The sequence below is a fragment of the Corynebacterium sp. HMSC071B10 genome (assembly GCF_001814825.1).
GTDB lineage: Bacteria > Actinomycetota > Actinomycetes > Mycobacteriales > Mycobacteriaceae > Corynebacterium.
The window spans coordinates 399-53,927 of sequence record NZ_KV818007.1; the positions used below are offsets into that span (position 1 = coordinate 399).

At 66.6% G+C, this 53,529-nt stretch carries 45 protein-coding genes; 34 read left to right on the forward strand and 11 right to left on the reverse strand.

Going from position 1 to position 53,529, the window contains the following annotated elements; all coding sequences use genetic code 11:
• Window positions 1-34: 34 nt before the first annotated feature.
• From HMPREF2990_RS06790 to HMPREF2990_RS06800, 3 genes are read right to left on the reverse strand one after another with little or no spacing between them, the layout of a single operon-like run.
• Window positions 35-1,492, reverse strand: a complete 1,458-nt coding sequence (locus HMPREF2990_RS06790; protein WP_070763463.1) for an alpha-(1->6)-mannopyranosyltransferase A — start codon at window positions 1,490-1,492, stop codon at window positions 35-37.
• Window positions 1,492-2,583: a polyprenyl synthetase family protein gene (locus tag HMPREF2990_RS06795; protein ID WP_070763465.1), complete on the reverse strand. Its 1,092-nt coding sequence runs from the start codon at window positions 2,581-2,583 to the stop codon at window positions 1,492-1,494. The genes HMPREF2990_RS06790 and HMPREF2990_RS06795 overlap by 1 nt, the downstream gene beginning before the upstream one ends.
• A gap of 39 nt (window positions 2,584-2,622) precedes the next feature.
• A complete protein-coding gene (locus tag HMPREF2990_RS06800) occupies window positions 2,623-3,189 on the reverse strand; it encodes a GNAT family N-acetyltransferase (RefSeq protein ID WP_371575514.1) in 567 nt (188 codons plus the stop codon).
• A gap of 128 nt (window positions 3,190-3,317) precedes the next feature.
• Between HMPREF2990_RS06800 and HMPREF2990_RS06805 the strand changes: the two genes are divergently transcribed.
• From HMPREF2990_RS06805 to HMPREF2990_RS06910, 22 genes are all read left to right on the forward strand, one after another.
• On the forward strand, window positions 3,318-3,761 hold the full coding sequence (locus HMPREF2990_RS06805) for an SAV_6107 family HEPN domain-containing protein (protein WP_070763469.1): 444 nt from the start codon (window positions 3,318-3,320) through the stop codon (window positions 3,759-3,761).
• A gap of 104 nt (window positions 3,762-3,865) precedes the next feature.
• Window positions 3,866-4,255: a DUF3040 domain-containing protein gene (locus tag HMPREF2990_RS06810; RefSeq protein WP_070763471.1), complete on the forward strand. Its 390-nt coding sequence runs from the start codon at window positions 3,866-3,868 to the stop codon at window positions 4,253-4,255.
• Window positions 4,256-4,645: 390 nt separating this feature from the next.
• Window positions 4,646-5,080: a division/cell wall cluster transcriptional repressor MraZ gene (mraZ, locus tag HMPREF2990_RS06815; RefSeq protein WP_038591497.1), complete on the forward strand. Its 435-nt coding sequence runs from the start codon at window positions 4,646-4,648 to the stop codon at window positions 5,078-5,080.
• A gap of 196 nt (window positions 5,081-5,276) precedes the next feature.
• Complete coding sequence (gene rsmH, locus HMPREF2990_RS06820; RefSeq protein ID WP_070763936.1) at window positions 5,277-6,239, forward strand: 16S rRNA (cytosine(1402)-N(4))-methyltransferase RsmH; 963 nt, start codon at window positions 5,277-5,279, stop codon at window positions 6,237-6,239.
• A 29-nt stretch (window positions 6,240-6,268) separates the two neighbouring features.
• Complete coding sequence (locus tag HMPREF2990_RS06825; protein WP_141757833.1) at window positions 6,269-6,949, forward strand: cell division protein FtsL; 681 nt, start codon at window positions 6,269-6,271, stop codon at window positions 6,947-6,949.
• A 57-nt stretch (window positions 6,950-7,006) separates the two neighbouring features.
• The gene (locus HMPREF2990_RS06830) at window positions 7,007-9,037 is read left to right on the forward strand and encodes a peptidoglycan D,D-transpeptidase FtsI family protein (protein ID WP_371575705.1); all 2,031 of its coding nucleotides are present in this window, start codon (window positions 7,007-7,009) and stop codon (window positions 9,035-9,037) included.
• Between the two features lie 29 nt (window positions 9,038-9,066).
• Entirely contained in the window at window positions 9,067-10,593 is a 1,527-nt protein-coding gene (locus HMPREF2990_RS06835; RefSeq protein WP_070763473.1) for a UDP-N-acetylmuramoyl-L-alanyl-D-glutamate--2,6-diaminopimelate ligase, read from the forward strand.
• Between the two features lie 3 nt (window positions 10,594-10,596).
• On the forward strand, window positions 10,597-12,150 hold the full coding sequence (gene murF, locus HMPREF2990_RS06840; protein WP_070763475.1) for a UDP-N-acetylmuramoyl-tripeptide--D-alanyl-D-alanine ligase: 1,554 nt from the start codon (window positions 10,597-10,599) through the stop codon (window positions 12,148-12,150).
• A 43-nt stretch (window positions 12,151-12,193) separates the two neighbouring features.
• Complete coding sequence (gene mraY / locus HMPREF2990_RS06845; RefSeq protein ID WP_070763477.1) at window positions 12,194-13,300, forward strand: phospho-N-acetylmuramoyl-pentapeptide-transferase; 1,107 nt, start codon at window positions 12,194-12,196, stop codon at window positions 13,298-13,300.
• The gene (murD, locus tag HMPREF2990_RS06850; protein WP_070763479.1) at window positions 13,300-14,700 is read left to right on the forward strand and encodes a UDP-N-acetylmuramoyl-L-alanine--D-glutamate ligase; all 1,401 of its coding nucleotides are present in this window, start codon (window positions 13,300-13,302) and stop codon (window positions 14,698-14,700) included. The genes mraY and murD overlap by 1 nt, the downstream gene beginning before the upstream one ends.
• Window positions 14,701-14,802: 102 nt before the next feature.
• Window positions 14,803-16,386 carry an FtsW/RodA/SpoVE family cell cycle protein gene (locus HMPREF2990_RS06855; RefSeq protein ID WP_070763480.1) on the forward strand — a complete coding sequence of 528 codons (1,584 nt, stop codon included), beginning with the start codon at window positions 14,803-14,805 and terminating at the stop codon, window positions 16,384-16,386.
• Window positions 16,387-16,402: 16 nt separating this feature from the next.
• Window positions 16,403-17,497: a UDP-N-acetylglucosamine--N-acetylmuramyl-(pentapeptide) pyrophosphoryl-undecaprenol N-acetylglucosamine transferase gene (locus tag HMPREF2990_RS06860; protein ID WP_070763482.1), complete on the forward strand. Its 1,095-nt coding sequence runs from the start codon at window positions 16,403-16,405 to the stop codon at window positions 17,495-17,497.
• Between the two features lie 30 nt (window positions 17,498-17,527).
• Complete coding sequence (gene murC, locus HMPREF2990_RS06865) at window positions 17,528-19,000, forward strand: UDP-N-acetylmuramate--L-alanine ligase (protein WP_070763484.1); 1,473 nt, start codon at window positions 17,528-17,530, stop codon at window positions 18,998-19,000.
• Window position 19,001: 1 nt separating this feature from the next.
• On the forward strand, window positions 19,002-19,967 hold the full coding sequence (locus HMPREF2990_RS13245) for a cell division protein FtsQ/DivIB (protein WP_246817478.1): 966 nt from the start codon (window positions 19,002-19,004) through the stop codon (window positions 19,965-19,967).
• Between the two features lie 145 nt (window positions 19,968-20,112).
• The gene (gene ftsZ / locus HMPREF2990_RS06875; RefSeq protein WP_070763486.1) at window positions 20,113-21,375 is read left to right on the forward strand and encodes a cell division protein FtsZ; all 1,263 of its coding nucleotides are present in this window, start codon (window positions 20,113-20,115) and stop codon (window positions 21,373-21,375) included.
• Window positions 21,376-21,398: 23 nt separating this feature from the next.
• Window positions 21,399-22,127, forward strand: a complete 729-nt coding sequence (gene pgeF, locus HMPREF2990_RS06880; protein WP_070763488.1) for a peptidoglycan editing factor PgeF — start codon at window positions 21,399-21,401, stop codon at window positions 22,125-22,127.
• Window positions 22,128-22,850, forward strand: coding sequence for a YggS family pyridoxal phosphate-dependent enzyme (locus HMPREF2990_RS06885; RefSeq protein WP_070763490.1), 723 nt, complete (start codon window positions 22,128-22,130; stop codon window positions 22,848-22,850).
• 144 nt (window positions 22,851-22,994) lie between these two features.
• Window positions 22,995-23,477, forward strand: a complete 483-nt coding sequence (gene sepF, locus HMPREF2990_RS06890; RefSeq protein WP_038591464.1) for a cell division protein SepF — start codon at window positions 22,995-22,997, stop codon at window positions 23,475-23,477.
• A 54-nt stretch (window positions 23,478-23,531) separates the two neighbouring features.
• Window positions 23,532-23,795 carry a YggT family protein gene (locus HMPREF2990_RS06895; protein ID WP_371575527.1) on the forward strand — a complete coding sequence of 88 codons (264 nt, stop codon included), beginning with the start codon at window positions 23,532-23,534 and terminating at the stop codon, window positions 23,793-23,795.
• Between the two features lie 265 nt (window positions 23,796-24,060).
• A complete protein-coding gene (locus tag HMPREF2990_RS06900; RefSeq protein ID WP_070763494.1) occupies window positions 24,061-25,110 on the forward strand; it encodes a DivIVA domain-containing protein in 1,050 nt (349 codons plus the stop codon).
• 315 nt (window positions 25,111-25,425) lie between these two features.
• Window positions 25,426-28,611: an isoleucine--tRNA ligase gene (gene ileS / locus HMPREF2990_RS06905; RefSeq protein ID WP_070763496.1), complete on the forward strand. Its 3,186-nt coding sequence runs from the start codon at window positions 25,426-25,428 to the stop codon at window positions 28,609-28,611.
• Between the two features lie 30 nt (window positions 28,612-28,641).
• Window positions 28,642-30,030, forward strand: coding sequence for a DNA polymerase IV (locus tag HMPREF2990_RS06910; protein ID WP_070763498.1), 1,389 nt, complete (start codon window positions 28,642-28,644; stop codon window positions 30,028-30,030).
• On the opposite strand, the gene HMPREF2990_RS06915 is transcribed toward HMPREF2990_RS06910, so the two are convergent.
• On the reverse strand, window positions 30,027-30,953 hold the full coding sequence (locus tag HMPREF2990_RS06915) for an asparaginase (RefSeq protein WP_070763500.1): 927 nt from the start codon (window positions 30,951-30,953) through the stop codon (window positions 30,027-30,029). The two genes, HMPREF2990_RS06910 and HMPREF2990_RS06915, sit on opposite strands and share 4 nt — an antisense overlap.
• Before the next feature lie 115 nt (window positions 30,954-31,068).
• On the opposite strand from HMPREF2990_RS06915, the gene HMPREF2990_RS06920 reads away from it, so the two are divergent.
• Window positions 31,069-31,671 carry a WKL family lipoprotein gene (locus HMPREF2990_RS06920; protein WP_070763502.1) on the forward strand — a complete coding sequence of 201 codons (603 nt, stop codon included), beginning with the start codon at window positions 31,069-31,071 and terminating at the stop codon, window positions 31,669-31,671.
• A gap of 10 nt (window positions 31,672-31,681) precedes the next feature.
• Here the strand turns inward: HMPREF2990_RS06920 and HMPREF2990_RS06925 are convergent, their stop codons facing one another.
• Together HMPREF2990_RS06925 and HMPREF2990_RS06930 are read right to left on the reverse strand one after the other, a co-directional pair.
• Window positions 31,682-33,385, reverse strand: coding sequence for an ABC-F family ATP-binding cassette domain-containing protein (locus HMPREF2990_RS06925; RefSeq protein WP_070763504.1), 1,704 nt, complete (start codon window positions 33,383-33,385; stop codon window positions 31,682-31,684).
• Window positions 33,386-33,403: 18 nt separating this feature from the next.
• Window positions 33,404-34,399 (reverse strand): DUF6263 family protein, encoded by a 996-nt coding sequence (locus HMPREF2990_RS06930; protein WP_083317056.1) that lies wholly within the window; start codon window positions 34,397-34,399, stop codon window positions 33,404-33,406.
• A gap of 79 nt (window positions 34,400-34,478) precedes the next feature.
• Between HMPREF2990_RS06930 and lspA the strand changes: the two genes are divergently transcribed.
• The 7 genes from lspA (at window position 34,479) to dnaE (ending at window position 44,253) form a co-directional block, all read left to right on the forward strand.
• On the forward strand, window positions 34,479-35,009 hold the full coding sequence (gene lspA, locus HMPREF2990_RS06935) for a signal peptidase II (RefSeq protein WP_083317057.1): 531 nt from the start codon (window positions 34,479-34,481) through the stop codon (window positions 35,007-35,009).
• Entirely contained in the window at window positions 34,999-35,928 is a 930-nt protein-coding gene (locus tag HMPREF2990_RS06940; protein WP_070763508.1) for an RluA family pseudouridine synthase, read from the forward strand. The genes lspA and HMPREF2990_RS06940 overlap by 11 nt, the downstream gene beginning before the upstream one ends.
• A gap of 1 nt (window position 35,929) precedes the next feature.
• Entirely contained in the window at window positions 35,930-36,475 is a 546-nt protein-coding gene (locus HMPREF2990_RS06945; RefSeq protein ID WP_141757834.1) for a hypothetical protein, read from the forward strand.
• A 132-nt stretch (window positions 36,476-36,607) separates the two neighbouring features.
• Entirely contained in the window at window positions 36,608-38,380 is a 1,773-nt protein-coding gene (locus HMPREF2990_RS06950) for an efflux RND transporter periplasmic adaptor subunit (RefSeq protein WP_070763512.1), read from the forward strand.
• Window positions 38,381-38,641: 261 nt separating this feature from the next.
• Window positions 38,642-39,361 carry an ABC transporter ATP-binding protein gene (locus tag HMPREF2990_RS06955; protein ID WP_038594517.1) on the forward strand — a complete coding sequence of 240 codons (720 nt, stop codon included), beginning with the start codon at window positions 38,642-38,644 and terminating at the stop codon, window positions 39,359-39,361.
• 3 nt (window positions 39,362-39,364) lie between these two features.
• Entirely contained in the window at window positions 39,365-40,648 is a 1,284-nt protein-coding gene (locus HMPREF2990_RS06960; protein ID WP_070763514.1) for an ABC transporter permease, read from the forward strand.
• 35 nt (window positions 40,649-40,683) lie between these two features.
• A complete protein-coding gene (gene dnaE, locus HMPREF2990_RS06965; protein ID WP_070763516.1) occupies window positions 40,684-44,253 on the forward strand; it encodes a DNA polymerase III subunit alpha in 3,570 nt (1,189 codons plus the stop codon).
• A gap of 82 nt (window positions 44,254-44,335) precedes the next feature.
• On the opposite strand, the gene HMPREF2990_RS06970 is transcribed toward dnaE, so the two are convergent.
• From HMPREF2990_RS06970 to HMPREF2990_RS06980, 3 genes are all read right to left on the reverse strand, one after another.
• Window positions 44,336-44,776, reverse strand: coding sequence for a hypothetical protein (locus HMPREF2990_RS06970; RefSeq protein WP_070763518.1), 441 nt, complete (start codon window positions 44,774-44,776; stop codon window positions 44,336-44,338).
• 92 nt (window positions 44,777-44,868) lie between these two features.
• A complete protein-coding gene (locus HMPREF2990_RS06975) occupies window positions 44,869-45,348 on the reverse strand; it encodes a hypothetical protein (protein ID WP_070763520.1) in 480 nt (159 codons plus the stop codon).
• A gap of 192 nt (window positions 45,349-45,540) precedes the next feature.
• Entirely contained in the window at window positions 45,541-47,439 is a 1,899-nt protein-coding gene (locus HMPREF2990_RS06980) for a choice-of-anchor I family protein (protein WP_210399969.1), read from the reverse strand.
• Between the two features lie 158 nt (window positions 47,440-47,597).
• On the opposite strand from HMPREF2990_RS06980, the gene ilvA reads away from it, so the two are divergent.
• Window positions 47,598-48,905: a threonine ammonia-lyase IlvA gene (ilvA, locus tag HMPREF2990_RS06985; RefSeq protein ID WP_070763522.1), complete on the forward strand. Its 1,308-nt coding sequence runs from the start codon at window positions 47,598-47,600 to the stop codon at window positions 48,903-48,905.
• Here the strand turns inward: ilvA and treZ are convergent.
• Entirely contained in the window at window positions 48,902-50,653 is a 1,752-nt protein-coding gene (gene treZ, locus HMPREF2990_RS06990; RefSeq protein WP_070763524.1) for a malto-oligosyltrehalose trehalohydrolase, read from the reverse strand. The two genes, ilvA and treZ, sit on opposite strands and share 4 nt — an antisense overlap.
• A 59-nt stretch (window positions 50,654-50,712) precedes the next feature.
• On the opposite strand from treZ, the gene HMPREF2990_RS06995 reads away from it, so the two are divergent.
• From HMPREF2990_RS06995 to HMPREF2990_RS07005, 3 genes are all read left to right on the forward strand, one after another.
• Window positions 50,713-51,357, forward strand: a complete 645-nt coding sequence (locus HMPREF2990_RS06995) for a YigZ family protein (protein WP_070763526.1) — start codon at window positions 50,713-50,715, stop codon at window positions 51,355-51,357.
• Window positions 51,358-51,665: 308 nt separating this feature from the next.
• Window positions 51,666-51,899, forward strand: a complete 234-nt coding sequence (locus HMPREF2990_RS07000) for a hypothetical protein (RefSeq protein WP_070763528.1) — start codon at window positions 51,666-51,668, stop codon at window positions 51,897-51,899.
• Window positions 51,900-52,283: an RNA-binding S4 domain-containing protein gene (locus tag HMPREF2990_RS07005; protein WP_070763530.1), complete on the forward strand. Its 384-nt coding sequence runs from the start codon at window positions 51,900-51,902 to the stop codon at window positions 52,281-52,283.
• Between the two features lie 6 nt (window positions 52,284-52,289).
• Here HMPREF2990_RS07005 and HMPREF2990_RS07010 read toward each other — a convergent pair whose 3' ends face one another.
• On the reverse strand, window positions 52,290-53,282 hold the full coding sequence (locus HMPREF2990_RS07010; protein WP_070763532.1) for a GTP pyrophosphokinase: 993 nt from the start codon (window positions 53,280-53,282) through the stop codon (window positions 52,290-52,292).
• Window positions 53,283-53,529 lie beyond the last annotated feature (247 nt).

Consider the following 53,529-nt stretch of genomic DNA (forward strand, 5'->3'; position numbering starts at 1 on the left):
CGTAATTGTTGTTGATCCCCCATAAGCCCACAACCTAGCGCAGGCCCTGGGCCTCCGCAACAGGAGCGGTGCGCGGCCACACGAACGCCACGGCGGCAAGGGCGACGAAGGGGGCGAGGATGAGGAACCAGGGGTCGTAAAACCGGTGGTTGCCGCTACCCGTAAACGCGAGCGAGACCACCACCGAGGCCCCCACGGCGACCCGCTGCACCCACGCCGGTGCCCGGAACGTGCCCACTAAGGACACCAGCGAGGCGTAGTACCACGGCAGGGTGACCGCGTTTGCCACGAACGCGACGGCGTAGGCGGCGCAGGTGCCGGCGATCGCGCGGGCGGGGTAGCCGCTCTTGCGCGGCCGGAAGTACCACCACGCGACGACCAGGCCCGCGAGCATGACCACCCCGCTGGCGGCGCGGGTGGCGGCGAGGGCGGTGTTGTAGTGGAAGTTCTCGTTGACCAGCTGGGCGACGGGGGTGATGAGCTCAGCCAAAAGCGTCGGCCCGGCGAGCGGGTTGACCACCTTGGAGTTGCCGGAGATCTCCGCGACCCACCCCCAGGAGGCCCCGGAGACCACGGTGACCAGGTCCACGACCGCGAGGGTCAGCGCGAGCGCCCACGCACCACAGCCGGCGAATACGCCGAGGCGGCGGGGCCAGTTGCCCGTCGCAAAGCGTGCGTGCATGATCCACACGACGAACGGCAGCGCGATCGCCGCGGTCGCTTTCAGCGAGACCGCCAGCGCGATGAGCGCAATCCCGCCGCTCGCCCACGCAAAGCGGCGGCGCGTCGGCGCGATGCAGGCGAGCAGCCCGACGGAGACGAGGCCGACCATGATGGATTCGTTGTGCATGCCACCGACCATGTGCAGCAGCATGAGCGGGTTCGCCGCCCCGATCCACAGCGCGAACGCGGGGTTGGCACCGAGCGCTTCGGCAATCCGCGGTACCGCCCACACGATCATCGCGAACCCCAACAGCGAGACGAGCTTATATACGATCAGCCCTGCGGTGACGTCGTCGCCAACCAGGGAAGTGATCGCCTTGCCCAGCCCGAGGTGGGCGGGCCCGTAGGGGGTCGTCGTGTTGCGCCAGTCGTGGCTGACCTCCCACAAATACGGCCCGGGGTTGACGGCTGCGCCTTCGGTGTAGGGGTCGTAGCCGTCGCGAAGCATCGCTCCTTGCATGAGGTAGGAGTAGACGTCGCGCGAGAGGATGGGGGCGCTGAGCACGAGCGGCGCGGTCCACGCCCAGGTGGCCAGGCGCGTGGTGCGTAAACCCGGGCGGGCGCGGCCAAGCACAAGCCAGGCGGCGACGAGCCCGATGATGCCGATGGTCAAAAGCGCTTCCATCAGCCCGCGGCCGTGGCCGTACATGAGCGGGTCGAGGCCGAGCTCGCGCATGATGCCGCTGCGGTTGCGGGTGGCGCCGGCACCGTACGAGCCGAGCGCGATTAAGGTGGCGGCGGCGGTGCCGAGGGCGAGTACTCGCCGCATTAGGCGCGCCGTTCGGTGGAGCGGATCGCGAGCTGGCGCAGCGTGTCGGCAACGTCGGCGTCGATGTCCGCTCGCTCGAGGTGCGCCAGGCCCGAGGCAGTCAGTGCTTCGATTCGCTTCTCGACGCCCTGAAGCGCCCCACTTTCCGCAATCACCTCCGCCAGCCGCGCGAGCTCCTGCGGCGCGGTCGCAGTCCCGATGCCGGCGCGCAGCTCCGCAGCGGCGGCAGGGTCGGAGTCGTCGAGGAGTTCGAGCGCGGTGGCGTAGAGGACGGTGCGCTTGCCCTCGCGGATGTCGTCGCCGGCGGGCTTGCCGGTGATCGCGGAGTCGCCGAAAACACCGAGGATGTCGTCGCGCAGCTGGTAGGCGATGCCGATGTCGCGGCCGTAGCCGCGGAAGGCGTCGATCGTGGCCTGCGGTGCGTCGGCGAGTGCGGCACCTAAGTGGAGGGGGCGCTCGATGGTGTAGGCGGCGGTCTTGAAGCGGTTGACGCGGTCGGCCAGCTCGATCGACTCGCTGCCCTCGCCCTCCAGCATGATGTCGAGGAGCTGGCCGCCGATGACCTCGGTGCGCATGCCGCGCCAGGCCTCGGCGGCGCGCGCTAAGGCGGCGGCGCTGACGCCCGAGTAGCGCCACATGTCCTCGGCCCAGACGAGTGCGAGGTCGCCGATGAGGATGGCGGCGTTGCGGCCGAACTCGGCGGCGTCGCCGCGCCGGCCCGCTTCGCGGTGCGCAGCCTCGACGGCGCGGTGGACGGTGGGGTTGCCGCGGCGGGTATCGGAGGCGTCGATGATGTCGTCGTGGACAAGCGCGCAGGCCTGAATGAACTCGAGCGAGCTGACGGCGCGCAGCACGGCGTCCGGGTTCTCGTCGGTGCGCTCGAGACCGCCCCCGCCGACGAAGCCTGCCCACCCGTAGAGCGGGCGGATGCGCTTGCCGCCGCCAAGCACGAAGCGCTCCAGGTAGCCCACGGAGTTGGACACGGGTGCCCCGATGCGGCCGACGGTGTCGCGCTGGTCGGCAAAGAACTCGCGCAGCTGCGCCTCGACTGCTGCCGGGATCGTCTCGAGTGAGGTGTGCCTTGTGGCCACGGTGGGGCTCCTTTGCTGAGGTAGATCTTCTGCCCCAGGTTACCCACAGGGCAGGCGGCGTCCCAAGATGGCAAACGGGCGCGGGTCGCCGGAGTAGTAGAAGTTGCGGGCGAGGTCTCCAAAGCCGAAGGCGCGGTAGAGACGGAAGGCCCCGTTGGCTTCCCCGGGCGCTTCGGGGGTGGACAGGAGTGCCCAGTGGGCGGGCGCGGCGTCGAGAAGCGAGCGCAGAAGGCGCGTGCCAATGCCGCGGGACTGCGCGGCGGGGGAGACGTGGACCTCTGCGATCTCGAAGTAGCTGCGCAGCATCTCGCGGGCGGTGTCGTCGAGGCGATTGTTCTCGGTCAGCGCGCGGATGAGCTGGCGGTCCCACCAGCGCTCCCTCTGGCCGAGGAAGCCGTAGGCGACGCCGAGGATGCGCGTGCCCTCGATCGCCGCGAAGGCTTCGAAGCCCGGGGTGGTCACGTCGCGGCGCCACACGCGGATCCGCTCGGAGCGGATGGTGCGCGGGTAGTCCATGGCGTCGAGGTAGATGTCCACGAACTGTGGCGCGAGCTGGCTGAACTCGGCGGCGCTGAGGCGGCGGATAGTGACGGTCACGCTTTCCATGGAACCACGGCTGCGCGCGGGGCGGGGGAGAATCACTAAGTTAGAACACGTGAGCGAACATGCGCGGGGTGATGTTCGGTCGGCTTCCTAGAGTTTGGGGCAACACACACTACAAAAGGAGCACAACCATGCACACCAACACCAGCGTCGTCTCTGCCACCGTCTCCCGCGCCAGCTCGGCGGAAAGCAAGCGGGACCGCTTCCTCGCCGCCGCCGACGGATTTCTTGCCCAAGCGCACGAGGAACTCGAGGCGGGCCGCGAAGACGTCGCGTTAGAGCAGGCCTACCTCGCTGCGCTGAGGATCGCGGGCGCGGTGTGCGCGACTTCGCCGACGATACGTAAAAGGAAGCGGCTGCCCACCAGTGCGTGGGACAAGCTCGCCATCACGGGGGCGGACGGCAAGCGCTGGGCGGGAACGTTTCGGCAGTATTCGGCGCTGCGGGGGCGCGTCGTCTCGGGAATCCAGCGCGAGGTTCCCGCGGCGCGCGTGGCGGAGCTTTTGGGCGAGGCCGAGCGCTTCTACGAGTTTGCGCGACCCGATTTCGGCACCGGTGCCCCGCTGGTTGCGTAGGTTGGGAAAGGTTTTGCGCAAAAGAATTCAGCGGCGGGAACAAACTGGGTAGGATGACCGTTGTATAAGTAACAATGTCTGTCGGGTAGCTGGAGAGTGAACCATTGTCTCTTTCTGAACAGGAACAGCGCGCACTCCGCGAGATTGAGCAATCGCTCCTCGCCGAGGATCCGAAGTTCGGCAGCTCCGTAGCGCAAGAGGTGAGCTTTGGCGGCGAGCACCCAGCGGGCAAGCTCACGCTCCGCAGCGTGGCGCTCATGGTGCTCGGCCTCGTGCTGCTGCTGGGCGGAGTGGCGCTCGCCTCGGTGAGCGTGTGGATGGTGGCGCTGAGCATCGTCGGCTTCGGTGTGATGATGGCGGGCGGCGTCATGGCGCTGCGCACTCCGTCGACGCCGACTGCGCACGTGCAGCCGCAGCGCGGCGCGAAGCAGCGCTCGCAGCGTGGCACCTCGTTGGAGGAGAGCTTCCGGCGCCGTTTCGAGGACCGCCAGTAGCGCCTTTCTTGTAAATCGCAGCGCATCCCCGCGTAGGGGGTGCGCTTTTTCGTGCCCGCCCGAAATTCCCCACTTTCACCCACTCGTGCCCCCTGGGGCGTGTGATCCGGCGTGTGCGCGCCCCGGAATCCGCCCCGTGTGCCGTCGAAAACCGCGCTCAATGCCCGGGTTCCGGGGATTTCTCCCCACCGAAAAACATGCAGTTTACCTGCGCAAACACAAATCAAACGCGGAAAGTTCGCCCGTAGTGTGGCGTTTGTGGGGCAAAGTGGGTTAAGGTGGGGCGTAGCGGCGAGCAGTGGCGTACATCTTGACTACGTGTGCGGCGCGAATCGCCGTAGAGAAAATTTCAGAGCCGATTCCGAAGGTGAAGGGAAGGTGGGTCGCCGGATGTTTCTGGGAACCTACACTCCCAAGCTGGACGACAAAGGTCGCTTGACGCTGCCCGCGAAGTTCCGTGAGGGGCTTGCGGACGGGCTGATGGTGACGAAGGGGCAGGATCATTCGCTCGCGGTATACCCGCGGGAGGAGTTCACCGCCAGGGCCAGAAAGGCTGCGGCGGCGTCCCGGACGAACCCGAAGGCGCGCGCGTTTATTCGTAACCTGGCTGCCAGTGCGGATGAGCAGACGTTGGATGGGTCCGGTCGTATTACGTTGTCGCCGGCGCACCGGGAGTACGCCTCCCTGACTAAGGAGTGCGTGGTGATTGGTTCGGTGGATTTTCTCGAGATTTGGGACGCTGAGTCGTGGGCTCAGTACCAAGAAGAGACTGAAGCCGCTTTCTCGGCGGCGGATGATGACGACATTCTCTCCGGTCTGCTGTAGGGCTGACTCCCCGGCAGTGGGCGTGACTACTGACGGAGAGCGTGTACGGACTCTGTCTGGGGCGTGGAGCGTTCTGGTGTACTTCCCCGACATCAGAACAGCCGCCCCGGGCAGGGCTCTATGCGCTCCCCTTGTGTGAGTGTGAAGGAAGCGGCAAGTGTGACGGAGGGAGGTTCCTCGGGTGACGAATCAGCAGATGCACGGGCATGTGCCAGTGATGCGTGAGCGGATGGCCGAGTTGCTCGCCCCGGCGGTGGGCACTGATGCTGTGCTTATCGACGCCACACTCGGCGCCGGCGGACACACCGAGCACTTCCTCACCACGTTCCCCGGCGCACGGGTGATTGGCGTCGACCGTGATCCGAATGCGCTCGCGGAGGCGACCGAGCGGCTCGCGCCGTTTGGCGACCGTTTCGCCGCGGTGCAGGCGCGCTTCGACGAGATGGGCGAAGCCATCGCCGCCGCCGAGGGGGAGGCCTTTGACCTGGTCCGTGCCAATGGCGTGGCCGGGGCGCTGTTTGACCTTGGCGTGTCGTCGATGCAGCTGGATCAGGCCGAGCGCGGGTTTGCATACCGCGTGGACGCGCCGCTGGATATGCGGATGGACCCCACCCGCGGGATCACTGCGGCGGAGGTGTTAAACACCTACAGCCACGGCGAGCTCGCGCATGTGCTCAAGACTTACGGGGATGAGCGGTTCGCGGGCAAGATTGCTGCAGCGGTTATCAAGGAGCGGGAGCGGGAGCCATTTACGACGAGCGCGCGCCTGGTCGAGCTGCTCTACGACACGATCCCGGCCGCCACACGGCGCACCGGCGGGCACCCCGCGAAGCGTACGTTCCAGGCGCTGCGCGTAGAGGTCAACGGCGAGTTGGATGCGATCCGGAACGTGGTCCCGGTGATCACGGACCTGCTTGCCGTCGGCGGGCGGGTGGTGTTCATGAGCTACCAGTCGCACGAGGACAAGATCATCAAGTCCGCGCTGCGCGAGCTGACTACCTCGAAAACGCCGCCGGGGCTGCCGATCGACTTGCCCGGTACCGAAGCGAAGTTCGCTCTGATTACGCACGGGGCGGAGCAGGCGTCGAAAGAAGAAATTGAGCGCAACCCGCGCGCCGCGCCCGTCAGGGTGCGGGGAATCAAGAAACTGTCCGCATAACACACCTGGCCGAAAAGGACGCAGAAACTATGGGAGCACGAGACTTTAACGCGGTGGCGTCGACAAGCACGCTCACCCGGCCCCGCCGGCACCCTGAGCGCACGCGGGTGGCGCGGCCGCATGTGCCGCACGAAAAAGCGCGCGGGCGGCTCGGCTCGAGCCAGGTCGTTTCGGTGCGCGGTCGGCGCGTGGCCGAGGCGCGGGTGACTGATGCACCGCACCGCTTTTCTAAGGTGTCGTCGATTGGCGTTCCGCTGCTGATTGCCGGCGTGCTCACCGCGATGGGGCTGTCGGGGCTGGCGACGTCGCAGTCGTTTAGTATCCAGGACCTGCAGAAGCAGGAGCGGCAGCTAGCGGCCGAGGTGGAGACGCTCAACCGCGACTTAGAGCAGCGCCGCTCTTCGGCGGAGCTGGCGCAGCGCGCTTCCGAGCAGGGCATGCTCGTGGCTTCGCAGCCCGGCATCGTGGACGTGACCGACAACGGGGCGACGCACATCCGCCGCGAGTTCAACCCGGAGGCCAACGCGAAGGTCATCGACGTCAACAGCGCGCAGGCTGACGCCGGACGCGCCTCGAGCGATAGGGAAGCCACCGACGAGATCGGCGATTCGCTTACCGCAACGCCGGGCGGCAACGACCGCCGGCCGGCACCCGCGCAGCGGCTCGATAATGTCGCGCCGTACCAACCAAATGTCGCCTCGAACTTCTAAGATGAGGTACCTGCATCCGCAGGAGCGGACACAGCACACATAGAAGGAGTACACGTGGTGGATTCGGGGTCGCGAGGGCCACGTGAGAAGGCGCGGTCCAAGCGCCAGATCACCAACTCGCGGGTGGGCATCGTGGTGACCGCGGTGATCGTGGTGGCCGTGATACTCATCGGGCGGCTCGCGTGGGTCCAGGTGGTGTGGGGACCGGAGCTGCGCGAGCAGGCGCAGACCCAGCGCACGCGCGTCTACGTCGATCCGGCCCGCCGCGGCCAGGTGGTCGACCGAGAGGGCAACCAGCTCGCCTACACCATGCAGGCGCGCTCGCTGACTGTGTCGCCGAAGATGCTGCGCGGCGAGGTCGCGGACCTGGTGACGAGCCAGATGCGCAACGACGGTGTTTCCGATGGGAGCATCGAAGCGCAGCTCGACGCGCGCGTGGAGGACTACCTGCGCAAGATGGCCAATTCCATCCCCGTGATCATCGGCAATGACTACGTGCTGCCGGAGGCGGGCGAGGACGAGACCCGCATGGAGGTCCTCGACCGGGCTCTTGCCGAGATCGACGCCGACGGCGGCTCCGGTGCGAAGGTCACCGACGCGAAAGACAACGAGGAGCGCAAGATCGGCGCAGTCAGCTCGAAGGATATCTACGAGAAGTTGCACGCGGATACCAACTACGAGGTGCTGGTGCGCAACGTCGACCCGGATGTGGCGATGGGGCTGGCCCGGACGTTCCAGGGCCTGGCGGCGGATCACCAGGACATCCGCAAGTACCCCAACGGTGCGATCGGGGAGAACATCGTGGGCAAGGTCTCCATGGACGGCCAGGGGCAGTTCGGTTTGGAGGCCTCGAGCGACGCAGTACTCACCGGCATTAACGGCCGCTCCACCGAAGACGTCTCCGGCCTGGGCATGTCTATTCCCGGGACGCTGCGCGACGTGGTGCCCGCCGTCGACGGCTCGGAAGTGGAGCTGACCATCGATTTGGACCTGCAGACCTACGTGCAGCAGACAATTGAGCAGTCGAAGGCGAATTCGCAGGCCAAGGGTGCCGAGGCAGTGGTGCTCGACGCGCGCACCGGGGAAGTGCTGGCGATGGCGAATACGGGCACGATTGACCCGAACGGTGACGTCGAGAAGCAGCTCGCGGAAGGCCGCGACTTTGAAAACAACGCCATCTCGCATCCCTTCGAGCCTGGTTCGGTGGCCAAGGTCATCACGGCGGCCGCCTCCATCGAGGAGGGGACGACGAACCCGGAGGAGGTGCACAACGTGCCCGGCTCCATCGACATGGCGGGCGTGACCGTCGCCGATGCCTGGGAGCACGGCGATCTGCCGTACACCACGGCCGGCATCTTCGGTAAGTCCTCGAACGTGGGCACCCTGCAGCTGGCGCAGCGGCTTGGCGAGGAGCGCTTCTGGGACTACCTGCAGCGCTTCGGCCTGGGCAAAACCACCGGCCTTGAGCTGCCGAACGAGTCGGCGGGCATCCTGCCGGTGCTCGAGCAGTGGTCGGGCGGCACCTTTGCCAACCTGCCGATCGGGCAGGGGATGAGCTGGACGACGCTGCAGATGGCGAGCGTGTTCCAGACGCTGGCTAACGACGGCGAACGCATCGAACCGCGCATCATCTCGCGCATTACCGGCCCGGACGGCGAGGAACTCGACCAGCAGGAGCCGGCGACGACCCGGGTGGTCAGCCCGGAGACGGCGCGCACGACCGTCGATATGTTCCGCGCGACCTTCCAGGAGGACCCGAACGGGATCCAGAACGGCACCGCGCAGGGCAACAGCATCGAGGGCTACCAGCTGTCCGGCAAGACGGGCACGGCGCAGAAGGTCGACGAGGACACTGGTGCGTACTCGCAGAGCCGGTATTGGATTACGTTTGCGGGTGTGGCGCCTGCGGACGATCCGCGTTTCGTCGTCGCCATCATGCTGGATGAGCCCCAGCGCGGCCCGCTCGAGGGCGGCGGGGGCGGCCAGTCCGCGGCCCCGGTGTTCAAGGAGATCGCGGCGTGGCTGCTCAACCGCGAGAACATTCCGCCGAGCCCGGAAGCGAAACCGTTTGTGCTGCAGGCGCAGTAGCGACAATGAATCATAACGAAGGAGAACCAATGACTTCCCACGAGGCACCCACACTGTTGCAGCTCGCTGAGTTGACGGGGGCGCGCGTGGTCAACCCGCCGGCCACACCCGCGCCCGTGCGCTCCATCGGCCTCGATTCCGCGGCGCTGGCCCCGGGCGGGCTGTTCGCCGCGCTGCCGGGCACGCGGGTGCACGGCGCTTCCTTCGCTGCTGAAAGCAAGGCGCAGGCAATGCTTACCGACGCCGCCGGCCTGGACATCATCACCGCCACCGGCGACACCCGCCCCGTGTTGGTTGTCGACGACGTGCGCGCCATCCTTGGCGAGGTGTCCGCCGCGGTCTACGGCCACCCCTCGCGCGACATGACGCTGATCGGGGTCACCGGCACCTCGGGCAAGACCACAACCACCTACCTGCTGGAGCGCGGGCTGGCGGCGGCGGGCTGCACCGTGGGGCTGATCGGCACGACCGGCACCCGGATCGCGGGCAAGGATGTGCCGAGCAAGCTGACCACCCCGGAGGCACCCGACCTGCAGCGCCTCTTTGCGCAGATGCGCGACGAGGGGGTGACCCACGTGGTCATGGAGGTCTCCTCGCACGCGCTCATGCTCGGCCGAGTCGGCGGCACGGACTTCGACGTCGCCGGATTTACCAACCTGAGCCAGGACCACCTGGATTTTCACCCAACGATGGAGGACTACTTTCAGGCCAAGGCGCTGTTCTTCGACCCCGCCTCGCCACTCGCCGCGCCCTTGAGCGTGATTTGCGTGGACGATGCGTGGGGCCAGCGCATGGCGGCGCTGGCGGGGGATTCGCTTAAGGTCGGCACGCGTGGGCAGGGCGGCGTCGATATCGCGGCGTCACAGCTGTCAGTAGAGGACTCCGGCGCGCAGGAGATCACACTCGAGCTCGCGGGGGAAAGCTTTACGTTCCGGCTGCCTCTGCCGGGCGAGTTCAACGTGGCCAACGCCGCGCTCGCGGCCGGCCTGGCGCACCGGGTGGGCGTGGATGTGGCCGCCTTCGTGCACGGCCTGTCACAGGCCGCGGTGCCGGGGCGCATGGAGCGCATCGACGTCGGGCAGGACTTCGTCGCCGTGGTGGATTACGCCCACAAGCCGGCCGCGATCGCCGCGGTGCTGGCTACGCTGCGTTCGCAGGTTGCCGGGCGCGTCGGCATCGTCGTTGGTGCCGGCGGCGACCGCGATGCCTCCAAGCGCGCCATCATGGGTGCGGAGGCCGCCCGCGGTGCCGATTTCGTGGTGGTGGCGGACGATAACCCGCGCACCGAGGACCCGGCCGCCATCCGCGCCGCCGTGCGCGCAGGCGCCGAGGAAGCGGCCGCTGAGGGCGTGGAGATCCGCGAGGATGCAAGCCGCGCCGGCGCGATCGACCAGCTGGTGGCCTGGGCGCAGCCGGGCGATGCGATCGTCGTGGTGGGCAAGGGCCACGAGGTTGGCCAGATCGTCGGCACGACGACCCACCACTTCGATGATCGCGAAGAGATGCGCCGTGCGCTCGCGGAGCAAGGCTACACAGCAACGAGCGACAAGGAGTAAGGCATGATCCCGCTGACATTGGCCCAGATTGCCGAGATCACCGGCGGCCGGCTCAGCCCGGAGGCCGACCCGGACGCGGTGGTGACCGGCAACGTGGAGTTCGACTCCCGCAAGCTCGCCGCAGGCGGCCTGTTCGTAGCCCTGCGCGGCGCGCGCGTCGATGGCCACGACTTCGCGGCCGCCGCCGTGCGCGACGGGGCGGTCGCGGCGCTGACCGTGCGCGAGGTCGGCGTGCCCGCCGTCATCGTGCCGAAGGTGCCGCGTCGCCCCGGCGATAATTCCGACTTGGCCGCGGGCGACCCGGACGGCTCGACCGCGGGCGTGGTCGCGGGCATGAGCGCGTTGGCCGCGCACGTCGCCCGCGAGCTCGCGGCTCACCACGGGCTGACTATTGCCGGGGTGACGGGCTCGGCGGGCAAGACCTCTACCAAAGACCTCATGGCTACGCTGCTTGCGCGCGCGGGCGAGACGGTCGCCCCACCCGGCTCCTTTAACAACGAGATCGGCCACCCGTATACCGTGCTGCGGTGCACCGAGTCGACGGATTTCCTTGTCGCCGAGATGTCGGCGCGCGGCATCGGGCACATCGCGCACTTGGCGCAGATCGCCCCGCCGCGCATCGGCGTGGTGCTCAACGTCGGCTCCGCCCACCTGGGCGAATTCGGCTCCCGCGCCAACATCGCCCAGGCGAAGGGCGAGCTGGTTGAGGCGCTGCCCGCGGCGAGCGACGGCGGCGTGGCCGTCCTCAACGCCGACGACGACTTGGTCGCCGCGATGGCTGCGCGCACACAAGCCCGTGTAGTCACCTTTTCTACGCGCCCGCGCGGCGGCGACTTCTACGCCACCGATATCTCCTTGGACGCGGTCGCCCGCGCCACGTTTACGATGCACTGCCCGCAAGGCGAACCGCAGCGGGTGTCTCTCGGCGTGTTCGGCGCGCACCAAGTGGGCAACGCGCTGGCGGCCGCGGCCGTCGGGATCGAGGCCGGACTTTCGTGCGCTGAGGTTGCCGAGGCGCTTAGCGCTGCGCGTTCCGTCTCCGTCAACCGCATGGATGTGAACACCCGCGAGGACGGCGTGACCGTGATCAATGACGCGTACAACGCGAACCCGGAGTCCATGCGCGCGGCAATCGCCGCACTGGGCTACACCGCCGCGGCGCGCCCGGGCGTGCGCTCGGTCGCCGTGCTCGGGGAGATGGGCGAGCTTGGCGACAACGCCCCGCACGCCCACGCCGCACTCGCCGAAGAACTCGCTCGCTACCGGGTCACCCACCTGGTGGCGGTCGGGCACAACCCGTCGATGGACGCGCTGCTGACCGGTGCGCACGCAGCCGGCATCCACACCGCCCACGTCGCGGACGCACAGGAGGCGGCCGAGCACGTGCGCCACCTGTTGGCGTCGGCACCGCACGGCGAGAGCGGCTGGGAGGCGCGCGAGGATCGCGACGTCGTCCTGGTCAAAGCGTCGAACGCGGGCAAGCTGTGGACGGTGGCGGAGTCGCTGTTGGCGGGGCATCGTCTGCGCGAGGATGCGCGGAATTATCCTCATACATAGCGGAATTTTTCGTTTTGAGAACTTTAAGCAAGGAAGCAGTGTCATGATTCAAGTCATCAGCGCAGGGATTATCAGCTTCCTCGTCGCAATCTTTACCACCCCCGTGCTCATCCGGTACTTCCACCGGCGGGAGATGGGGCAGGAGATTCGCGAGGATGGTCCGCAGTCCCACGCGCGCAAGCGCGGTACGCCCACGATGGGCGGTATTGCCATCTTGGTGGCGATCACGGTGAGCTACATCGCGAGCTCGGTGATCGCGCTGGTGACCGGCCACGAGGCGTTCACGGCCACGGGCCTGATCGTGCTTGGCCTGACTTTGGCGCTCGGGCTGGTTGGCTTTGCCGACGACGGCATCAAACTCTTCATGAAGCGCAACCTCGGCCTGAACAAGACCGCCAAGCTTGTCGCGCAGCTGGCGATCGCGTTGGCCTTCGGCATCCTGGTGCTGCAGTTCCCGGATGATAACGGGCTGACCCCCGGCTCGACCGCGCTGAGCTTTGTGCGCGATATCGACACTCTCGACATCGCGGTTGGCGGGGGCATCATCGGCACAATCGTCTTCCTCGTCTTCATCTACGTCCTGTTGGCCGCGTGGTCGAACGCGGTCAACCTCACCGACGGCCTCGACGGCCTGGCTGCGGGCACCACCGCGCTGGTCATGTCGGCCTACGTCACCATTACGTTCTGGCAGTTCCGCAACTCCTGCTCGCTGGAGGCCACCCCGGGCTGCTATTCGGTGCGCGACCCGCTCGACTTGGCGATCCTGGCCGCCGCCGGCTTCGGCGCCTGCATCGGTTTTCTGTGGTGGAACGCGGCGCCGGCGAAGATCTTCATGGGCGATACCGGTTCGCTCGCGCTCGGCGGCCTGGTCGCCGGGCTGTCGGTGACCTCGCGCACCGAGCTGCTCATGGTGGTCGTTGGCGCGCTCTTCGTCATCGAGGCCGCCTCCGTGGTCATCCAGGTTGCCTCCTTTAAGGCCACTGGCAAGCGCGTGTTCCGCATGGCACCCTTCCACCACCACTTTGAAAACGGCGGCTGGGCCGAGACCTCGGTGGTGGTCCGCTTCTGGATCATCGCCGCCATGTCGGTCGCCCTCGGTCTAGCCCTGTTCTACGGCGAGTGGCTCACGCAAAACGGGGTGAGCCTCTAATGGCCACACACCTCCCGGTCGCCGAACCCGTCCTGGTCACCGGCGCGGGCGTGTCCGGTATGGGCGCGGCGAAGCTGCTCACTCAGCTCGGCGTCGCGCACGCGGTTGCCGACGACAACGCCACCGGCCGCACCACACTCCACGAAACGACCGGCTCTCCCACGCTCACGACCGCAGAGGCCGCCGCGCGCCTCGGCGAGTTCGCCACCGTGGTGACCTCGCCAGGCTGGCGGCCGGACACGCCACTGCTCGTCGCAGCCGCCGCGGCCGGGCTCGAGGTCATCGGCGACGTGGAGCTGTGCTTCCGCCTCGACCGCGCCGGCATCTTCGGCCACCCGCGCGACTGGCTGGTGGTCACCGGTACGAACGGCAAGACCACCACCACCGGCATGCTCGCCGCGATCATGGCGCAGGTAGGTCAAGCCACGGGGAAGCGGGCGCAGGCTTGCGGCAACATCGGGCTTGCGGTCGCGGATGCGCTCGTGGCCGAGCCCCGCGTCGACGTGCTGGTCGCGGAGCTGTCCAGCTTCCAGCTGTACTGGTCGAGCCAGCTTGTGCCCGATGCGGGCGTGCTGCTCAACCTGGCTGATGATCATCTGGATTGGCATGGGTCGTTTGCGGGCTACGCGGCGTCGAAAAGCAAAGTGCTGCGCGCGCGATTCGCGGTGGCTGGCATCGACGATGCGCACGTGCGTGAGCTGGCCGCGGCCTTCCACGACATCATCGGCTTTACCCAGGCGAAACCAGGCGAGGGCGAGGTCGGCGTCCAAGAGGGGCGGATCGTGGCGCGCCTCGGCGTTGAGCTTCTCGACGTCGCCTCCGCCAAAGGCATCCAACCACCCGGTGCGGCGGGCGTGCTCGACGCGCTGGCGGCAACGGCTGTCGCGCTGACCCAGGGCGCCACGCCTGCGCAGATTCAGGCGGGGCTTGCCTCGTACCAGGTGGCGGACCACCGCGGCGCGCTCGTGCATACGGCGCAGGGCGTGAACTGGGTGGATAACTCGAAGGCGACGAACCCGCACGCCGCGCACTCCGCGCTCGCAGGCAGCGAAGGGGCAGTCGTGTGGATCGCCGGCGGCCAGCTTAAGGGGGCGAGTGTCGACGAACTCGTGCGCGAGCACGCCGGGCAGCTGCGCGCCGTCGCGCTGCTTGGTCAGGACCGGGAGCTGATCCGCGAGGCGTGCGCGCGCCTTGCCCCGCAGGTACCCGTCTTTGTCACGGACGAGATGGACCCGCAGCGCGCGATGCAGCAGGTCTGCGACTACGCGGCCGCGCAGGCGCAGCCTGGCGACACGGTGCTGCTCGCCCCGGCGGCGGCGAGCTTGGACATGTACCCGGGCATGGCCGCGCGCGGGGAGGCCTTCCGCGCGGCGGCGCTGCGCGCGTGCCCATCGGATTGACAGGAGACACGGAGGCGGGCCGCGCCTTGTGGCGCGACGCACCGTGTACTCTCAAGTGGTACTTGATACTTTTTGTTCAGCCTTTGGCGAAAGGATGAGGCCATGACGGTCACCCGCGACGGACACCCAGCCGCACGAACGGCACGGCGCAACGACCGTGCGCAGCGGCCGGTGTCCCGGCTGGGGGCGGCCTCGCGCCGGGTGGAGGACTTCCTCGACGCGCGCCCGCTGATCGACTACACGATGATCCGCAGCGTCGTCTTCGTGCTTGCCGGACTCGGGCTGGTGATGGTGCTGTCCTCGTCGATGGCGATGTCGTACTTCGAGGCGGCGTCACCGTGGAAGACCGCCGCCCGGCAGGGACTGATGGTAGTGATGGGCCTGGTGGCCTTCCTCGCGGCGCTGCAGATGCCGCTGCGGTGGTTGCGCAGTATCAACGCGGTGATGCTGCTCGTCTCCTACGTTCTGCTGGTCCTGGTGTTGCCGTTCGGCACGGGCGGGGATGAGGTCGGTTCGCAGTCCTGGCTGGCACTGGGGCCGTTGCGCGTGCAGCCCTCGGAGATCGCGCGTCTGACCTTCGCCATCTGGGGCGCGCAAGAGGTCGCCCGCAAGGGGATCCGCTTCAAGTTGGACAGCGGCGCGGCCTTCTACCTCGTGGGCATCGGGGGCTTCCTCCTGATTGCGGCGCAGAAGGATATGGGCATGGCCCTGTCCTTTGCGCTAATCATGGGCCTGATCATGTTCTTCGCTGGCGTGACGCGCACGGTGTTGCTCAGCTTTGGGCTCATCGGCCTGGGGATGTTGCTGTTTACCTTCCTCAGCGGCAGCTTCCGTTCCGATCGCTTCCACGTCTACTTCGACGCGCTCTTCGGCAAGTTCGACGACACCCGCGGCATCGCCTTCCAGTCCCACCAGGGCTTCTTATCGCTTGCCGACGGCGGCCTCTTCGGCGTCGGACTCGGCCAGTCCCGCGCCAAGTGGTTCTACCTTCCGGAGGCGAAGAATGACTTCATCTTCGCCATCATTGGCGAGGAACTCGGCCTGTGGGGCGGCGCGTTGGTTATCGGCCTGTTCGCTGCGCTCGGCTACTTCGGCCTGCGGGCGGCCCGCCGCGCGGCGACCCAGGAGCAGCGCATGATCGCGGCCTCCCTGACCGCCGCCGTGGTGGTGCAGGCGCTGATCAACATCAGCTACGTCGTTGGCCTGCTGCCGGTGACCGGTATCCAGCTGCCCATGATCTCCGCCGGTGGCTCCTCTGCGGTGGTGACCTTCGGCGCGATGGGCGTGCTCGCCTCGATCGCGCGCCACGAACCCGACGCGGTCTCGGCGATGCAGAACTACGGCCGCCCGCGCTTCGACCGCGTCTTCCGCATCCCGGAGCCGCAGCCGGCCGTCGCCGCGCAGCCGGAACGCCGGGCGCGCGCAGCCGCCGCACCCCAGCCGGAGCGCCGCCCGCACAAGCAGCGCGTCATGCGGGGACGCCGGGTGGTGCACGCCTCTGAACGTGAAGCACGCTTCGGTACCCCGGTCACCGCGCGCGGCGAGCGCACTCGTCAGGTGGGGCGCACGCCGGGGCATGCGCGGGTGGCGCGCCCGGACCGGACAGCGGGGCGCAAACAAGCAAGCTCCCCCCGCTCGCGCCAGCGGCCGCGCTACGATGAACCGCGCAACCGCCGCGCGGGCTAGAAAGGCATAACAGATCATGAGTGAGACACCCGAACAGCTGTCTGTCGTTCTCGCTGGTGGCGGCACCGCCGGGCATATCGAGCCGGCGCTTGCCGTCGGGGAGGTGCTGCGCGATACGTATGGCGCGCACGTCGTCGCACTTGGCACCGAGCGTGGGCTGGAGACCACGATCGTCCCGGCCCGCGGCTTCGAGCTTGCGCTGATCGACCCAGTGCCGATCCCGCGCAAGAAGCCGCTGCAGCTGCTGAAAGTTCCGACGCGCCTGCGGCGTGCGGTGCGCCAGGCGAAAGACGCGATGCGTGAGGCGAACGCGGACGTAGTCTTCGGCACCGGCGGCTACGTCGCCGCGCCCGCTTACCTGGCGGCGAAGCAGCTCGGCTTGCCGTTTTTCGTGCTGGAGACCAACGCGCTGGCTGGCATGGCGAACAAGCTGGGCGTACGCCTTGGCGGCGTGGGGCTGAACGCGGTGCCGAACTCTGGCATGGCCGGCGATGTCGTCGGCATCCCGGTGCGCCCGGGCGTGGGCGTGGACCCAGACGGGGCGAAGGCGGAGCGCGGCTACAAGACGTGGAACCTTGACCCCGCGAAAAAGACGGTGCTGGTCACCGGCGGCTCGCAGGGTGCGGTGAGCATCAATACCGCGCTTGCCGGCGCGGTCGAGCGGATCACCGCGGCCGGTGTCCAGGTGCTGCACGCCTACGGGCGCAAAAATGACGCCCCGGCCCCGCACGACGGCTACACTGCGGTGCCCTACATCGACGACATGGAGGCCGCCTACGCCGTGGCCGACCTCGTGGTGTGCCGTTCGGGCGCGATGACGGTCGCGGAGAATTCCTCGGCCGGCCTGCCCGCGATCTACGTGCCGCTGCCGCACGGCAACGGCGAGCAGGGCTTAAACTCGGCCCACCTCGTTGCCACGGGTGCGGCCGTGCGTATCGACGACGCGCAACTGACCCCCGACAGCCTCGCCGCCGAAGTCACCGCCATTTTGGGCGACGAGGCGCGCTACGCCAAGATGCGCGACGCGCTGGCCACCTCGGGCGCAGGCAACGTCGCCGAGGAACTGGCCCGCCGCGTGGTCACCGCAGCCGCCCGCAGCCACCAGAAGTAGATTCACCGCCTTGGAGCAAGGAGCACAATCATGACGCAGACCATTGACCTCTCGCGTGTCCACCTCATCGGCATCGGCGGCTCCGGCATGTCGGGCGTCGCCCACATCCTGCTCGACCGCGGCGCGGTGGTCACCGGCTCGGACGTGAAGGACTCGCGCCCGGTGCGCGCGCTGCGCATGCAGGGCGCGAAGGTCGCCGTCGGGCATGCGAAGGAGAACCTCGAGCTTTCCGGCCAGCTGCCCACCGTGGTGGTGACCAGCTTCGCGGCCATTCCGAAGGACAACCCGGAGCTTGTCGCGGCCGCCGAGGCTGGCATCCCGGTCATCCGCCGCTCGGACTTGCTCGGCGAGCTCATGGAGGGCTACACCCAGCTCCTGCTCGCTGGCACCCACGGCAAGACCTCGACCACCTCGATGGCGGTCGTCGCCCTGCAGGCCGCGGGCGTGGATCCCTCCTTCGCCATTGGCGGGCAGCTCAACCGCGCGGGTACGAATGCCCACCACGGCGCGGGCAAAATCTTCGTGGCCGAAGCTGACGAGTCCGACGCCTCGCTGCTGCGCTACAAGCCGAATGTCGCGGTGATCACCAACATCGAGCCGGACCACCTCGACTACTTCGGTACCCACGAGGCCTACTTCAAGGTCTTCGACGACTTCGCCGACCGCATCCAGCCCGGCGGCCACCTCGTGGTCTGCTTCGACGACGAGCATGCGGCCGACTGCGGCAAACGGGCGATCGAGCGCGGCGTGAACGTGCTCGGCTATGGCAGCGCAGAGGCCGCCGCCCGCCACCCGGAGATCCCCGCCGGTGCCGTGATCACCGGCGAGGAGCCGGACGGTTCCTACGTCAACACCACCGTCGAGCTGCGCCTGCCCGATCAGGACCCGCAGAAGGTGCACTACCGTCTCACCGTGCCGGGGCGCCACATGGTGCTCAACTCTGCCGCCGCGATGCTCGCCGGCGCACTCGTGGGTGCCGACCCGGCGAAGCTAGCCGACGGCCTGAGCGATTTCACCGGCGTGCGCCGCCGCTTCGAGTTCACCGGCCAGGTCGAGTCCGGCCCCTTTACCGGCGTGCGTGTCTACGACGATTACGCGCACCACCCGACCGAGGTCGCCGCCGTGCTCACCGCCGCCCGCGACAAGGTGGTCTCCGAGGGCAACGGCGCCCGCGTCGTGGTGTGCTTCCAGCCGCACCTGTTCTCCCGCACCGAGGCGTTCGCCGAGGAGTTCGCCCGGGCCCTTTCGCTTGCCGACGCCTGCGTCATCCTCGACATCTACGGCGCCCGCGAAACCCCCGTCGAGGGCGTGACTTCACGCATCATCACCGACCGCATCGACGAGGACACCGTGGTACGCCTCGAGCCAGACTTCTCCGCCGCGCCGCGGACGGTCGCTGCGGTGACCAAGCCGGGCGACCTCGTACTCACCATGGGTGCGGGCACGGTCACCCTGCTCGCCCCGGAGATCCTGGCACAGCTGCGCGAGCAGCCGGAGGCATAAGATGTCCACGGTCATTGGCAACCCAGACGACGAAACTCCGAAAGACCAGCCGGAGCAGGAGCCCGAACCGGACACGGAAACGGACACCGAACCGGAAACCGAAAAGGCAGAGCCGGAAACCGAGCCAGACACCGAGGAAGAGCCCGCCGAGCCAGAGCCGGAGCCGGAACCCGAGGAAGCCGAAGAGCCCGAGGAATCCGAGGAAACTGAGCCCGAGCCTGCGCCGGAGCCCGAGGAGCCAAAGGAACCGGAGGCGGTGGAGCGTCGAGAAGCACCCGAGCCCGAGCCCGACCCGGAGGCACGCAAGCGCGCGCGGCGGCGGACGATCGCCTCGGTCGGTGTGTCGCTGTTGGTGCTGGCGGGGATTGCTGCGGCGATGCCGTTTACGCCGATGATGCCGGTGCACGGCGTGAACGTGGACGGCAACGCGGCGCTGTCGCCGGAGCAGGTCGAGGAGCTGACCGGGATTGTGCCGGAGACTCCGATGGGGCGCGTCGATGTGCGCGCCGCAGCCGAGGGCGTGGCGGCGAACCCGTGGGTGAAATCGGCCACGGTCAAGCGCGACTGGCCGAGTTCTATTCAGGTTGACGTGGAGGAGTACACCGCGGTCGCGTTTGTGGCGCTCGAGGACGGGACGCACCTGATCGATGCCGAGGGCAAGGATTTCCTGATTGCGGACCCGCCGCCGGGCGCGATGGAGCTCGTCGGTCCCGGGATTGAGGATGAGGAGGGGAAGCGGGCTGCGGTGGAGATCGCGGCGTCGATAAGCGAAAAGGCGCGCGGTCAAGTCGAGGGGCTGGACGCACGCGGTCCCTACGAGTACGTGCTGCGGCTGCGTGAGGGCCGCACCGTTGTTTGGGGCGCGGCGGAGGACAACGCGAACAAGGCGCTCGCGCTGGAATCGGTGCTGCAGATGGAGGGCACCGAGTTCAATATTTCGAACCCGGAGTTGGTCACATCCCGCTAAAAGCCCAGGTCAAAAGTCTAAAGTAGAGGTTGAGGGTAGTGACACGCCGGGGGAGAACACAAAAATTCCGCGCGTGTCATTCATGATGGATGGCGTTACTCACTTGAAAAACCTCTTGACTCTCTGAAAGGCGAGACCTCACATCATGACCTCTCCCGCGAACTACCTCGCCATGATCCGCGTCGTCGGTGTCGGTGGCGGTGGCGTAAACGCTGTCAACCGCATGATTGAAGAAGGGTTGAAGGGCGTCGAGTTCGTCGCCATCAACACCGACTCCCAGGCGCTGCTGTTTACTGATGCCGACACCAAGCTCGATATCGGCCGCGAGGCCACCCGTGGCCTGGGCGCCGGCGCGAACCCCGAGGTGGGCCGCACGTCTGCCGAGGACCACAAGCAGGAGATTGAGGAATCGCTCAAGGGCTCCGACATGGTCTTCGTCACCGCAGGCGAGGGCGGCGGTACCGGTACTGGTGCGGCACCCGTGGTCGCGGGCATTGCGAAGAAGATGGGCGCGCTGACCATCGGCGTGGTCACCCGCCCGTTCACCTTCGAGGGCAAGCGCCGTACCCGCCAGGCGCTCGAGGGTATTGAGCAGCTCAAGCAGGTCTGCGACACCGTCATTGTCATCCCGAACGACCGCCTGCTGCAGCTGGGTGATGCGGAGCTGTCCATGATGGACGCCTTCCGCGCCGCCGACGAGGTGCTCTACAACGGTGTCCAGGGCATTACCAACCTGATCACCATCCCGGGCGTGATCAACGTCGACTTCGCCGACGTGCGCTCCGTCATGGCCGATGCCGGCTCCGCGCTGATGGGCGTGGGCTCCGCCAGCGGCGAGGGCCGCGTGATGTCGGCGACCGAGCAGGCCATAAATTCGCCGCTGCTCGAGGCCACCATGGAGGGCGCGAAAGGCGTGCTGCTCTCGGTCGCCGGTGGCTCCGACCTGGGCATCATGGAGGTCAACACCGCCGCCTCGATCGTGCAGGAGAAGGCCGACGAGGACGCCAACATCATCTTCGGCACGATTATCGACGACAACTTGGGCGACGAGGTCCGCGTGACCATCATCGCCACCGGCTTCGACGAAGCAGCCAACGTGCGTCCGGACGCCGCGCAGGCCACCGAGCAGGCACAAGTTGAATCCGCGCCGCGCGCCTCGCTTTTCGACGACCGCGCGTCCCAACCCGCCACCGCTGCCCCCGAGCGCGAGCCCGCGCACCGCGAAGAGGCCGCGCCGCGTGAGGAGCGCGCCCCGCGACACAGCTACGATTCGCAGCGCGGCGGCCTGTTCACCAGCACCGAGCGCTCGAACTTCGGGCGCCAGGATGAGCGCCGAGACGACCGCCGCGACGAGCGTGATGGCGGCGACGACGACTTTGATATCGACGTGCCTGACTTCCTCCGCTAGGCAGACGCGCTAGCCTGAGGGGCATGGAAAATCTTGCTTCGCGCCCCGTCCGCATGGTGTTTACTTCCCGTGCGGGCGGGGCTTCGGCGTCCCCGTACGACTCTTTCAACCTGGCCGAGCACGTCGGCGACGACCCGGACGCCGTGCACGCCAACCGCGATCGCCTCGCCGGGATCCTCGGCCTGCCCGCAGAAAACTTCGTGTGGATGGAGCAACTCCACACCAACACCGTCACCGTGGTCGACGGGCCGCAGGCGGAACCGGTGCCCGCCACCGACGCGCTGGTGACCACCCAGGTTGGTCTCGCCCTGTGTGTGCTGGTGGCCGACTGCACGCCGGTGCTGCTCTCTGACCACGCCGCGGGCGTGATCGGCGCGGTCCACGCGGGCCGGATGGGCGCGCGCAACGGGATCGTCAAGCGCACAGTCGAGAAGATGGTGGAACTCGGCGCGAAGCCGGCGAACATCCAGGCGCTGCTTGGTCCCGCCGCGGCAGGCGAATCTTACGAGGTGCCCGCCGAAATGGCCGCGGACGTCGAAGCGCACCTGCCCGGCTCGGCCACCACCACCGCGAAGGGCACCCCGGGCTTGGATATCCGGGCCGGTATCGTGCGCCAGCTCATGTCGGTCGGCGTGACCCACATTGACGCGGATCCGCGCGACACCATTACTGATGAGGCATTCTTCTCGCACCGCCGCGAGGGCACCACTGGCCGCCAGGCGGGCGTGATCTGGTTGACGGGAGCAAAATAAATGACGGAACTGACCACCGCCCAGCTGCGGGAGAACCTCGCGGCCGTGAACGCGCGCATCGAGGCCGCCTCAGCCGCGGCCGGGCGCGAGCCGGGCAGCGTGCAGCTGCTACCGGTGACGAAGTTCCACGACGTCGCCGTCATCCGCGCGCTCGCCGAGAACGGGGTGCGCCTGGTGGGGGAGAACCGCGAGCAGGAGGCCCGCGCAAAGGCCGAGACGCTCACCGCTGACGGCGTCGATTGCGGCATCGCCATGATCGGCCAGATCCAGTCGAAGAAGGCCAACGCCGTGGCCCGCTGGGCTGCCGAGGTGCACTCGCTCGACTCGGTGAAGCTCGCGAACGGCCTCGACCGCGGGATGGCGCTCGCGCTCGAGCGCGGGGACCGGGTCAGCGACCGCCTGCCGTGTCTCATCCAGGTCTCGGCCGATGGCGATACCAGCCGCGGCGGGGTTTCGCTCGATGAGCTTAATGCGCTTGTCGACGCCACCGAGCAGGCCACCCACCTCGTGCTCGACGGCCTCATGGTGGTCCCGCCACTCGACGCCGACCCGGCTGCCGTATTCGCCGAGGTTCGCGAGCACACCGACCGCCTTGCCGCGCAGCTGGGCCGACCTCTGCGTTTTTCGGCTGGCATGTCCGGCGATTTTGAGCTGGCGATTGCACACGGCTCCGATGTGGTGCGTGTCGGAACCGCGGTGTGCGGACCGCGCCCCGTAGGCTAGGCGCGAACCCGTAAATTACATGCTCTGTATTCTCTTGTTCCAGGTATTCATGCACCGGGAGCAGGGGAAATGGCAGTACTTGCGGTTGACCTCTACGGCAGCATAACCAGCACTTGTACACCCCTGTTTAAAGGAGCACGACTCATGTCCATCTTTGAAAGCGCGCGCGAGTTCCTCGGCTTCGGCCCCTACGAGAACGACGCGTACTACGACGACGAGTACGACAACGACGTGGACGAGCGTGCCACCCGCGGCGAGCACAATCGCGCCCGCCACGACGCCCGCGGCGAGCGTTACTCCTCTGCGCGCGCCGCCGACTACGCACAGGCACCGGCAGCCCGCCCGAACCCGAGCGTGGTCGTGCCCCTTTTGCACTCCTACCGGGACGCGAAGCAGGTCGGCGAGCCCTTCCGCAACGGCGACATCGTCATCATGGACCTGACCAACATGAAGAAGCTGGACGCGAAGGCCTACATCGACTTCGCCTCCGGTATGTGCATGGCGCTGTTCGGCCAGATGCACAACCTTTCTCGTGGTCTGGACGTCGACCGCCGCGTGTTCGCCATCGTGCCGCAGGGCGCGGACGTGACGGTACGTGAACTGCAGCGCGAAGCGCACCTGATCTAAAAGGTAGGTTAAGGTAGCTGCGTGGCACTTTTTGGAGCAATACTCTACGCACTCGTGGGACTCTATTCCCTCGTACTGATCATTCGTCTGATCATCGAGATGATCGAGTCCTTCTCCCGGCGATTCACCCCGCCGCACTGGTTTATGGTGGCGGGCGAATTCTGCTTCCGGTTGACGGACCCGCCGGTCAAGGCAGTGCGCCGTCTGATCCCGCCGCTGCGCGCGGGCAACGGCATTGGCATTGACGTCAGTGTGATCGTGCTCTTTATTGCGCTGATGATTATTCAGATGATTATCGCGCGAACGATGTTGTCGTAGGCGTCGAAAAGCGAAATTGAGCCCCTCAAATGGCAAGGGGCTTTTTTCATATCTTTTTGGGGGTTTTAGTGGTGCGTTCGCCCCTGTGAAGTGCCCGGGTGTGTATAAATAGATTTGGCCGGACATGGCGAGCTTCGCTGTATCGGCTAGAATCGTCCAGTAAAAGCGTTACAAATTATTAGAAACACGGATTACTTTCCCGTAACGTGGGGAGCAATCTTGTGCCCGAGGTTCGGGTACGTCACTGACTTCGAAGGGAACGCCCATGCCGCTGACTCCAGCAGACGTGCACAATGTCGCATTCAGTAAGCCGCCGATTGGCAAGCGTGGCTACAACGAGGATGAGGTTGACCAGTTCCTGGACCTCGTCGAGGATACGCTGGCGCAACTGCAGGACGAGAACGATGATCTCTGCGCCCGCGTAGACGAGCTCTCTTCCGGCTCCGTCGCTCCGGCAGCAGCGGCACCGGCTGCTTCCTCCGGCGCTGATGAGGCGGCCGTGCGCAAGCAGGTCGAGCAGGAGCTGCGCGCTGAGTATGAGCAGAAGCTGCGCGAGGCGAAGCAGTCCGTGGACAAGGCTGAGGCCGAGGCACGCACCGCCAAGAGCGAGGCAGAGAAGGCCCGCAAGCAGGCAGAGGCCGCTTCCCAGGACGCGGAGAAGCGCGTTGCTGAGGCGCAGAAGGCTGCTGAGCAGTCGCAGGGCTCCACCGTTGCGGCAAGCGCTGCCGCCGCCCCGGCCGCAGAGGCCGCATCCGCTGACACCCACGTGCAGGCAGCCAAGGTGCTTGGCCTGGCACAGGAGATGGCGGATCGCCTGACCAACGACGCGCAGGCTGAGGCCCGCTCCATGCTGGACGAGGCTCGTGGTGCTGCGGAGCGCCAGCTGTCTGACGCGGACAGCAAGGCGAAGAAGCAGCTGGCAGACGCAGAGACCCGCTCCCGCACCCAGCTGGAAGAGGCGAAGAAGAAGGCGACGGAGACCACGAGCTCCGCTGAGGCTCGCGCCCAGCAGCTGGTGTCCGAGGCGCAGCGCAAGGCCGAGGAGACCACCAACGAGGCGAACTCCCGCGCCGAGGCGCAGATCCGCCAGGCTGAGGAGCAGGCGCAGAAGCTGCAGTCCGACGCGGAGCGCAAGCACACCGAGATCATGAACACGGTGAAGCAGCAGCAGACCGCGCTGGAGAACCGTATTGCCGAGCTGCGTACCTTCGAGCGCGAGTACCGCACTCGCCTGAAGACGCTGCTGCAGTCCCAGCTGGAGGAGCTGGAGACCCGCGGCACCTCCGCCCCGAGCGGCGACGCTGGCAACAAGTAAGACCTCACAGGTTTCACGCCCCGTCACCACCTGCGTTTTGCGCGCAGGAGGTGGCGGGGCGTTGTTGCGTTGCGGCTGTGGGTTATACTGGCGAGGCACTTTGAAAAGCGCACGCGTTGATCCGGCCATCACCGGGGAGCGTTTCCGGAAGAACCCCGCATGCGGCTAGTAGAACCGGACGTTTCAGCCTAAAGGGGAAGACGTTACTTCCTTCACCACAAATGAAGCGGGAGCAGGCAGAAGGCCAGCTCCAAGCAGGGTGGTACCGCGCGGGTGAGCCTGCGTCCCTGCACGAGCAGTGTGTGGAGGATGCATATGACCGAGGTTGGCGGCGTCTACCCCAAGGTAGACATGACTGGTGGCAGCAGCCGTTTCCCGGATATGGAACGCGTCGTGCTGGACTATTGGAACGAAGATGACACGTTCCAGGCGTCGCTGGACAACCGCAAGGACGCGGAAGAGTACGTGTTCAACGACGGCCCGCCGTTTGCCAACGGCCTGCCGCACTATGGGCACCTGCTGACCGGCTACGTCAAGGACATTGTGCCGCGCTACCGCACGCAGGCCGGCTACTACGTGCCGCGTGTGTTCGGCTGGGACTGCCACGGCCTGCCCGCCGAGCTGGAGGCGGAGAAGCAGCTTGGCATCAAGGACAAGGCGGAGATCGAGGACATGGGCCTCGAGCGCTTCAACGAGTACTGCGCCAAGTCCGTCATGCACTACGCCGACGAGTGGGAGGACTACGTCCCCCGCCAGGCTCGCTGGGTGGATTTTGAAAACGGCTACAAGACGATGGACCCGGAGTACATGGAGTCCGTCATGTGGGCGTTCAAAGAGCTCTACGACAAGGGCCTGATCTACCAGGGCTTCCGCGTGCTGCCGTACTCGTGGGCGGAGCACACCCCGCTGTCGAACCAGGAGACCCGCCTGGACGATTCCTACCGCGAGCGCCAGGACCCCACCGTGACGGTGACGCTGCCGTTTACCGGCGGGCGCGAGGGCTTCGCTGCAGCGAAGACGTGGGAGGCACACCCCGAGCTTCACGACGCCGCCGCGATCGCCTGGACCACCACCCCCTGGACGCTGCCGTCCAACCTCGCGCTGGCGGTCCACCCGGAGGTGGAGTACTCGCTGGTCCGCGTCGCCGAGGACGGCGTCGAGGACTTTGCGGGCACAAAGCTGCTGCTGGCCACCGACCTGATGGATGCCTACGCCAAGGAGCTGGGCACCGATCCGGAAGTCGTTGCCACCTTTAACGGCGCGCAGCTGGAAGGCCTGGAGTACCAGCCGGTCTTCGAGCACTTCCAGGACACGAAGAACGCGTTCATGATCCTGCTGGCGGACTACGTCACTACCGAGGACGGTACTGGTGTCGTCCACCAGGCACCCGCCTTTGGTGAGGACGATATGCTCACCACCGAAAAGTACGACATCGACCTGGTCATCCCGGTCGATGCGGATGGCAAGTTCACCAGCCAGGTGCCCGAGTACGCCGGCAAGCTGGTTTTCGACGCCAACCGCGACATCATCCGCGACCTCAAGGCCGCCGGCCGCGTGGTGCGCGACCAGACGATCGTGCACTCCTACCCGCACTCCTGGCGCTCCGGCGAGCCGCTGATCTACATGGCGCTGCCGGCCTGGTTTGTCAAGGTCACCGACTTCCGCGACCGCATGGTGGAGCTGAACCAGCAGATCGACTGGATCCCCTCGCACATCCGCGACGGCCAGTTCGGCAAGTGGCTCGAGGGTGCACGCGACTGGAACATCTCGCGTACCCGCTACTGGGGCTCCCCGGTACCCGCCTGGGTCTCCGATAACCCGGAGTACCCGCGCGTTGACGTCTACGGCTCACTGGACGAGCTGGAGCGCGACTTCGGCCGCCGCCCGGAATCGCTGCACCGCCCGCACATCGATGAGCTGGTGCGCCCCAACCCGGACGACCCGACGGGCAAATCTATGATGCGCCGCGTGCCGGACGTGTTGGACTGCTGGTTCGAGTCCGGCTCGATGCCGTTCGCGCAGTACCACTATCCGTTTGAGAACGTCGAGGAGCACGACGCCCGCCAGCCCGCGGACTTCATCGTGGAGTACTCCGGGCAGTCCCGCGGCTGGTTCTACGTGCAGCACGTGCTGGCCACCGCCCTGTTCGACCGCCCGGCGTTTAAGAAGGTCGTCGCCCACGGCATCGTGTTGGGCAATGACGGTCTGAAGATGTCCAAGTCCAAGGGCAACTACCCGGACGTCAACGAGGTCTTCGACCGCGACGGCTCGGACGCGATGCGCTGGTTCCTCATGTCTAGCCCGATCCTGCGCGGCGGCAACCTGATCGTCACCGAGCAGGGCATCCGCGACGGCGTGCGCCAGGCGCTGCTGCCGATCTGGAACGCGTACACCTTCCTGCAGCTCTACAGCTCGCACGAGGCCACCTGGTCGGTGGATTCCACCGACGTGCTGGACCGCTACATCCTGGCGAAGACGCACGATCTGGTCGCGGCTGTCGACGCCGCGCTGGCGGACACTCGCATCGCTGACGCCTGCGACGAGGTCCGCCGCTTCGCCGACACCCTGACCAACTGGTACGTGCGCCGTTCCCGCGACCGCTTCTGGGAGGGGCAGGAGGCGCACTCGGAGGCCTTCAACACCCTATACACGGTGCTGGAGATCCTCACTCGCGTCACCGCGCCGCTTCTGCCGTACATCTCTGAGGTGATCTGGCGCGGCCTGACCGGCGAGCGTTCCGTCCACCTGACGGACTACCCGAAGGCGGATGAGATCCCGGCGGACGCGCAGCTGGTCGCCACCATGGACGCCACCCGCGCGGTGTGCTCGGCGGCTTCCTCGGTGCGCAAGGCTCGCAAGCTGCGCAACCGCCTGCCGCTGCCGAAGCTGACGGTCGCGCTGCCGAACGCGGGCGACCTGTCGGACTTCTCCGCCGTCATCCGCGACGAGGTCAACGTCAAGGAAGTCGAGTTGACCGAGGATGTCGACTCGGCCGGTTCCTTCGAGGTGGTCGTCAATGCGAAGGTCGCAGGTCCCAAGCTGGGCCGCGACGTGCAGCGCGCCATCAAGAACGTCAAGGCCGGTAACTACGAGCGCCGCGGCGAGGACGTGGTGGTCGACGGCGACATCGTGCTCACCCCGGAGCTCTACACCGAGCGTCTGGTTGCGGAGGACCCGGACAGCACCGCGCGCGTCGACGCCGACGGCGGCGTTGTCGGCCTGGTCGTCCTGGACACCGAGGTCACCGAGGAACTCGAAGCCGAGGGCTGGGCCGCCGACGTGATCCGCGGCCTGCAGGACGCCCGTAAGCGCGAAGGCTTCGAGGTCTCCGACCGCATCTCGGTCACCCTCGCGGTGCCGGCCGAGAAGGAGGAGTGGGCGAAGCGCCACGCCGAGCACATCGCGGCCGAGACCCTGGCCACCTCCTTCAACGTGGTCACCGAGCCGGTCGAGGGCCACGACGTCATCGACGGCGTGACCGCGAAGGTGAGCAAGAACTAGTCGGCTATACCGGGTTGGTACCTTGAGCACATGACACGCTGGGTGCTGCACATCGACATGGACGCCTTCTATGCGTCCTGCGAGCAGCTCACCCGCCCCACGCTCAAGGGCCGCCCGGTGCTGGTCGCCGGGGTCAGCGGGCGCGGGGTGGTCGCCGGCGCAAGCTACGAGGCCCGCAAGTTCGGGGCGCGCTCCGCCATGCCCACCCACCGCGCTGCGCGTCTGGTGGGTCCGCAGGCGGTGCTCGTTGCCCCGCGCCGCGCCGTGTACAAGGCGGCGTCGCACCGCGTCTTCGAAGTCATCGCCCGCCACGTCGACGTGGTCGAGCAGTTGTCTATCGACGAGGCGTTCATGGAGCCCGCCGCGCTTGTCGACGCCACGCCAGACCTCGTCCGCGAATGGGCCAACGAGCTGCGCGCGGAGATCAAAGCGGAGACCGGGCTGCCGAGCTCGATCGGTGCGGGCAGCGGCAAACAATACGCCAAGATCGGCTCCGGCCTGGCCAAACCAGACGGCGTGTTTGTCATCCCGCACGCGGAGCAGCTCGACATTTTGCATCCGCTGCCCGTTAACGAATTGTGGGGCGTAGGCCCGGTGACCGAGGCGAAGCTCGCCGCAGCCGGGATCACCACGATCGGGGACTTCGCCGCGCTCAGCGAAAAAGAGGTCGACATCTCGCTCGGGGGCGTCGTTGGCAGACAACTGTGGGAGCTCGCCCGTGGGATCGACGAGCGGCCTGTTGCCCCGCGCGCGGAGGCCAAGCAGATCTCCTCCGAACACACGTATCCGCAAGACCTCACCACCGAGCCGGAGGTAGACGCCGCGTTGAAGCGGGCGGCCGCCGACTCGCACCGGCGACTGACCCGTGCCGGGCGCGGCGCGCGCACGGTGACGGTGAAGCTCCGCATGGCGGATTTCCGCATCGAGTCGCGCTCGGCGACCTTGCCTTATGCCACCGACGACGCCGACACGCTACTCGCCACTGCCTTCAAGCTGGTGCGCTACCCGGACGAGGTCGGCCCCGTCCGGCTCGTGGGCGTGTCTTACTCCGGGCTGGAAGACAGCCTGCAGGATGTGCTGTTCCCGGAGCTCGACCAGGCGATCGTCAAGCCGGCGCCTGCGAACACGGACTACGAGACAGGTGTGAGCGACCACGACGCAGACACCGAGATCGAGGTCGCGACCGAGCAGGGGCCGGTTAAAGGCAAGTGGCAGGCCACCCAGGACGTCTACCACCCGGAGTTCGGCCACGGCTGGGTCCAAGGCGCGGGCAAGGGCTGGGTGACGGTGCGTTTTGAAACGCGCGCGACCGGGCCCGGCCGGATCAAGAGCCTGCGCGAGGATGACCCGGATCTCGTACCCGCGGATCCGCTCGACTCGCTGGATTGGGGCGACTGGCTCGACGGGCGCGGAGACTAGGAACCCAAAAGTCGCGCCGGGTCTGCACCAGAGGCGAGCGCAGTAGCCAGCGCCATGCGTGCCTGCCCCGGGCGTAGGAAACCCGCGGAGCGCGCACCGAGGTCTGCCAGCGTGGCCCCGCCTCCGGCGCCGCCGTAGGCCAGCGAGACTGCGCCGTGCGCGACAGCAGTCGACATGACTACCTCGATGCCGAGCTCGAGCGCGCGGGCGAGCGCCTGTCCCATCGCGGTGGAGACGTTGCCGGAGCCAAGGCCCGCCACCACGATGCCGTCGGGGTGCTGCGCAACGAGCGAGTCGGCAAGTTCCGCGTCTGCGCCGGGCCAGGCGGCAAGGACGGGGATGCGCAAACCCGCCAATGGCGCGACGTCGACAGCAGCGGGGCGGGGCAGCGGGTGCGGGGCGGTCAGCGCGAAGGCGCGGAGTTCCTCTGTGTCGGCCTTGTACAGGCCACGGGCGGGCAGGGTGTCGCCGCCGAAGTGTACAAGTACGCCGCGGTCGCGCTGCTGCGGGGACGCGGCTGCGGCGATCGCGCCGCGCAGGTTGGCTGGCCCGTCGGGGGCGGCGGCGTCGGCGGGGCGCTGTGCGCCGGTAAGCACGACGGGGCGGGGGTCGTCGTGGACGAGGTCTAGGGCGAGCGCGGTATCGGTCATGGAGTCGGTGCCGTGGGTGATCACGATGCCGGTGACGGAGGCGTCGGCAAGCGAGGTGCGCACGAGCTCGCGAAGCATGTCGACGTCGGCGAGCGACATGGCGGAGGAGTCGAGGCTGACCGCATCGTGCGTGCGCATGGGCGTGCTCACCTCTGCGCGGGCGACAAGTGCAGCGCAGTCGAGCGTCGGTACACGGGCGCCGCTTGCGTCAGCGGTGGAGGCGATCGTGCCGCCGGTGGCGATCACGAGGACACAAGGTTTGTTGGGATCCATAGCCACTAGCGTGCCAGATGGTGTAGTTGGTGTGGGGCTACGCGGGCGGTACGCTTGGGTGCAAGAAGAGCCCATACCAGAAGGTATGGCGCATGAGCTGCTGCAAGGAGAACCAGTGAACGTACACAAACTCGTCGCCGCCGTTGCCGCCGTAGGCCTGAGCCTGGGGTTGGCCGCCTGCTCCAACGATGATGCCGCCAACAACGATCCTGCCAGCTCGAGCGAGCAGACTTCGGCGCAGCAGGCCGCACCGGTCGCGGAGCTGCCCACCGCAGACGAGCTCAATGCGGTGCTCGCGCGCGCCACCGATTCCAACCTGCCGATCGGGGAGCGCACTAACACGGTGCAGGGCGGGGAGACAGTGCCCGAGCTTTTCGACGTCATGGCGCAGTCCCAGCAGGAGTCCGGCGCGAACTTCCAGGTCGTGGACCCGATTCTGCCCGGCTATGGGCCGAACACCGTGCTGGCCACGGTGAACTTCACCCAGCCGGAGCAGCAGTCCTCCCAGCAGGCGGAGGACGTGGAGTTCGTCTTCGAGGACGGCCAGTGGAAGCTGTCTCAGGAGTGGGCTTGCACCCTGGTCAGCAACACTCTGCCGCCGGAGCAGCTGCCGCAGATGTGTAAGGCACCGGCCCCGGCAGGCGAAGAAGCGCCGGCGGAAGCGCCTGCGGAGGCGCCGGCCCCGGAGGGCGAGTACCAGGAGGCTCCGGCGCTGTAAAAACCAAGCGCTAGTCCGTCTCGTCGCGCCAGACCTCCCCGGTCCACATCGTGGACAGGGTGAGGATCCTGGCGCGTCCGTCTTTTTGGCGGATGCGCTCGCGCCACTGGCGGCGCACCCACCTGTCGTGGCTGGTGATCACGACGGTGCCGGCGAAGTCGAGCAGCGCGTGCTCGAGTTCTTCGGCGAGTGCGAGTGAGAGGTGGTTGGTGGGCTCGTCGAGAAGCAAAAGGTCCGGCGGCGACGACAAGATAATGCCGAGCGAGACGCGGCGGCGCTGGCCGAGCGAGAGGTCCTCGAGTTTCTTCTCCGACTGCGCCTGCGTCATCAGTCCCATCTCCACCAGGGTGGGGCCGGTCTCGCCGGTGCGCGCGGCGAAGGCTTCCGCAGCGGTGACGCTGAGGTCTTGCCAGTTGTCGTCCTGCTCTAAGCGGGCGACCGTGTATTCCTCGGGGATGAGGCATTCGCCTTCATAGTCGGTGAGTGTGCCGTCGAGGATCTTCAGCAGGGTGGACTTGCCAGACCCGTTCGGGCCCTCGATGAGCAGCTGCTCGCCCGGCTGCACCTTCAAGTCGAGCGGGGCGAGCCGCTCCGGTACCGCTAGGCCTCTAGTCACGATCGCGGGCACGCCAATTGAGGTGGCCGTGTGCTCCGGCACGCCGCGAAACGCCAGGCGCGCGGGCGGGGCCGGGATGGCTTCGCGCTCGAGTGCCTCAAGGCGCAGCCGGGCGGAGCGGCGCCGGTTGCCCACCGTTTTCGCCGCCTTATCGGAGTAGAATTTCGCAGCCTTGCGCGTCTCGGTCTTGTTCTCGTGGGAGTGGAAGATGTCCTCTTCGTCCTGCTCGGCGGCCTTTTCCAGGCGGGCGCGCTCGTGCTCCTGGGCGGCGTAGTCGCTCTCCCAGCGGCGGCGGCGATCCTCGCGGGCTGCCAGGTAGTCGGAGAACGCGCCGGAAAAGCGCGCGCCCTGGCGGGTTTCCTCGCCGAAGCCGCCCTCGGCACCCAGGCCGAGATCGAGGTCCACGATGCCGTCGCAGACTGTGTCCAAGAAGTAGCGGTTGTGCGAGGCCACCAGCACCGGGCCCTTGAACGCCTCAAGCTCGCCGACGAGGAAGTCGACTGCCTCATCGTCTAAGTGGTTGGTCGGCTCGTCGAGCACCATCGCGTCGACGGGGCGCAGCAGGAGGGTGGCCAGGGCGAAGCGGCGGCGCTGCCCGCCGCTCATCTCGCCTAGCGGGGTGGACAGGGGCACGTTGGCCAGGCCCAAGCCGGCGAGCACGGTGGCGATGCGCGCATCGAGCTCCCACACGCCGGACTGCTCCGCGCGGGCCAGCGCGAGGTCGAAGTCGGCGGCGAGGGCGGCGTTGTCCGCGCCTTCCGCGGTGGACATCGCCTCGCCGAGGCGGGTGATGTCGGCTTCGACGTTGCGGAGTTCGGCCACGGCGGCGTCGATAAGCATGCTGGCGGGCTCGGTGAAAGGCAGGGAGGTTTCCTGCGCGATGAAGCCGGTGACCGGCGGGGTGATCAGCTCGCCGGTGTCGGGGACAAGCTCGCGGGAGATGACGGACAGCAGAGTGGATTTGCCCGCGCCGTTCTCGCCGATGAGCCCCGTAACCGAGCCGGAGGGGACGGCAAACGAGATGTCGGTGAGCACGCGCTTGCCGCCCGGGTAGGAAAATGAGATGCCGTCAAGGCCGATGTGCAGCGGTGCAACCATGGGAAACCTCCGTGTAACTTAAGCGTCCGCGCCGTAGGTCAGCGCCTCGGTGACGTCCTGGACCACCTTGAAGCCGCTTGTGCCCTCGGTGCCCGAATAGATCAGGCGCGTTGTGGCGGCGACCTGGCCGGCCACCGGCAGCGGGCGCGTTAAGTCCAGCGTAATACTGCCCTGCGAGGTTGTGGAGGTGGTTTCCACATCCAGCGAGGAACCGTCGAGCTCGCCTGCGACCTCGTTATCGATCGACAGCGACTGCTGGGTCGGGCGCTCCTCGACGCTGACGTCGAGTTCGACCCGGTCGCCGTCGATCGCGGTGACCGTATACGTGCTGGTGCGCAGCATGTTCGACGCGCCGGTGATGCGGTTGCGCACAGTCCAGGACCCGCCAACCCCCACCGGGTCTTTTGGCAGGACGACGTTGGTGGAGGCGAGCAGGAGCAGCGAGCGCTCCACGGCCTCGCGGCCTGCTTCCGTCGAATCGCCGGGTGCTAAGAGCTTGAGCGTGGAGATCGCCCCGCTCTCGGCGGCGCGCCAGCGCAGGAGGAAGTCCTTCGCGCTGGCGAGCTCCTCGGTGCGGCTTAGGTCCGAGTGGGTGGCGGTGCCCACGGTCAGCTCGACTGCGCGCGCGGCAGGTGTTTCGCCTTCGCCCGGCTCGTCCGCGGGCGCAGCGTTGACCGTAAGCGGCAGGGTTACCGTATCCACGTTGCCGCCCGCCGGGGCTTGCCCCAGCTCATCGGCCTGCTCGGCCGGCACGACGTCCTGCTCGAGCCCGGTGGCGACCTCCACGGCGGTCTCCCACGGCTCGGCCTTGTCGGCCGCCGCGTCCTTGAATTGCAAAAGCTGCGGCCGCTCACCTGTCTCGACAACCTCCACGGCCGGGGTGTCGAGCGCGAAGGCGGGGATGGTTTCCAGCGGGTCGAATTCCTCGCTGCCGCAGGCGGCCAGTGGGAAAACGAGCAGGCTAGCGCTCAGCAGGAGGGCGGGGTGAGCAGGGCGATCGAGCAGAGAAAACACACTTCGAACCTACCGCACGGCACCCGCAGCGATTGAGGCGATACCCGCTTTGTTGCCAACCGACTACAGTAAACAGGCGATGCAACACACAACTAGCCAAGCAAGTGAAGGGAGCTCGGCGCAGCCCGCGGGCAAAAGGCCGCGGTACCTGCCGCTCGTAGCGGGCATGATGCTCGCCATCGCCGCGATTGACCAGGCGGTCAAGCAGCTGATGCTGGGCTGGCTCACCCCGGGCGAACCGGTCGCCGTAATCGGGGATTGGTTCCGCTTCTACCTGCTGTTTAACCCGGGTGCGGCCTTTTCCATGGGCCAGAACTCGACCTGGTTGTTTACCACGATCCAGCTCGTCTTCGTCGTGGGTTCGCTCATCGCCGCCCCGCGCCTGAGCAACCGCGTCGAGGCCATCGGCCTGGCCATGATCGCCGGTGGCGCGCTCGGCAACCTCATCGACCGCCTTGCGCGCGACCCGGGCTTCTGGTTCGGGCACGTGGTGGATTACATCTCGGTGGGCAATTTCGCGGTGTTCAACCTGGCCGATGCCTCTATCACTGTCGGCGTGGTGATCTTCGCGCTCGCCCTCTTTCTGAAGGAGGAGTCGGATGCCGGGTGATTTCCGCCGCCTTCCCGTCCCCGAGGGCCTGGCGGGCATGCGCGTCGATGCCGCGCTCGCCAAGCTCTTCGGGATCTCGCGCAGCGTCGCCGTCGAGATGATCGCCGCAGAGCAGGTGCTTATCGACGCCACGTTGCCCCAAAAATCCGACCGCGTCACCCCCGGCGTCATCATCGAGGCCACGCTGCCCGAACCGAAGCGCGCCCCGGAGCCCGTCGCAGAGATGGTCGAGGGGATGCACGTGCTCTACCACGACGCCGACGTCATCGCGGTGGACAAGCCGGTGGGTGTCGCCGCGCACCCCACGCTTGGCTGGGAGGGCCCAACCGTGCTCGGTGGCCTGCAGGCCATGGGCTTTACGCTGCCGGACGCGGGCCCGCCCGAGCGCAAGGGCATCGTGCAGCGCCTGGACGTGGGTACCTCCGGGGTGATGGTGGTCGCCGCGAGCATGCAGGGCTACTCGGTGCTCAAGCGGGCGTTTAAGGAGCGCACCGTGGACAAGACCTACCACGCGGTCGTCCAGGGCCTGCCAGACCCGATCGTGGGCACCATCGACGCGCCCATCGGCCGCCACCCGTCTGCCGGGTGGAAGTTCGCCGTGACTGACGACGGCCGAGCGAGTGTCACCCGCTACAAGGTGCTCGAGGCATTCCGCCAGGCCAGCCTGCTCGAGGTCCACTTGGAGACCGGCCGTACGCACCAAATCCGCGTCCACATGTCCGCCACCGGCCACCCGTGCGTGGGCGATCCCATGTACGGCTCCGATCCGAACCTGGCCAAACGCCTCGGCCTGATCCGCCAGTGGCTGCACGCCAAGGCGCTCGGCTTTACCCACCCCCGCACCGGCGAGTACATGGTGGTGGAATCCGGTTACCCGGAGGACCTGCAGCACGCCCTCGATATGTTGCGAGCGCCCTAAGGTGCGCGCAAAAGAGGGGATCGGGGCGCTGGTGGCCGCGGCCGTCCTTGGTGCAGGCATCTTCGCCATCGGCGCGCTGCACCCGCCGGGCCCGCCGGTGGTGCAGGGCGACACGCTCGGGCCTTTCACCGGCGAGCAGGCCGAGCACTACGCGGCGCGCGCCGCCGCGTCGCTTGAAGCGTTGGACGACGGCCTGGACCACCTGGCCCTCGTGAGTTTCACCACACCGCTTTCCTGCGACCAGGCTGCGGCGACCTACGAGGCCGCGCCGCGGGTCAACGCGATCGTGCCCGCGGCCCTGCCATACAAGGACACCCCGGAACCCGTTGCCGGGGCCAGCCGCGCCGAGGTCTGCGAGCGCGAGCTGCAGCGCGCGCTGCTTAGCGCCCACGCCGCGTCTGCCGACGCGCACGTTATCGGCGCGATCATTACCGCGGATACGCCCACGCTCGCAGGGATTGCGACCCTGCAGGAAGTCGCCGCGGTGGAGGCGCTGCCCGCCGATGCGGTGTGGGGCGCAATCGCGGTGTCTACACCGAGGAGTTAAGCGCTCATCCGGCACTCCCATTTGGTGGGGTCGGCGTGTATAGTTTTCGGAAGTTGCACGCCTTTCGCGCCCGCGGCCCTTCGTGCTTGGGGCCTTACTTCGTGGCGCGCTCGTTTGTGAGGAGAATGTTTGGTGTCCGAATTCGGAACAGCCACCCCGCACGCCACCACCCGTCGCCGCTCGCTCAAGCTGCGCACTGTCGCCGCGCTGACCAGCGTGGCGCTGTTCGCGTCCGCGTGCGGCTTCGGCGGATCGGATGAGGCGAAGGGCTCGGGCCTCCAGCCGGGTGACTACACCATCGCCGCCGCCGAGGACGTCTCGGATAGCGTGATCGTCAACGGCCACATCGCCCCGATCCGGGCCATGAACATCACCACCTCGGTGCAGTCCGAGGTGGAAAAGATTGCTGTGCAGCCGGGCGATCGGGTGCAAAAGGACCAGTTCCTCGCCTCGATGAACACCGAACAGCTGGACCGCCAGCTCGCCGCCCAGGAGCGTCAGCAGGCCAACGCGCAGGCCGAGGCCGCCCAGGCACTCGAGCAGGCGCAGTCGCAGCTCAACGCGCACGACCAGTCGGTGGCAGACGGGTCGAACCAGACGATCCGCCAGGCCCAGGCCCAGGTCAACCAGGCGCAGGCGGCGTACGACGCCGCGCTTGCCGCCCAGGGCGGCCGCTCCGCCACCCGCGTGGCCGATGTCTTCAGCCAGATGGCCGGCAACCTCTCCTCCCACCTGCCGGGCAACAGCTCCAACGGCACGTCCAGCGGTGGAGGCCAGGGCCCCAAGGCACCGGCGGCACCAGCCGCACCGGCCGCACCGGGTGGCGCACCCGCTGCACCGGGAGCCGCGCCCGCGCCGGGTGGTGCTGCGGCCGGCATGTCGCCCGACGAGATCGCTCAGATCGCTGGCGCGGAAGGTGGCGGGGCACCGATGAGCGTGGACGAGGCCTACGCCGCCCTCCAGGATGCCAAGGCGGCACTCGCGGCTGCACAATCGCAGGCGCAGCAGGAGCGCCAGCAGCTCCAGGGCCAGGTAGATTCGGCACGTAGGCAGGCGGAAAGCGCCGGCATCTCCGAGTCCGACGGCACCCTGGAGTACCAGCTGCAGGAGGCGACCCTGTACTCGCCGCTCGCCGGCGTAGTTACCTCCGTCGATGTGGAGGAGGGCGACATCCCGCAGGGCAAGCTGCTCAGCCTCGCCGACGACTCGAGCTTGCTCATTAAGTCCGAAGTCCGCGAAGCGGACGTGCCCAACATCAAGCAGGGCAACCGCGTGGAATTTACCTCCACGGCAACGGGCGATAAGAAGTTCAAGGGGCGTGTTAAGCGCATCGCGCCCGCCGCCGACCAGTCCAGCGCCGCACCGGCCGGAATGCCGGGCGGAATGTCAGCAGGCGGGGGCGGATCCGATAGCGAGTCCGGCAGCGTGACCTTCCCGGTTGAGATCGAGGTCACCGGCGACACCAAGGGCCTCCTGCTCGGCGGCACGGTGCGCGCGGAGATCATCACCCAGGAGTCCGCGGATGCGCTCAACGTCCCGCTTGACGCCGTCTACGGCGAAGAGGGTGACAAGAAGGTCCTGGTCATGGCCACCGATGGTGATGACGCATCCTCCGGCGTGGTGGAAGAGCGCAAGGTGGAAACCGGCGCCAGCAACGACGTCGACATCGCGATTACCGGCGGCGAGCTCAAGGCTGGCGACATCGTCATCAACTGGCCCGACGAGTACTCCGAACAGATCGGGGAAAAGGTGAGCATCTCGGACCCGCGCTTCGACCCGGAGCAGGTCCGTGAGGCGAAAGAGGGCAAGACCACCGAGGAGAACAAGAACGACAAGCAGGGCGACAAGAAAGACTCCAAGAAGGACGACAACGCCGAAGCCGCCGACGGCGGCGAGGACAAGTAGGGGAGTGAGCCATTGAGCACTCCGTTTTCGAAGAAGTTCTCAAAGTTTTCCAAAAAGTCCAGGCACGCCAAACCCGCCGAGGAAGAGTACGACGGCAATCCGGAGACGGACCCGTTCTTCTTCGGGGATGAGGGCGACGACACACCAGCAGAACCCGCTGAACCTGTCGACACTTCCGATACCGAGGTACTTCCGGTGACTGACGCCCCAGCTGGGGTGGTCACTGGGGGTGAGCAGGTGGGCGTCGACAAGCAGCCTTCGATGGCTGACTCTGGGCTGCTCATCGACATGCGCGGCATCGTCAAGACCTACAACGAGGGCGAGCCGAGCGAGCTGACCGTGCTGCACGGCATTGATTTTTACGCCGAGCACGGCGAGTTCGTCTCCATCGTCGGGCCTTCGGGCTGCGGTAAGTCGACGCTGATGAACCTCATCGGCATGCTGGACCGGCCCACTAAGGGTGGCTACGCCTTCAACGGCGAGCCGGTCTACGCCAAGGAGGATAAGGAGCTGGCCGCCTATCGTAGCCAGAACATCGGGTTTATCTTTCAAAACTTCAACCTGATCGGTCGCATCGACGCGCTGCAAAACGTGGCCATGCCCATGATGTACGCGGGCGTGGAACGGCACGAGCGTGAGGAGCGCGCCGCCGAGCTGCTCGAGATGATGGGGATGGGGGATCGCCTCCACCACAACCCGAACGAGCTCTCGGGTGGTCAGAAGCAGCGCGTGGCGATCGCGCGCAGCCTGGCCAATGATCCGGACCTGTTGCTTGCCGACGAGCCGACCGGCGCCCTCGATTCCAAAACCGGCCGCTTGGTGATGGACTTATTCCACAAACTGCACGACGAGCTAGGCAAATCCGTGGTGTTTATTACCCACAACCCGGAGCTGGCCGAGGAAACTGGACGCATCGTGGAGATGCTCGATGGGCGCATCGACAACGTGCGGGTACCCTCCGGGCTGCGAGGCGAGGAGTAGGACGTGAATCTCACAGAATCCATCAGGCTGGCCACCTCCAGCCTGAACAAGAACAAGCTGCGCTCGCTTTTGACCCTTCTGGGCATCATCATCGGCATCATGGCCGTGGTGATCATCATGACGCTCGGTCGCGGGCTGGAAAACCAGGTGATGTCCGGCCTGCAGGGCGTGGGCACGACAACCCACCCGGTGACCATTCACGAGCGCGCCGAAGAAGGCGAGGGCTCCGAGGACCCGTTTGCCGCACTGTCTATGGCACCGCCTTCCAACGAGCAAGACGCGGTGACGTTGCAGGACCTCGACGATTTAAAGGCGTCGTTCGGCGAGCGCGTGACCGGCGTGGATATCGAGCTGTCCAGCATGGGCGAAATCGACAACGGCGGCGAGATGGTCAGCACGACGATCTACCCGGTGCTGCCCGAATCCTTCGACATGCGCGGCGGCGAGATCGAGTTCGGGCGCGGTATTTCGGACAAAGACATGTCCGGCCAGCGCCCCGTGGCGGTGGTGAGCCCCGAGCTTGTCGACGCCATGTTTGACGGCGACGCCATCTCCGCACTCGGCCAGCGCATCGACGTGATCCAGGATGGCAGCCCGGCCGTGTTCACCATCATCGGCGTGATGAACGGCGACGCCGAGAACGACTCCGGCGGCGGCATGTTTGGCGGGATGGAGTCCTACTCGGACATTTACATCCCGGTGACCGCAGCCGACCGCGTGGGGCTCAACGGCGACTGGTTTACCTCCTTCTCCGTGCGCTCCGCGTCTGACGAGGAAGCCGAAATCTTCCAGGCGGACCTGCAGTCCTACCTCGACCGGCTCTACAAGGGCAATGAGGACTTCGAGGCCGAGGTCATCGACCTGTCGTCCTCCCTGCAGGAGCTGACCAGTGTCTTCCGGATCATGTCCACGGTGCTCTCCGCCATCGGCGGGATCTCGCTGCTGGTCGGCGGTATCGGCGTGATGAACATCATGCTCATCACGGTGACCGAGCGCACCCGTGAGATCGGCGTGCGCAAGGCGCTTGGCGCTACCCACGGCGACATCCGGACCCAGTTCATCGTCGAAGCGATGCTGGTCTGCCTTGTCGGCGGTGTCATCGGCGTGATTTTGGGCGGGGCGATCGGCATGATCGCTACCGCAGCCTTCGACGCCTTTGTGTGGCCGCCCTTAGGCGCGGTGCTCTTCTCCCTGCTGTTTTCCTTGGCCACGGGCGTGTTCTTCGGCGCATACCCGGCGTCGAAGGCGGCGAAGATGCAGCCCATCGAGGCGCTTCGCTACGAGTAGTTTTGCCGGTTTGCGCGGCGGGATATGATGGCCGCATGGCCAAAAAATCCTCCTTCGTCCACCTGCATAACCACACCGAGTTTTCCATGCTGGACGGCATGGCAAAGGTGGATCTGCTCGCAGAGGAGGTGTCCCGCCAGGGCATGCCCGCCGTAGGCATGACGGACCACGGCAACATGTTCGGCTCCAACGCCTTCTATCGCCGCATGGTGGACGCGGGGATCAAGCCGATTATTGGCATCGAGGCCTACATGGCGCCCGGCTCGCGCTTAAACAAGAAGCGCCAGCTGTGGGGCACCCCGGACCAGAAGCGCGACGATGTCTCCGCCTCGGGCGCGTATCTGCACCAGACCATGCTCGCGGAGAACGCGACGGGGCTGCGCAACCTGTTCCGCCTGTCCTCGCTCGCTTCCTACGAGGGGCAGCTTGGTAAGTGGCCGCGTATGGACGCTGAGCTGATTGCCGAGCATGCTGACGGCATCATCGCGACCACCGGCTGCCCGTCGGGTGATGTGCAGACCCGCCTGCGTCTCGGCCAGTACAACGAGGCGCTCGAGGCCGCCGCGATGTGGCAGGACATCTACGGCCGGGACAACTACTTTTTGGAGTTGATGGACCACGGCCTGCACATCGAGCGGCGCGTGCGAGACGACTTGCTGCGCATCGGCAAGGAACTCGACCTGCCGCCGCTGGTGACCAATGACTGCCACTACGTGCTGGAGTCCCAGGCACCCTCGCACGAGGCCATGCTGTGTGTGCAAACCGGCAAGACCCTCATGGACCCGGACCGCTTTAAGTTCGACGGCACCGGGTACTACATCAAGACCGCCGAGCAGATGCGCGAGCTGTGGGACTCCACGGTGCCGGACGGCTGCGACAACACGCTCTGGATCGCCGAGCGTGTCGGCGACTACGGCGAGCTGTGGGAGGAACACCCACACGACCGCATGCCGATCGCCGACGTGCCGGAAGGGGAGACCCCGACCAGCTGGCTGCGCAAGGAGGTCCAGCGCGGTCTGGAGGACCGCTTCGGGGGCAAGGAAGTCCCGCAGGAGTACCTCGACCGCGCGAAATACGAGATCGACGTCATCGACATGAAGGGCTACCCGTCCTACTTCCTCATCGTCGCCGAGCTGATCAAGCACGCCCGCGAGATCGGCATCCGTGTTGGGCCCGGCCGTGGCTCCGCCGCTGGCGCGCTGGTGGCCTACGCACTGACCATTACCAACATCGACCCGATGGAGCACGGCCTGCTCTTCGAGCGATTCCTCAACCCGGAGCGCCCGTCCGCGCCGGATATCGATATCGACTTTGACGATCGCCGCCGCGGCGAAATGATCACCTACGCCGCGGAGCGCTGGGGCGAGGACAAGATCGCCCAGGTGATCACTTTCGGTACGGTGAAGACGAAGCAGGCGATTAAGGACTCGGCGAAGGTGAACTTCGGCCAGCCCGGCTTCCAGATGGCCGACCGCATCAACGCGGCGCTGCCGCCGGCGATCATGGCCAAGGACATCCCGCTGGCCGGTATCACCGATCCCGAGCACGAGCGTTACGCCGAGGCGGCCGAGGTGCGCTCGCTGATCGAGACCGACCCGGACGTGGCCAAGATCTACGAGACCGCCCGCGGGCTGGAAGGCGTGGTGCGCCAGGCGGGCGTGCACGCCTGTGCGGTGATTATGGCCTCGGTGCCGCTGATGGACCACATTCCGATGTGGAAGCGACCCGCCGACGGCGCGATCATCACCGGCTGGGATTACCCGGCCTGTGAGGCCATCGGCCTGCTGAAGATGGACTTCCTGGGCCTGCGCAACCTCACCGTGCTGGGCGACGCCCTAGAGAACGTGCAGAAGAACCGCGGCGAGACCCTCGACCTGGAGGGCCTGGATACCGACGACCCGGCGGTCTACGAGCTGCTCTCCCGCGGTGACACGCTCGGCGTGTTCCAGCTGGACTCCGGCGGCATGCAGGAACTGCTCAAGCGCATGAAGCCGACTGGGTTTAAGGATATTGTCGCGTCGCTCGCGCTCTACCGCCCGGGCCCGATGGGTGTGAACGCCCACTGGGATTACGCCGACCGCAAGAATGGGCGTAAACCCATCACGCCGATTCACCCCGAGCTGGACGAGCCGCTCAAGGAAATCCTGGACGAGACCTACGGCCTGATCGTCTACCAGGAGCAGATCATGCGTATCTCCCAGAAGGTGGCGAACTACACCGCTGGCGAAGCAGACGGCTTCCGTAAGGCGATGGGTAAGAAGAAACCAGAGGTGCTCGCGCAGCAGTACGACAAATTCTGGGGCGGCATGCAGGAAAACGGCTACTCCAAGAGCGCAATGGACGCGCTGTGGGGCACGATCGAGCCGTTTGCTTCCTACGCGTTTAACAAGTCGCACGCCGCCGGCTACGCGCTGGTCTCGTACTGGACGGCCTACATGAAGGCGAACTACACCGCCGAGTACATGGCCGCGCTGCTGACGTCGGTGGGCGACAAGAAGGACAAGTCCGCCATTTACCTGTCCGACTGCCGCCACCTTGGTATTTCCGTGCTGCAGCCGGATATTAACGAGTCGGAAGAGAACTTCATGGCTGTGGGCAAAGACATCCGCTACGGCCTTGCCGCGGTGCGCAACGTGGGCGCCGAAGTGGTGGAGTCCATCAAGGAAACCCGCCGCACGAAGGGTGACTTCACCAGCTTCTCCGACTACCTGGACAAGATCGATCTGCTGCCGTGCAACAAGCGCATCACCGAGTCGTTGATCAAAGCCGGGGCCTTCGACTCGCTCGGTCACGCTCGCAAGGGGCTCATGCTTGTCCAGGAAGACATGGTCGATTCCGTACTCACCACGAAGAAGGCTGCGGACAAGGGCCAATTTGACCTCTTTGCTGGCCTCGGCGGCGGCGAGGACGGCCAGGAAAGCGCCACGGCCGTCTTTTCCATGGACATCCCGGACGACGAGTGGGACAAGAAGCACAAGCTCGCTCTGGAGCGTGAAATGCTTGGCCTGTACGTTTCCGGCCACCCCCTGGACGGCTTCGAGGAGGCGATCGCGCAGCAGACCGACACGGAGCTGACCACTGTGCTCTCCGGCGAGCTGCGCCACGGCACCGAGGTCACCCTCGGCGGGCTGATCTCCAGCGTGGACCGTCGCTTCTCCAAGAAGGACGGCTCGCCCTGGGCCATCGTGACTATTGAGGACCACCACGGCGCGCAGGTGGAAGTCCTGCTGTTTAACAAGGTGTACTCACTCGTCGCCCCGCAGATCGTGGAGGACAACATCATCCTGGTCAAGGCCCGCGTGACCATTCGCGACGAGCGCATGAGCCTGTTCGGCGACGACGTGAAAGTCCCCGAGCTCGGGCCCGGGCAGGGCGCAGGTCTGCCCCTGCGCCTGACGCTGCGCACCGACCAGTGCACCATCGAAAACATCGCGCGTCTAAAAGGCGTGCTGCAGAACAACCCCGGCGACTCGGACGTGTACTTGAACCTGGTCAACGGGGACCACACGCAGATGATGGTGCTTGGCGATCACCTGCGCGTGGAGCGCTCCGCCAACCTGATGGGTGACCTCAAGGCCACCATGGGCATGGGCATTTTGGGTTAGGACAGCGGTACAGAACGCACACCGCCCGTGGCACTGCTTTGCTGCAGTACCACGGGCGGTGCGTTTTTCGTGAGGCAAGCGGCTACTTGATGCCGACGCGCGCAAGCATCGCCTTCAACTGCGCCTGCATATTGGGGGAGGCGGCCGCCACGAAGGCCGCAGCCTGCAGCAAGCCACCGATCATGCTGAGGGCGAAGGAGATGTAGGTGAAGATCTCCTGGCCTCGCTCATCCAGCGCACCCTTGTTGATCCACTCGGAGCTCGGACCCGTTGCACGGAACGGCGTCGTGGTGGCGGTCACGGCGGGGGCGGTGACGGTCACGGTGACCGGGGTCGGGCCCTCGGGCGTGGCTGACGACGTCGGCGTGGTGGTCGTCGGCGTTGCAGTCGCACTCGGCGTCGCAGTCGCTGTGGCGGCTGGGGTAGGAGAAGTCTGCGGTTTGTCCTGCGCCGAGACGGGGCTGAGCCCAGCGACGGCAAGTGCTGCGACAGTCGCGGCCGCAACGGGGTAAGTAGCCTTCACGTCTTGAGTCCTTCCGGAGAATGAGAAAAGAAAAGGCGGGGCGCACCAAACAGCGCCCCGCCGACAGTGCCGTCTAAGACACTACAACGAACTTAGAAGAAGTTCGGGATGTTCGGCAGCTGTACCTTCGGCACGTGCAGGTGCGGCAGACCCAGCTGGAAGTTTGCGTTGAGGTAGTCGATGATCTTGTTCAGACCGGTCGGGTTGGAGCCGATGATCAGCGCGAGGGTCACGGTAGCGCCAGCCAGGCCAGAGGTGATGCCCACGACGTGGCCGTTGGAGGAACCAGCGGAGCCCTGCGTCTTGTTGGTGTTGCCGCCCTGGTTGCCAGTATCGCCCGGCTTCTCGGGGTTCTCCGGGGTCTCAGGCTTCTCCTGGTCCTCGGAGCCTTCGCCCTCCTCGGAGCCCTCGCCCTGGTTCTCCGGGGTCTCAGACTCTCCCGTGTTCTCGGTGCCCTGGTCAGTGCCAGTGACGTTCTGGTCGTTCTGGTTCTCCTCGGCAGCGAATGCCGGGGTTGCGGTCATGGCCAGTGCGGTCGCGGCGGCGACAACGGCGGTAGAAATACGCTTCATAGTTGTGTGCTCCTCGTGGGAATCTCTGTGCTTAGCCGTGAATCGACTGGACGATTACAGCAAGGTCGTTAGAAAAAGTAGCAGGTTTATAACGATTTGGATAGTGCAGTGGCGCTACCAGGCGGGATGCCCACACCCGTCGCAGCTCAACTGGCTTTTACTGCAAAACTATGTGGGCACCCGTACACCCCATTAGCGGGGAAGGCCTGGCAACTGTGGCAGCTGGCTGAGGATCTGGTCGATAGGGTTGTGCAGCCACCCCATCGACACGCCCGCGGCAACAACCGCAGCGATGACGCCGAGCACGCCGGCGATGGCTGCTGCGACCTTGCCCGCGGTCGAGGAGCCGTCCTTGCCCTCACTCTGGTCCGCACCCGGGTTGACTGGCTTCTCCAGCAGGGAGGTGACCGAAAACAGGGTCGTGGTGCCGGAAACCTCGTTGCCCACTGCCAACAACGCCTCGCCATTGGGTGAGTCCGCGGCGGGGATAAACATGAGGCCTTCGGCCCCGAGGTCGCCGACCTCCGACAGCCCGTCGGCAAGCGCCTCTTCTTCGAGCTCCTCCATGTTGATGGAGAAGTCGCGGTTGTTGATGTAGGCCTGGTACTTCGCATCCTTTGGGTCGGTGATGTCGTAGACGATCACGCCGCCGAGCCGCTCGAAGCCGACAAACGCGTAGGTGCGGCCGTTGACCTCGCCGACAGTGACGCCTTCCGGCTCCGGGCCTTTATCGTCCGAGCGGGTCTCAAAGGAAGTCTCAGTGTGGTTGGAGTTGAAGTTGTCCGGCAGGACGCGAGCGGTGATCTCCTCGAAGTCGGCCCCGGAGTCGAATACGCGCGTGCTGTCGGCGGTGAAGATGGAAAAGCTGCGGCCACCGAAGGCGTACAGGTCGTCGTAGCAGCCCTTTTCCTCGTTGAGGCCGAAGGCGGTGGTCATGTTCAGCCGACCCAGCTGCTCGTCGGACTGGAGTGTGTCCAGCTCGTCGGCGGAAAGGCCCGCGTAGTCCTCGCAGATCGGGGCGATGCCCTTGGAGCCGAACTTCTTCAGACGTGCCTCCTCGGAGTAGCCGTCCCAGTCGCGGGCGTCGCCTTCGTTGGCCAGCACCAGGTAGGTTTTCCCGTCGACGTTGTAGGCAGCGATGGAATCTGGCTGCAGGATCGACTTGACCGGCCAGTTGGTGATGTTGATCTTGCCGTCCTTATCGGAGGCGTCGAAAGGCACCTCGCGGCGATCGATGTAGCCCAGCGGCCAGACGTCCTCCACCTTGGCAGAAGCGATGTCGACGACGGCGACCGCATTGTTTTCCTGCAGCGTGACGTACGCCTTGCCCCTGTCGACCGCGATGTACTCCGGCTCGAGGTTTTGCGCCTCGCTTGTCGACGCCCCCACCTGCCCGAAGATGTGCACGCCCTTGTTCGCCAACGTGCCCTCGAACGCGCGGAAATCGGCGGTGCGCACGGCGTCTGCCGCAGGCGCGGCGAGGTCCTTCGGCAGGCTGATCACCGACACCGTGCCCTCTGGGTCGACCGAGTAGTCTTCGGCGGGCTCGCCCTCATTAGCCACCAGGGCGTAGTCGCCCTCCGGGGTAATGGTGACCATGTCCGGCAGGGGGCCGACGCCCACGCGCCCGAGCACCTCGCCGAGTGTTTCCGCACCGGCGTCGAAGAAAATCACCTCGCCCGGAGCCGTCTTATCCGCGTTGGGCTCGACGGTGGCTACGGCAAGGCCGTCGGCGCGCACGGCGACGGAGTTGATGGTGGTGTCCTTGCCGCCGTCGACTTCGCCGACCTTGGTCGGCGCAGCAGGGTTGGACACGTCCAGCACGTCGATCTTGCCAGAGTTCGCGTTTACCGTGAGCAGCCTTTTCGACGCCGCGTGGTAGGCCACAATCTCCGCCGCCGACTCATCGAACACGCCCGTGCCGTAGGACCCCAGGGTCTTGACCGCGACGCTGGAATCCGCGGCCTGGTCGTAGACAGGCTGGGCGACGACTGCGGCATCGGCCGGTGCGACAGCGACGAGACCGGCCGCGAGCGCTGCGACGGCAGGAAGCGTCAGCGCGCGGCGGGAGGAACGGGGAAGCGTGGACATGGGGCACCTTTCTGCGTAATTGAAGCTTGGAGCCAGCGTATTTTCGCCAGGTAGTTGCCAGGAAAATCTGGGGTGAACTCTCGGTGAACCACCGCACGTTCAAGTGGAATCCGAGGTCGCGACACACCACTGCCTGCGAAGGGATAGACTTATCCACCATGAATGCAGGCACCGAGCACACACAGCCATCCACGAGCAACTACCAGCCGGTCCACGCGGCAGATATTCAGGCAGCTCAGGCAAAGATTTCCTCGGTGATTGAGCCCACCCCGCTGCAGTACTGCCCGCGCCTGTCGCAGCAGTACGAGGCTGATATCTACCTCAAGCGCGAGGACCTGCAGGACGTGCGCTCCTACAAGATCCGGGGCGCGTACTACAACATCTCGCGTCTCAGCGACACACAGCGTGCTGCGGGCGTGGTGGCGGCGTCGGCAGGCAACCATGCACAAGGCGTGGCCTATGCCTGCCGGGCGATGGGCATCCAGGGCAAGATTTTCGTGCCGAAGCCCACGCCGAAGCAGAAGCGCGACCGCATCCTGGTCCACGGCGGGGACTTCGTAGAACTCGTTGTCACCGGCAACACCTTCGACGAGGCAGCGGAGGCCGCCCGCGCGGACGCGGCGGAGCGCGGCGCGACCATGATCGAGCCCTTTGACGCGCGCGACACCGTGATCGGCCAGGGCACCGTCGCCGCCGAGATCCTCGCGCAGCTGACCGGCCTCGGCCGCGAGCTGGACACCATCATGGTGCCCGTCGGCGGCGGCGGCCTGCTCGGCGGCATCGTCTCCTACGTTGCCGATATGTCCCCGCGCACTGCGGTCGTTGGCGTGGAGCCGAGCGGCGCGGCCTCGCTGCACGCCGCCCTCGAGCATGGCAGCCCGGTCACCCTGACTGATATTGACCCCTTCGTCGACGGCGCGGCGGTCAAGCGCATCGGCGAATTCCCCTTCGAGGTCATTGAGCACAACCAGGGGCGCACCCACCTGCTGCGCGCCGACGAGGGCGCGGTGTGCACGGAGATGCTCGCGCTGTACCAGAACGAGGGGATCATCGCCGAGCCGGCCGGTGCCCTCTCGGTTGCTGGTCTGGCTGGCATGAAGATCCAGCCGGGTAGCACTGTGGTGTGCGTGATCTCCGGCGGCAACAATGATGTACTGCGCTACGCCGAGGTCATGGAACGCTCACTCGTCCACCGCGGTCTGAAGCACTACTTCTTGGTCAACTTCCCGCAGGAACCGGGCCAGCTGCGCACCTTCCTCACCGACATCCTGGGCGAGGACGACGACATCGTGTTGTTCGAGTACTTGAAGAAGAACAACCGCGAGACCGGGGCGGCGCTCGTCGGCATTGAGCTGACCCGCGCCAGCGATCTCGAGCCGCTGCTGGAGCGCATGGCGGACTCGGTCATCGAGTGCCGCCAGCTCAAGCCCGGCACCCCGGAGTACGAGTTCATCGTCGCGGGCTAGCGCTTGATATAGGCAAAACCCCACGGATCGAGCACGGTCTCGTCCGCGCCGACCTCAGGAGAGGTGAAGGAGTACACAAGCGTGCCGCCGACGGGCACGGTGGCCGGATCGTCGCTGAAGTTCGCGGCGAGGACGACGGCGTCATCACTGTCGTTGGCCATGGTCAGCCACCGTTCACCGTGTTCGACGCGTAAGTTGCGCAGGTCCTCGCGGTTGCAGCTGTGCTCGCTGCGCAGCTGCAGTAGGCGTTGGTAGGCGTCAAGGACGTCTTGCTGCTGCTCCGAGAACTCCCAGTCGAGTTTCGCCTGCTCGTAGGTGTCAGGGCTCGCGGGGTCGGGGACATCTGTCGCGTCCCAGCCTTGTCGCGAGAACTCCTCGAGACGGCCCAGGCGAGTGCCCTCGAGCAGGCCCTCATCGGTATGCGAGACAAAGAAGGGGAAGGGCGTCTGCGCGGCGAACTCCTCGCCCATAAACAGCATCGGGGTAAACGGGGAGTGGAAGACCACCGCGGCCTTGAGCACCAGTTGCGCAGGCGTAAGGTTCTGGCTCGGACGATCCCCGGCCGCCCGGTTGCCGGTCTGGTCGTGGGTGGTGGTGTAGGTGACCAGCTTCCAGGGCGCGGCGTGGGCTAGGTCCAGCTCGCGGCCGTGGGTGCGGCCCCGGTACCGCGAGTAGGAATCGCGGAAGCGGTAACCGTGGCGCAGCGTGTCGGCGAGGATATCCATCGTGCCATAGTCCACGTAGTAGCCCTGATTCTCGCCGGTAACCAGGGTGTGGATGCCGTGGTGGACGTCGTCGAGCCACTGCCCGGACAAACCGTAGCCGCCGCGATCGACGTCGCTGATCAGGCGCGGGTCGTTCTGGTCGGATTCAGCGATGACAGTGCGCGGAATGCCCGTCTCGGCGGCAATCTCGTCAGCGAGGCGGGTGATCTCCTCCATGATGGAAAACGCGCGGCGGTCGTCGTACGTCTGCACCGCGTCCAGGCGCAGCCCGTCAACGTGGAACTCATCCAACCACTGGCGCACCGCATCGAGCACGTAGGCGCGCACTTCGTCGGAGCCCGGGCCGGAAAGATTAATCACCTCGCCCCAGCCGGTGCGCCCGCCCGCGAGGTAGGGGCCGAAGGCGTTGTTGTAATTGCCCTCCGGGCCGAAGTGGTTGTACACCACGTCGAGGAGGATGGCGATGCCGCGGGAATGCGCGGCGTCGATAAGCTTTTTCAGCCCCTCGCGCCCACCGTAGGCCTCGTGGACGGCGAACCAGTCGACGCCGTCGTAGCCCCAATTGCGCGTGCCGGGGAAAGGCTGCACAGGCATCAGCTCAATGGCGTTAATCCCAAGCTCAGACAGGTGATCCAGCTTGCTTATCACGCCCGCGAAGGTGCCCTCCGGGCTGAAGGTGCCCACGTGCAGCTCGTAGATGCGCAGGTCTTTGGTCTCGATGCCCGCCCATGCGCTGTCGGTCCAGGAGAACTCGGTGCTGACCACCTCGGAAGGCCCGTGCACGCCGTCGGGCTGCGCGCGGGTGCGGGGATCCGGCATGGGATGCGACCACTGCGTGCCGTTATACAGCGAGAAAGAATAACGCGTGCCGGGCTGCGGCGCGATGTCGTCGAGCACCCACCAGCCCTCGCGCGCACTGTCGGTTGCAAGCGCGAAGTCTGTGCCTTCGAGGTGGACGCGAACCTGGTGCGCGCGGGGGGCCCACACCTCGAAGCGGGCAGGAGCAACATGTGATTCAACCATGGCCCCAAGCCTAAGGAGGTGACAGAGGCGCTGCAATGACTCGCTACACTTAAGGGCTTATGCTGACCTCCTACGACCTGCCAGCCGCCGGCGCGCCCGCCACCAGCGAGCTTGAAATTAAACGCTCCCGCTTCATCACCTGGGTCGGGCGGGTCGAATCGGAGGAAGAAGCCCGCGAGTTCATCCACGCCGCCCGCGAAGCGTTTCCCGACGCTCGACATCACTGCTCCGCCTTCATCGTGCATGTCGACGGCGCGCTGCCAATCGAGCGCTCCTCCGACGACGGCGAGCCCTCCGGCACCGCCGGCACGCCGATGCTGGAAGTGCTGAAAGGCTCGGGGCTGATGAACGTGTGCGCCGTGGTCATCCGCTACTTCGGCGGGACCAAACTGGGCACCGGCGGGCTGGTCAGCGCATACACCAACGCCGTTTCCGACACGCTGGAAGTCACGCCGCGGGCAACGCGGAACCTGCGGGAACTGGTCACCGTGAACCTGCCGCACGCCGAGGCCGGGCGGATCGAATCTGAGCTGCGCAACGCCGGCATCGAGGTCGTGGACATCGCCTACGGCGCGCAAGCCACCTACACGCTGGCGTTCGCGCCGGGGGAGCGCGAGCGCGTCGACGCTCAGCTCGCCGCCTCCACCCAGGGCACCGCGGAGACGAAGGACGCGGGCCATCGCTGGGTGGAGGCGGGCAGCTAGCGGCGCGTGTGGTCGCCGGGGCTTGCAGTTTCCGCAGCCTCCTCAATGGAGCTAGCTCCGTTTGCATGCGACGTGTGTTGGCGACCTGGGTTTTTGCGGCCTGGTAGGGCCCAAATGGAGCTAGCTCCGTTTGTGTCTCCGAGGAGAACGCGACCTGGGGTTTTAGGGGCGGCGCTGCGCTAGATGGAGCTAGCTCCGTTTGGCACTCCGGTTGGTACCCCGGTTGGTACCACGAGTTCGCACGGCCCCGGCGCGTTCACCGCGGGACGCTAGGGAACCGAAACCACGGAGGCGCTAGACTATGCAGCATGACGATGCAGCCACGCCCCAATAACCCGATCGAGCGCCGCAAGCAGGCGGTGCGCACCTATAGCCGCAACGCCGTGTTGTGGGCCGGCGGCGGTGTCGTCGGCGGCATCGCACTCGGACTTATCTTCAGCTCCTGGGCCATTCTGGCCCTCGGCCTGGTCGTGGCCGTGGTTGGCGGTGTGGGCAACTGGATGAAGGTACAGAAGATCGTCAACCACAAAGACGTGTACTAGATGACCCAGCCCGACGGGAAAGCGGTGCGGATCGACGCCTGGCTGTGGGCCGTTCGCATCTTTAAAACCCGCACGTTGGCCGCCGAAGCAGTGCGCGCCGGGCACGTGAAGCTCAACGGCCAGTCGGTCAAGCCTGCCGCCCAGGTGGTGCCGGGCGATGAGGTGCGGGTGTGGAAGGACCACCGCTACCGGGACCTGGAGGTCACCGCGACGGTGCGCAAGCGGGTGGGCGCGCCGGTCGCGAAGCAGTGCTACGTGGACCACTCGCCGCCGCCCCCGCCGATGGACATCTTCGCTAGCATGCCGAAGCGCGACCGGGGCGCGGGGCGGCCGACGAAGAAAGAGCGTCGCGAGACCGACCGCCTCCTCGGCCGACGGCGCTAGACAGCCCTAACCCGCCGAGCGTAACTGCTCCAAACGCCGGGTCAGGCGCACCTTGCGTACTTTCGGCCGGTTACCGGAGTCCCAGGTGCGTTCGATGTGGTCGGTGCCGTAGCGGTTGAGTAGCAGGTCGTCGACAAGCCGCACCTGCCCGGGCACGAAGGTGTAGGCCAGGCTGTTGGACACGGCCTCGAGATCTGCGGGGTTGATCAGCTCCGCGACCTGCGAGACCCGCTCGAGCCCGTGCGCGCGCAGCAGCTCGTTGAGGAAGCGGTAATCGCCCGCGCGCGAGAGCGGGTAGCGCGAGCCCAGCAGCATGGTCAGAATGCCGGGCAGGGTCTCCGGGGCGATCTGCGAGTCCTCGTCGGTCGTTCCGCCGGGCTGCAGATCGGTCAGGCCCGCGATTTGGTCGAACTGCTGGTCCGCCAGCTCGATGAGCCCGGCGGCCAGGGTGAAGGCGCGATCCACCTGCGGATCGACCTCGCCCGCGGAGCGCTTGTAGCGCACGTCGTGCTCAAACTCCGCCCACGCGTGCTGCAGCACCGTTCGGATCTGCACCTCGAAGGCTTGGCCCACATAGTCTTCCAACCCCTCGGAAGTTTCCTGCACGCGCAGCACGAGGTGGTGCGAGCCGTAGCCGAACCCGCCGGCCACGCGCGTCTCCTCGGCCTTGTCCACGCTGCGCAGCACCTCGAACTCCTCGGCAAGCAGCCGCTGCACCGCCGGGATTTCGGTGGAGTGCAGCACGGTAATTCGGGTGCCGATGATGTCTTTAATGTCGTTCCACGGATCCGAGTACACCGGCTTGCCGTCGCGCATCTTGCGAGCTTTCTCTTTCAGTGAAGGCCATGTTTTGATGCGCGCGTCGACGCGATCAAAGTTCACCGCGGCGTCGCGCATCAGCTCGTGCAGCGCGTGGCGGAACGTAGTCGCCGCGTCCTCGTGCGCGTTGACCCAGGTGAAGTAGGTGTTGCCGAGGCTGGCGATGGTCGCGTCGGGCACCTTCTGCTTCGAGCCCCTCGAGCTCTTTGTGCTTTTCGACGCGGCACCATCCGCCCCTTGCCGCTTTTCTCGATCCTTAGCCATCAGGGGCTACAGCATACTCGCCCTTAGTCCCTTTCGGCGCGCACCAACAGCGCGACCGGCAGCGTGGCGAAAAGTTGCGCGACCTCCGCGGTACCTGAATGCGTGGTGCCGGTCATCCGGTCGACCCACACCCCGGGCGGCAGTGCCACGGAAGTCTCCCCCC

Coding starts and splice junctions, on each gene's coding strand:
- murF (WP_070763475.1), top strand. CDS start 10,597: ATGATCCCGCTGACATTGGCCCAGATTGCCGAGATCACCGGCGGCCGG.
- HMPREF2990_RS06975 (WP_070763520.1), bottom strand. CDS start 45,348: ATGAAGCGTATTTCTACCGCCGTTGTCGCCGCCGCGACCGCACTGGCC.
- HMPREF2990_RS06915 (WP_070763500.1), bottom strand. CDS start 30,953: ATGGATCCCAACAAACCTTGTGTCCTCGTGATCGCCACCGGCGGCACG.
- HMPREF2990_RS06900 (WP_070763494.1), top strand. CDS start 24,061: ATGCCGCTGACTCCAGCAGACGTGCACAATGTCGCATTCAGTAAGCCG.
- ilvA (WP_070763522.1), top strand. CDS start 47,598: ATGAATGCAGGCACCGAGCACACACAGCCATCCACGAGCAACTACCAG.
- HMPREF2990_RS13245 (WP_246817478.1), top strand. CDS start 19,002: ATGTCCACGGTCATTGGCAACCCAGACGACGAAACTCCGAAAGACCAG.
- HMPREF2990_RS06940 (WP_070763508.1), top strand. CDS start 34,999: ATGCCGGGTGATTTCCGCCGCCTTCCCGTCCCCGAGGGCCTGGCGGGC.
- murD (WP_070763479.1), top strand. CDS start 13,300: ATGGCCACACACCTCCCGGTCGCCGAACCCGTCCTGGTCACCGGCGCG.
- HMPREF2990_RS06790 (WP_070763463.1), bottom strand. CDS start 1,492: ATGCGGCGAGTACTCGCCCTCGGCACCGCCGCCGCCACCTTAATCGCG.
- pgeF (WP_070763488.1), top strand. CDS start 21,399: ATGGAAAATCTTGCTTCGCGCCCCGTCCGCATGGTGTTTACTTCCCGT.
- murC (WP_070763484.1), top strand. CDS start 17,528: ATGACGCAGACCATTGACCTCTCGCGTGTCCACCTCATCGGCATCGGC.
- treZ (WP_070763524.1), bottom strand. CDS start 50,653: ATGGTTGAATCACATGTTGCTCCTGCCCGCTTCGAGGTGTGGGCCCCC.
- HMPREF2990_RS06860 (WP_070763482.1), top strand. CDS start 16,403: ATGAGTGAGACACCCGAACAGCTGTCTGTCGTTCTCGCTGGTGGCGGC.
- HMPREF2990_RS06885 (WP_070763490.1), top strand. CDS start 22,128: ATGACGGAACTGACCACCGCCCAGCTGCGGGAGAACCTCGCGGCCGTG.
- HMPREF2990_RS06805 (WP_070763469.1), top strand. CDS start 3,318: ATGCACACCAACACCAGCGTCGTCTCTGCCACCGTCTCCCGCGCCAGC.
- HMPREF2990_RS06925 (WP_070763504.1), bottom strand. CDS start 33,385: ATGGTTGCACCGCTGCACATCGGCCTTGACGGCATCTCATTTTCCTAC.
- HMPREF2990_RS07000 (WP_070763528.1), top strand. CDS start 51,666: ATGACGATGCAGCCACGCCCCAATAACCCGATCGAGCGCCGCAAGCAG.
- ileS (WP_070763496.1), top strand. CDS start 25,426: ATGACCGAGGTTGGCGGCGTCTACCCCAAGGTAGACATGACTGGTGGC.
- lspA (WP_083317057.1), top strand. CDS start 34,479: ATGCAACACACAACTAGCCAAGCAAGTGAAGGGAGCTCGGCGCAGCCC.
- HMPREF2990_RS06855 (WP_070763480.1), top strand. CDS start 14,803: ATGACGGTCACCCGCGACGGACACCCAGCCGCACGAACGGCACGGCGC.
- mraZ (WP_038591497.1), top strand. CDS start 4,646: ATGTTTCTGGGAACCTACACTCCCAAGCTGGACGACAAAGGTCGCTTG.
- HMPREF2990_RS06980 (WP_210399969.1), bottom strand. CDS start 47,439: ATGTCCACGCTTCCCCGTTCCTCCCGCCGCGCGCTGACGCTTCCTGCC.
- HMPREF2990_RS06955 (WP_038594517.1), top strand. CDS start 38,642: ATGGCTGACTCTGGGCTGCTCATCGACATGCGCGGCATCGTCAAGACC.
- HMPREF2990_RS06995 (WP_070763526.1), top strand. CDS start 50,713: ATGCTGACCTCCTACGACCTGCCAGCCGCCGGCGCGCCCGCCACCAGC.
- rsmH (WP_070763936.1), top strand. CDS start 5,277: ATGCACGGGCATGTGCCAGTGATGCGTGAGCGGATGGCCGAGTTGCTC.
- HMPREF2990_RS06825 (WP_141757833.1), top strand. CDS start 6,269: ATGGGAGCACGAGACTTTAACGCGGTGGCGTCGACAAGCACGCTCACC.
- sepF (WP_038591464.1), top strand. CDS start 22,995: ATGTCCATCTTTGAAAGCGCGCGCGAGTTCCTCGGCTTCGGCCCCTAC.
- HMPREF2990_RS06835 (WP_070763473.1), top strand. CDS start 9,067: ATGACTTCCCACGAGGCACCCACACTGTTGCAGCTCGCTGAGTTGACG.
- dnaE (WP_070763516.1), top strand. CDS start 40,684: ATGGCCAAAAAATCCTCCTTCGTCCACCTGCATAACCACACCGAGTTT.
- HMPREF2990_RS06910 (WP_070763498.1), top strand. CDS start 28,642: ATGACACGCTGGGTGCTGCACATCGACATGGACGCCTTCTATGCGTCC.
- HMPREF2990_RS06800 (WP_371575514.1), bottom strand. CDS start 3,189: ATGGAAAGCGTGACCGTCACTATCCGCCGCCTCAGCGCCGCCGAGTTC.
- ftsZ (WP_070763486.1), top strand. CDS start 20,113: ATGACCTCTCCCGCGAACTACCTCGCCATGATCCGCGTCGTCGGTGTC.
- HMPREF2990_RS07005 (WP_070763530.1), top strand. CDS start 51,900: ATGACCCAGCCCGACGGGAAAGCGGTGCGGATCGACGCCTGGCTGTGG.
- mraY (WP_070763477.1), top strand. CDS start 12,194: ATGATTCAAGTCATCAGCGCAGGGATTATCAGCTTCCTCGTCGCAATC.